General features: G+C 63.9%; 54 protein-coding genes and 2 pseudogenes (2 of these 56 only partly in view). 27 read left to right on the top strand and 29 right to left on the bottom strand.

Going from position 1 to position 56,731, the window contains the following annotated elements; all coding sequences use genetic code 11:
- Positions 1 to 101: 101 nt before the first annotated feature.
- From MUN73_RS22235 to MUN73_RS22210, 6 genes are all read left to right on the top strand, one after another.
- The gene (locus MUN73_RS22235; RefSeq protein ID WP_250142707.1) at positions 102 to 1,115 is read left to right on the top strand and encodes an aldo/keto reductase; all 1,014 of its coding nucleotides are present in this window, start codon (positions 102 to 104) and stop codon (positions 1,113 to 1,115) included.
- Between the two features lie 146 nt (positions 1,116 to 1,261).
- Entirely contained in the window at positions 1,262 to 2,146 is an 885-nt protein-coding gene (locus MUN73_RS22230; RefSeq protein WP_250142706.1) for an aldo/keto reductase, read from the top strand.
- A 36-nt stretch (positions 2,147 to 2,182) separates the two neighbouring features.
- The gene (locus MUN73_RS22225) at positions 2,183 to 2,977 is read left to right on the top strand and encodes a class I SAM-dependent methyltransferase (protein ID WP_250142705.1); all 795 of its coding nucleotides are present in this window, start codon (positions 2,183 to 2,185) and stop codon (positions 2,975 to 2,977) included.
- A 162-nt stretch (positions 2,978 to 3,139) separates the two neighbouring features.
- Positions 3,140 to 4,273 (top strand): ABC transporter ATP-binding protein, encoded by a 1,134-nt coding sequence (locus MUN73_RS22220; protein WP_250142704.1) that lies wholly within the window; start codon positions 3,140 to 3,142, stop codon positions 4,271 to 4,273.
- A complete protein-coding gene (locus tag MUN73_RS22215) occupies positions 4,270 to 5,112 on the top strand; it encodes an ABC transporter permease (protein WP_250142703.1) in 843 nt (280 codons plus the stop codon). The genes MUN73_RS22220 and MUN73_RS22215 overlap by 4 nt, the downstream gene beginning before the upstream one ends.
- Before the next feature lie 475 nt (positions 5,113 to 5,587).
- Entirely contained in the window at positions 5,588 to 5,734 is a 147-nt protein-coding gene (locus tag MUN73_RS22210) for a hypothetical protein (RefSeq protein WP_250142702.1), read from the top strand.
- Here the strand turns inward: MUN73_RS22210 and MUN73_RS22205 are convergent.
- A complete protein-coding gene (locus MUN73_RS22205) occupies positions 5,731 to 6,522 on the bottom strand; it encodes an Ntn hydrolase family protein (protein WP_250142701.1) in 792 nt (263 codons plus the stop codon). The two genes, MUN73_RS22210 and MUN73_RS22205, sit on opposite strands and share 4 nt — an antisense overlap.
- Entirely contained in the window at positions 6,519 to 7,076 is a 558-nt protein-coding gene (locus MUN73_RS22200; RefSeq protein ID WP_250142700.1) for a hypothetical protein, read from the bottom strand. The genes MUN73_RS22205 and MUN73_RS22200 overlap by 4 nt, the downstream gene beginning before the upstream one ends.
- Positions 7,077 to 7,827: 751 nt before the next feature.
- Here MUN73_RS22200 and MUN73_RS22195 point away from each other — a divergent pair.
- Positions 7,828 to 8,832 carry an asparaginase gene (locus MUN73_RS22195; RefSeq protein WP_250142699.1) on the top strand — a complete coding sequence of 335 codons (1,005 nt, stop codon included), beginning with the start codon at positions 7,828 to 7,830 and terminating at the stop codon, positions 8,830 to 8,832.
- Here the strand turns inward: MUN73_RS22195 and MUN73_RS22190 are convergent.
- The 3 genes from MUN73_RS22190 to MUN73_RS22180 form a co-directional block, all read right to left on the bottom strand.
- A complete protein-coding gene (locus MUN73_RS22190) occupies positions 8,823 to 9,722 on the bottom strand; it encodes a polysaccharide deacetylase family protein (RefSeq protein ID WP_250142698.1) in 900 nt (299 codons plus the stop codon). The two genes, MUN73_RS22195 and MUN73_RS22190, sit on opposite strands and share 10 nt — an antisense overlap.
- 133 nt (positions 9,723 to 9,855) lie before the next feature.
- Complete coding sequence (locus MUN73_RS22185; protein ID WP_250142697.1) at positions 9,856 to 11,607, bottom strand: DNA methyltransferase; 1,752 nt, start codon at positions 11,605 to 11,607, stop codon at positions 9,856 to 9,858.
- Between the two features lie 122 nt (positions 11,608 to 11,729).
- Positions 11,730 to 13,661: a hypothetical protein gene (locus tag MUN73_RS22180; RefSeq protein ID WP_250142696.1), complete on the bottom strand. Its 1,932-nt coding sequence runs from the start codon at positions 13,659 to 13,661 to the stop codon at positions 11,730 to 11,732.
- Positions 13,662 to 13,864: 203 nt separating this feature from the next.
- On the opposite strand from MUN73_RS22180, the gene MUN73_RS22175 reads away from it, so the two are divergent.
- Entirely contained in the window at positions 13,865 to 14,062 is a 198-nt protein-coding gene (locus MUN73_RS22175) for a hypothetical protein (protein ID WP_250142695.1), read from the top strand.
- Between the two features lie 162 nt (positions 14,063 to 14,224).
- On the opposite strand, the gene MUN73_RS22170 is transcribed toward MUN73_RS22175, so the two are convergent.
- Entirely contained in the window at positions 14,225 to 16,873 is a 2,649-nt protein-coding gene (locus MUN73_RS22170) for a heavy metal translocating P-type ATPase (protein ID WP_250142694.1), read from the bottom strand.
- A 159-nt stretch (positions 16,874 to 17,032) separates the two neighbouring features.
- Here MUN73_RS22170 and MUN73_RS22165 point away from each other — a divergent pair, with 159 nt between their 5' ends.
- The 5 genes from MUN73_RS22165 to MUN73_RS22145 all read left to right on the top strand — a co-directional run bounded on the left by MUN73_RS22165 (position 17,033) and on the right by MUN73_RS22145 (position 21,685).
- Complete coding sequence (locus MUN73_RS22165) at positions 17,033 to 17,335, top strand: hypothetical protein (RefSeq protein WP_250142693.1); 303 nt, start codon at positions 17,033 to 17,035, stop codon at positions 17,333 to 17,335.
- A 198-nt stretch (positions 17,336 to 17,533) separates the two neighbouring features.
- A complete protein-coding gene (locus MUN73_RS22160) occupies positions 17,534 to 18,256 on the top strand; it encodes an alpha/beta hydrolase family protein (RefSeq protein WP_250142692.1) in 723 nt (240 codons plus the stop codon).
- A gap of 97 nt (positions 18,257 to 18,353) precedes the next feature.
- A complete protein-coding gene (locus MUN73_RS22155; protein WP_250142691.1) occupies positions 18,354 to 19,529 on the top strand; it encodes a thiolase family protein in 1,176 nt (391 codons plus the stop codon).
- Positions 19,530 to 19,638: 109 nt separating this feature from the next.
- Positions 19,639 to 20,040 (top strand): universal stress protein, encoded by a 402-nt coding sequence (locus tag MUN73_RS22150; protein ID WP_250142690.1) that lies wholly within the window; start codon positions 19,639 to 19,641, stop codon positions 20,038 to 20,040.
- A gap of 130 nt (positions 20,041 to 20,170) precedes the next feature.
- Positions 20,171 to 21,685 carry an MATE family efflux transporter gene (locus tag MUN73_RS22145; protein ID WP_250142689.1) on the top strand — a complete coding sequence of 505 codons (1,515 nt, stop codon included), beginning with the start codon at positions 20,171 to 20,173 and terminating at the stop codon, positions 21,683 to 21,685.
- Positions 21,686 to 21,733: 48 nt separating this feature from the next.
- Here the strand turns inward: MUN73_RS22145 and MUN73_RS22140 are convergent, their stop codons facing one another.
- The 4 genes from MUN73_RS22140 to MUN73_RS22125 form a co-directional block, all read right to left on the bottom strand.
- Complete coding sequence (locus MUN73_RS22140) at positions 21,734 to 22,186, bottom strand: hypothetical protein (protein WP_250142688.1); 453 nt, start codon at positions 22,184 to 22,186, stop codon at positions 21,734 to 21,736.
- Between the two features lie 91 nt (positions 22,187 to 22,277).
- On the bottom strand, positions 22,278 to 22,661 hold the full coding sequence (locus tag MUN73_RS22135; protein ID WP_250142687.1) for a universal stress protein: 384 nt from the start codon (positions 22,659 to 22,661) through the stop codon (positions 22,278 to 22,280).
- A 231-nt stretch (positions 22,662 to 22,892) separates the two neighbouring features.
- Complete coding sequence (locus MUN73_RS22130) at positions 22,893 to 23,207, bottom strand: hypothetical protein (RefSeq protein WP_250142686.1); 315 nt, start codon at positions 23,205 to 23,207, stop codon at positions 22,893 to 22,895.
- A 326-nt stretch (positions 23,208 to 23,533) separates the two neighbouring features.
- Entirely contained in the window at positions 23,534 to 23,911 is a 378-nt protein-coding gene (locus tag MUN73_RS22125) for a VOC family protein (protein WP_250142685.1), read from the bottom strand.
- 151 nt (positions 23,912 to 24,062) lie between these two features.
- On the opposite strand from MUN73_RS22125, the gene MUN73_RS22120 reads away from it, so the two are divergent.
- Together MUN73_RS22120 and tuf are read left to right on the top strand one after the other, a co-directional pair.
- Positions 24,063 to 25,028 carry an NADPH:quinone reductase gene (locus MUN73_RS22120; protein ID WP_250142684.1) on the top strand — a complete coding sequence of 322 codons (966 nt, stop codon included), beginning with the start codon at positions 24,063 to 24,065 and terminating at the stop codon, positions 25,026 to 25,028.
- A gap of 155 nt (positions 25,029 to 25,183) precedes the next feature.
- Entirely contained in the window at positions 25,184 to 26,449 is a 1,266-nt protein-coding gene (tuf, locus tag MUN73_RS22115) for a translation elongation factor EF-1 subunit alpha (RefSeq protein ID WP_250142683.1), read from the top strand.
- Positions 26,450 to 26,543: 94 nt separating this feature from the next.
- On the opposite strand, the pseudogene MUN73_RS22110 reads toward tuf, so the two are convergent.
- From MUN73_RS22110 to MUN73_RS22090, 5 genes and pseudogenes are all read right to left on the bottom strand, one after another.
- Positions 26,544 to 27,515 (bottom strand): annotated as a pseudogene (locus MUN73_RS22110) (glycosyltransferase); the annotation flags it as partial.
- A gap of 761 nt (positions 27,516 to 28,276) precedes the next feature.
- Positions 28,277 to 28,588 carry a DUF7521 family protein gene (locus MUN73_RS22105; RefSeq protein ID WP_250142681.1) on the bottom strand — a complete coding sequence of 104 codons (312 nt, stop codon included), beginning with the start codon at positions 28,586 to 28,588 and terminating at the stop codon, positions 28,277 to 28,279.
- Positions 28,585 to 28,932: an ArsR/SmtB family transcription factor gene (locus tag MUN73_RS22100; RefSeq protein WP_250142680.1), complete on the bottom strand. Its 348-nt coding sequence runs from the start codon at positions 28,930 to 28,932 to the stop codon at positions 28,585 to 28,587. Before MUN73_RS22100 ends, MUN73_RS22105 begins: the two co-directional genes overlap by 4 nt.
- A 99-nt stretch (positions 28,933 to 29,031) precedes the next feature.
- Positions 29,032 to 30,318, bottom strand: a complete 1,287-nt coding sequence (locus MUN73_RS22095) for a CobW family GTP-binding protein (protein WP_250142679.1) — start codon at positions 30,316 to 30,318, stop codon at positions 29,032 to 29,034.
- A 13-nt stretch (positions 30,319 to 30,331) separates the two neighbouring features.
- Positions 30,332 to 31,540, bottom strand: a complete 1,209-nt coding sequence (locus tag MUN73_RS22090) for a GTP-binding protein (RefSeq protein ID WP_250142678.1) — start codon at positions 31,538 to 31,540, stop codon at positions 30,332 to 30,334.
- A 102-nt stretch (positions 31,541 to 31,642) separates the two neighbouring features.
- Here MUN73_RS22090 and MUN73_RS22085 point away from each other — a divergent pair, with 102 nt between their 5' ends.
- The gene (locus MUN73_RS22085; protein ID WP_250142677.1) at positions 31,643 to 32,053 is read left to right on the top strand and encodes a CopG family ribbon-helix-helix protein; all 411 of its coding nucleotides are present in this window, start codon (positions 31,643 to 31,645) and stop codon (positions 32,051 to 32,053) included.
- Positions 32,054 to 32,301: 248 nt separating this feature from the next.
- On the opposite strand, the gene MUN73_RS22080 is transcribed toward MUN73_RS22085, so the two are convergent.
- Entirely contained in the window at positions 32,302 to 33,570 is a 1,269-nt protein-coding gene (locus MUN73_RS22080; RefSeq protein WP_250142676.1) for an FAD/NAD(P)-binding protein, read from the bottom strand.
- A gap of 104 nt (positions 33,571 to 33,674) precedes the next feature.
- Here MUN73_RS22080 and MUN73_RS22075 point away from each other — a divergent pair, with 104 nt between their 5' ends.
- From MUN73_RS22075 to MUN73_RS22065, 4 genes are read left to right on the top strand one after another with little or no spacing between them, the layout of a single operon-like run.
- Entirely contained in the window at positions 33,675 to 34,949 is a 1,275-nt protein-coding gene (locus tag MUN73_RS22075; protein WP_250142675.1) for a GTP-binding protein, read from the top strand.
- 23 nt (positions 34,950 to 34,972) lie between these two features.
- Complete coding sequence (locus tag MUN73_RS22875; RefSeq protein ID WP_425492746.1) at positions 34,973 to 35,158, top strand: DUF7511 domain-containing protein; 186 nt, start codon at positions 34,973 to 34,975, stop codon at positions 35,156 to 35,158.
- Between the two features lie 11 nt (positions 35,159 to 35,169).
- Positions 35,170 to 35,463: a hypothetical protein gene (locus MUN73_RS22070; RefSeq protein ID WP_250142674.1), complete on the top strand. Its 294-nt coding sequence runs from the start codon at positions 35,170 to 35,172 to the stop codon at positions 35,461 to 35,463.
- The gene (locus MUN73_RS22065) at positions 35,460 to 35,657 is read left to right on the top strand and encodes a 30S ribosomal protein S14 (RefSeq protein ID WP_250142673.1); all 198 of its coding nucleotides are present in this window, start codon (positions 35,460 to 35,462) and stop codon (positions 35,655 to 35,657) included. Before MUN73_RS22070 ends, MUN73_RS22065 begins: the two co-directional genes overlap by 4 nt.
- 449 nt (positions 35,658 to 36,106) lie before the next feature.
- On the opposite strand, the gene MUN73_RS22060 is transcribed toward MUN73_RS22065, so the two are convergent.
- Positions 36,107 to 36,433 (bottom strand): hypothetical protein, encoded by a 327-nt coding sequence (locus tag MUN73_RS22060; RefSeq protein WP_250142672.1) that lies wholly within the window; start codon positions 36,431 to 36,433, stop codon positions 36,107 to 36,109.
- Between the two features lie 106 nt (positions 36,434 to 36,539).
- Positions 36,540 to 37,034 (bottom strand): hypothetical protein, encoded by a 495-nt coding sequence (locus MUN73_RS22055; RefSeq protein ID WP_250142671.1) that lies wholly within the window; start codon positions 37,032 to 37,034, stop codon positions 36,540 to 36,542.
- Between the two features lie 142 nt (positions 37,035 to 37,176).
- On the opposite strand from MUN73_RS22055, the gene MUN73_RS22050 reads away from it, so the two are divergent.
- Complete coding sequence (locus tag MUN73_RS22050; protein WP_250142670.1) at positions 37,177 to 39,624, top strand: heavy metal translocating P-type ATPase; 2,448 nt, start codon at positions 37,177 to 37,179, stop codon at positions 39,622 to 39,624.
- Between the two features lie 18 nt (positions 39,625 to 39,642).
- Here MUN73_RS22050 and MUN73_RS22045 read toward each other — a convergent pair whose 3' ends face one another.
- From MUN73_RS22045 to MUN73_RS22035, 3 genes are all read right to left on the bottom strand, one after another.
- Positions 39,643 to 40,326: a hypothetical protein gene (locus MUN73_RS22045; protein ID WP_250142669.1), complete on the bottom strand. Its 684-nt coding sequence runs from the start codon at positions 40,324 to 40,326 to the stop codon at positions 39,643 to 39,645.
- Positions 40,327 to 40,396: 70 nt separating this feature from the next.
- Entirely contained in the window at positions 40,397 to 42,127 is a 1,731-nt protein-coding gene (locus tag MUN73_RS22040; RefSeq protein WP_250142668.1) for a cytochrome c oxidase subunit I, read from the bottom strand.
- A complete protein-coding gene (locus tag MUN73_RS22035; RefSeq protein WP_250142667.1) occupies positions 42,128 to 42,673 on the bottom strand; it encodes a cupredoxin domain-containing protein in 546 nt (181 codons plus the stop codon).
- A 668-nt stretch (positions 42,674 to 43,341) separates the two neighbouring features.
- Between MUN73_RS22035 and MUN73_RS22030 the strand changes: the two genes are divergently transcribed.
- Positions 43,342 to 44,313, top strand: a complete 972-nt coding sequence (locus MUN73_RS22030; RefSeq protein ID WP_250142666.1) for a S49 family peptidase — start codon at positions 43,342 to 43,344, stop codon at positions 44,311 to 44,313.
- On the top strand, positions 44,310 to 45,308 hold the full coding sequence (locus MUN73_RS22025; protein WP_250142665.1) for a hypothetical protein: 999 nt from the start codon (positions 44,310 to 44,312) through the stop codon (positions 45,306 to 45,308). Before MUN73_RS22030 ends, MUN73_RS22025 begins: the two co-directional genes overlap by 4 nt.
- Positions 45,309 to 45,321: 13 nt before the next feature.
- Here the strand turns inward: MUN73_RS22025 and MUN73_RS22020 are convergent, their stop codons facing one another.
- The gene (locus tag MUN73_RS22020; RefSeq protein ID WP_250142664.1) at positions 45,322 to 46,590 is read right to left on the bottom strand and encodes a tyrosine-type recombinase/integrase; all 1,269 of its coding nucleotides are present in this window, start codon (positions 46,588 to 46,590) and stop codon (positions 45,322 to 45,324) included.
- Positions 46,591 to 47,108: 518 nt separating this feature from the next.
- Here MUN73_RS22020 and MUN73_RS22015 point away from each other — a divergent pair.
- Both MUN73_RS22015 and MUN73_RS22010 read left to right on the top strand, forming a co-directional pair.
- Complete coding sequence (locus MUN73_RS22015; protein ID WP_250142663.1) at positions 47,109 to 47,783, top strand: helix-turn-helix domain-containing protein; 675 nt, start codon at positions 47,109 to 47,111, stop codon at positions 47,781 to 47,783.
- A gap of 90 nt (positions 47,784 to 47,873) precedes the next feature.
- Positions 47,874 to 48,233 (top strand): DUF7344 domain-containing protein, encoded by a 360-nt coding sequence (locus tag MUN73_RS22010; RefSeq protein ID WP_250142662.1) that lies wholly within the window; start codon positions 47,874 to 47,876, stop codon positions 48,231 to 48,233.
- A 592-nt stretch (positions 48,234 to 48,825) separates the two neighbouring features.
- Here MUN73_RS22010 and MUN73_RS22005 read toward each other — a convergent pair.
- Together MUN73_RS22005 and MUN73_RS22000 are read right to left on the bottom strand one after the other, a co-directional pair.
- Entirely contained in the window at positions 48,826 to 48,966 is a 141-nt protein-coding gene (locus MUN73_RS22005; protein ID WP_250142661.1) for a carotenoid oxygenase family protein, read from the bottom strand.
- A gap of 111 nt (positions 48,967 to 49,077) precedes the next feature.
- A pseudogene (locus MUN73_RS22000) lies at positions 49,078 to 49,273 on the bottom strand (carotenoid oxygenase family protein); the annotation flags it as partial.
- Positions 49,274 to 49,693: 420 nt separating this feature from the next.
- On the opposite strand from MUN73_RS22000, the gene MUN73_RS21995 reads away from it, so the two are divergent.
- Complete coding sequence (locus MUN73_RS21995) at positions 49,694 to 50,809, top strand: tyrosine-type recombinase/integrase (RefSeq protein WP_250142660.1); 1,116 nt, start codon at positions 49,694 to 49,696, stop codon at positions 50,807 to 50,809.
- A gap of 119 nt (positions 50,810 to 50,928) precedes the next feature.
- Positions 50,929 to 51,066, top strand: a complete 138-nt coding sequence (locus tag MUN73_RS21990; protein ID WP_250142659.1) for a hypothetical protein — start codon at positions 50,929 to 50,931, stop codon at positions 51,064 to 51,066.
- Between the two features lie 21 nt (positions 51,067 to 51,087).
- Here the strand turns inward: MUN73_RS21990 and MUN73_RS21985 are convergent, their stop codons facing one another.
- Positions 51,088 to 52,941: a Na(+)/H(+) antiporter subunit D gene (locus tag MUN73_RS21985; protein WP_250142658.1), complete on the bottom strand. Its 1,854-nt coding sequence runs from the start codon at positions 52,939 to 52,941 to the stop codon at positions 51,088 to 51,090.
- Positions 52,941 to 54,851 carry a proton-conducting transporter transmembrane domain-containing protein gene (locus MUN73_RS21980; protein ID WP_250142657.1) on the bottom strand — a complete coding sequence of 637 codons (1,911 nt, stop codon included), beginning with the start codon at positions 54,849 to 54,851 and terminating at the stop codon, positions 52,941 to 52,943. Before MUN73_RS21980 ends, MUN73_RS21985 begins: the two co-directional genes overlap by 1 nt.
- A complete protein-coding gene (locus tag MUN73_RS21975) occupies positions 54,851 to 56,386 on the bottom strand; it encodes a proton-conducting transporter transmembrane domain-containing protein (RefSeq protein WP_250142656.1) in 1,536 nt (511 codons plus the stop codon). The genes MUN73_RS21980 and MUN73_RS21975 overlap by 1 nt, the downstream gene beginning before the upstream one ends.
- Positions 56,379 to 56,731, bottom strand: the 3' portion of a protein-coding gene (locus tag MUN73_RS21970) for a cation:proton antiporter subunit C (RefSeq protein WP_250142655.1). The gene runs 7 nt beyond the window's last position; the window shows 353 of its 360 coding nt (coding positions 8-360); the start codon falls outside the window, past its right edge — the gene reads right to left on this strand; it ends in the stop codon at positions 56,379 to 56,381. The genes MUN73_RS21975 and MUN73_RS21970 overlap by 8 nt, the downstream gene beginning before the upstream one ends.
- A protein-coding gene (locus MUN73_RS21965; protein WP_250142654.1) for an MnhB domain-containing protein crosses the window boundary here: on the bottom strand, position 56,731 shows a 1-nt sliver of it. The gene runs 530 nt beyond the window's last position; just 1 of its 531 coding nucleotides falls inside the window; the start codon falls outside the window, past its right edge; its stop codon straddles the right edge of the window (only 1 of its three bases is visible, at position 56,731). Before MUN73_RS21965 ends, MUN73_RS21970 begins: the two co-directional genes overlap by 8 nt.

Here is a 56,731-nt window from a genome sequence, read left to right as displayed (position 1 = left end):
GGCGCGTGTCCGATACTGTCAACCGACTCGTACTTCGATCGGGGTGGATCGCTCGCCGCTTTCTGTATCTTTTTTCCCCGATACTCGCCAAGGACTACCGGATGGCTCACTCACTCGCGGAGATCGATCTCGATTTCGTCCCGCTCGGGCGCACCGGGATCCAGACGAGCGAACTCCAGTTCGGGACGTGGCGGTTCGGCCGGACCACGGAGGACGGCAGTCTCGAAATTTCCGAGGAGCGCGCACACGAACTGCTCGACGCCTACGCCGAGGCCGGCGGCCGGTACATCGACACCGCGGACGTCTACGGCGGCGGCGACAGCGAGCGGTGGATCGGCGACTGGCTCGCCGATCGCGATCGGGAGCGCTACACGATCGCCTCGAAACTGTACTGGCAGATTCGCGACGGCGATCCGAACAGCAAGGGGACGAACCGCAAGAACGTTCGCCACCGCGTCGACGCCATTCTCGATCGACTCGACGTCGAGTACGTCGACGTGCTCTACATCCACCGCTGGGACGACGCGACCCCGACCCGCGAACTGATGAAGACGCTGAACGGGATCGTCGAATCCGGGAAGGTCCACTACCTCGGCGCGTCGACCATGCGGCCGAACGCGTGGAAGGTGGCGCGTGCGAACGCGATCGCCGACGCGCACGGCTGGGAGCCGTTTACCGTTCTTCAGCCGCGGTACAACCTGGTCGATCGCGAGATCGAGGGCGATTACCTCGAGTTCGCCCGCCAGCGCGACCTCGCGGTCTGTCCGTGGAGTCCGCTCGGCCAGGGCTTCCTGACCGGCAAGTACTCGCGCGACGAGGACCTCCCGGAGGAGTCGAAGGTAGCCGAATCGAGTCGATTCAGGGAGTCGTACCTCACCGAGGCGAATTTCGACCTGCACGACGAACTCGACGCGGTCGCCGCGGAGGTCGACGCGTCGCCGGCACAGGTCGCGCTCGCGTGGCTCATGCACCGCGACGGCGTCACCGCGCCGATCGTCGGCGCGCGCACGGTCGACCAGCTCGAAGAGAACCTCGCCGCCGCTGAAATCGACCTCTCCGCGGACCAGGTCGATCGGCTGACGACGGCGAAGGCGGGCCCCTATCAGGGGCTCTGACGCCACCAGCACCCGGACCTCGCTCGCAGTCGAGTCCAGTCGGCCGGTGATCGGTCCTGCGGGAACCGCCCGTGACCCGCGCCCGTGTTCGGCGTCCCGGGCCGTCGGAATGTACACTTATGGTCGCCGGATCCGACTATCGCGGTATGGAGACGCGCGCGCTGGGCGACACCGGCCACGATAGCACCGTAATGACTTTCGGCGCGATCGCGCTCAACTGGCTCGAGCAGGAGGGCGCCGACCAGTTGGTCGAACTCGTGCTCGATCACGGCGTCAATCACTTCGACGTCGCCCCGACCTACGGGGACGCGGAACGCAAACTGGGCCCGAAGCTTCGACAGCACCGCGAGGAGATCTTTCTCGGCTGCAAGACGCAGGAACGGGAGTACGAGGGCGCAAAGCGGAAACTCGAGCGGTCGCTCACCCGCCTCGGCGTCGAGACGATCGATCTCTACCAGATCCACGGGCTCGAGTACGAACACGAACTCGAGACGATCACGGGCGAGGGCGGCGCACTCGAGGCCTTTCGCGAGGCCCGAGACGAGGGTCTCGTCGATCACATCGGGCTGACCAGCCACGGCGATCCGGGGCTCATCCTGGACGCCCTCGACCGCATCGACGACCTGGAGACCGTAATGTTCCCGCTGAACCCGGTCGTCGTCGGCAAGGACGACGACGAGTACGACTACGAGGCGGTGCTCGAGCGCGCGAACGAACTGGACGTCGGGACGCTCGGCATCAAGGCCTTCACGAACGGACCGTGGCCATCGACCGACGAACTGCCGGAGGCCGACCGCCCGTACGCCAACTGGTACGAACCGGTCGATACGCCCGCCGAGATCGAGGAGCGATTCGACTTCGCGGCTTCGCAGGGGCTGACGAGCGTCGTCAGTCCGGGCGACCCGAAACTCGTCGCGATGGTCCTCGACGCGGCCGACCGCTACGACGGGATGGCCGAACCGGCACAGCGATCGCTCGTCGAGCGACTGCGCCACGAGGAGAGTCCCGTTCCCGAGCAACTCCACCACTGAGCTCGGGGAGCGGGTCCCAGCACCACGATCACAGCGATGGACGTCCCCGAAACGGTTACGACCGCGCTCGCCGATCGTCCCGTCACGAGGCGGGTGTGCCTCGAAGCCGGTGCAGGCGTCGGCAACACGACCGCCGGCCTGCTCGCGGCCGGTGCGAGCCACGTTTACGCCGTCACGAACGACCGCGACCACGCGACCATCGTTCGCGAGCGAATCCAGGACGACGCCGAACGGGGCGACGGCGACGACACCGATCGAGTGGACGGTGACGTCGCCGACCGGACCGCCGTACTGGAGGCAGACGTGCGAAGCCTCCCGCTGGCGACCGATTCGATCGAACTGATCACCGCTCACGGCCTGTTCAACGTGCTTCCGCCAGCGTCGCTTGAACCGGTCGCAGCGGAGCTAACTCGCGTCGCCGCCCCCGGGTGTCATCTCGTCGTCGACGACTACGAACCGCTCCCCGACGACGCCGCGGTCCGGGAACTCTTCGCGCTCGAGAACGCCGCGACGGAACTGGCTGCGGGCCGACCCGCGCTGACGTTCTATCCGGCGGCGGTGCTCCGGCGACTGTTCGTCGGCTACGGGTGGCAGTTCGATCGGACGCGGACGTTGCTGGACCCGGTTCCCTGGACCGCGAGCCACCTCGAGGCCCACGCTGACCTGGCGCGGACTGCGGCGTCGGAGGCGCCGAGCGAACTGGGAGAACCCCTGTCAGCTGCGGCCGACGACCTCGCGACGGCGATCGGCGAGGAGGCGGTCGGGGAGATGTACAGTCTCGCGTTGCAACTGCCCATCCAGCTGGATCCATCGCCCTATAGTAGCCACTGAAAGTCAATGCACACCTGATCGCAGGACGGCTTTGCGATCAGTGTGTAAGTCGTTTCAGTGGCTACTATATCACTGCGGTCCACCAGCGGCCCGTTGTACCGTGATCCGGCGGGTGTAACGGCGACCTCGCGTTTTTGTAGCTGGCTCACTTAAACCGTGACCGTGACCGTGCGAGACACCCGTAGGCCGACGAGCAGGGAGGGTGCCGGCACCCCGCTCGGCGAGGACGTGGCTGCGGACGCCTCCAGTCGGTCCCCGGCCGAGAAGAGAGCCGTCGACGAGGGATCCGAACCGACCCGCAACGCCTCCGGCAGTGGCGAGACGTCGACGATGGAGGGTCGCGACGTCGCCGTTTCCGTTACGGGGCTGTGCAAGCGGTTCGGCGACGGCCCGGACGCGATTACCGCCGTCGACGACGTCAGTTTCGACGTCGAAACCGGATCGATCGTCGGACTGCTGGGGCCCAACGGGGCCGGGAAGACGACGCTCATCAAGTCGATTCTCGGAATGGTCCTGCCGGACGCGGGCTCCGTTCGGATCCGGGGCGTCGACGTCTACGATCGACCCCGGAAAGCCTACGCGTCCGTCGACGCGATGCTCGAGGGTGCGCGCAACGATTACTGGCGCCTGACCGTCCGGGAGAATCTGCGGTACTTCGCCACGATCAGCGGCGTCGACCCGGCCTCGGTACGCGATCGCCACGAGCGACTGCTCGCCCAGCTGGGGCTCGCCGACAGGGCGGACGTCCCCGTCCGCGACCTCTCGCGCGGGATGAAACAGAAGGTGTCGCTGGCCAGCGTCCTCGCCGGCGGCGCAGCGGTCGTCTTCCTCGACGAGCCGACGCTGGGTCTGGATGTCGAGAGTTCGCGAACGCTCCAGCGGGAGTTGCGACGCCTCGTCGAGCAAGAGGGGCTCACCGTCGTCCTCAGTAGCCACGACATGGACGTCGTCGAGACGGTGTGCGATCGCGTCCTCATCATGTCCGACGGGGAGATCGTGGCGGACGATTCCGTCGACGCCCTGCTCTCCGGGACCGACAGACACCGCGTGCAGATCACGAGTCGCGACCTCGACGCGGCGATCGTGTCGACCCTCCGGGACCGGTTCGAGACGATCGGCGTCGACCCACGCGACAGCGGTGCCCGGATCGACGTGACGACGGACGGCGACGGACTGTACGAGTTGCTGGGCCACCTCCGCGCCGAGAACGTCAGGCTCGATCGCGTGCGGACGATCGAACCGGACCTCGAGGACGTGTTCGTCGACCTGACGTCGATCGAACGGGAGGACCGATGACCGCACGGCGTCGCGACGCGAGCGATCCGCCGCGCACGGCTGGCGGCGCAGGTGAGACGCCCCGCACCGCCGGCTACTATCACCTTGCGCGGGCCGTCCTCTACCGGGAGTTCCTGATCTTCGTCCGGTATCCGGCGAACGCGATCGGCGGGATCGTCGTCTCGCTGTTCTTCTTCGGGGTCCTCTTTTACGGCGGGCGAATGGTCGCCGGCCAGGCGCTCACCGACTCGCTCGAGGGGATCATCGTCGGCTACTTCCTCTGGACGCTCTCGGTGGGCGCGTACTCCTCGATCTCGAACGACATCGCGAGCGAGGTGCAGTGGGGGACCCTCGAGCGCCACGTGATGACGCCGTTCGGCTTCGCGCCCGTCGCGCTGCTGAAAGGCGTCGCGAAGATCGTCCGGACGTTCGTCACCTCGACGATCATCCTGGCGGTGATGATCGCGATCAGCGGGACGACGCTCGAACTGCCGCTCCTGACGATCGTCGTCGTCGCGACGCTCAGCATCGTCTCGGTGCTCGGCCTCGGCCTCGCGGCCGGCGGCGTCACCGTCCTCTACAAGCAGATCGGCAACTGGCTCAACCTGCTCCAGTTCGGGTTCATTGTGCTCATCTCGGCCCCCGCGTTCGACCTCGGCTGGATGCGATACCTCCCCCTCGCCCACGGGAGCGCCCTCCTCCAGCGCGCGATGATAGACGGCACCCGCCTCTGGGAGTTCACGCCGATCGAGGTGGGACTGCTGGTCGCGATCGCGGCCGGCTACGTGGCACTTGGCTACGTCGTCTTCCAGTACGCGACGCGACGGGCGCGACGACTCGGCGTGCTCGGCGATTACTGACCGGGTGCGTTCCGGTTCGGCTTTCGATCGGGGTCGTCGATGGGTCACTCACGCGTGATCTGTTTGTGTCGATCGCTATTCGCTTCTTATCGGTAGTATGTACACGATCGAATATGATGCGAAAATAGTTGTACTATATTAAAACCGAATCATGGCATAAAATGGGTTGTGGGTTCCGTATATCTACTCTGAACGGCACCAGCGAATGTGAACACCGATTTCCGGAACTCGTGTTCATATACGGTGGATTGAGATTCGAGACGCGCGAGGACCTGGGGTGGCATGATCTCAGTTAGGACTCTTGCCGTTAGAGTTCACTATTTACTCTGTGGTCCATTAGCTCTAACTCAGAGTAGAGCGGTTCTATACTCCGGTCGAAAAATACTACAATGGCTCTCTAACGGGTATTGGGTGAGAGTAATAGTTGCGTAATGTACTAAGGTTTATTAGCTTGGTCTCATAGTATCCAGACGTCATGAACAGAACGGTACCAGAGGGGCATACTGATGGGAAGTCCCTGCGGGAATTGCGTCATGAAGACGCAGATGATGAAGCGGATACTCTTGCTGTAGAAGAAGAGAATCCGCTTGCAGATTCTGACGAAAAGCCGTTCAGTTCCTAAATATTTATTTCATCGTTGATGCTTTCTGGGTAAGCATTTGCTTCTTCAGTCTCGTAGAATAATGTTTGTAGTGTTGTTAGAGTCGTCTCCGTAATCTCTCGCGGCCCACCTTCGTCAATAACCGTTAAATCAAATCCGTTTCCTACACCAGGTGCCTGTGAAGAATTTTTCAATGCCGCATATAATACATATAGGCCTTCCTCCACAGACAGATCCCCTGAATATCGGCTAGTAAGAGTATCCCGAGCGAGATTTGATCCAGAACCAACAGCATCAAACCCAATATTTGAAAAAGATTCTACAAGTCCATTAAAACCACTTCCATCAGATACTCTGTATGAGTGTGCCCCGTTCTCGTCAAACCCAGATATCATAACATCTAAGCCCAGCTCAAATTCACTGTACATCTTATCCCATTGTTCACCTCTTCCAGAATTGTACATGCCAGAACTGTAGAACTCATCAAAGTCAATTCCACGCTGCTCTAAGATCTCTTCTTCAAATTTCTTTTGCTTCATAGATATGTATGCATCCTTCACTAATTCAACACCTTCACGTACGTTTCCAATTTCGTTAATACATTGTTCGACAGCATGATTAATAGTGGCTGGTGCCAGTGCAGGTCCTGCTGCTGAAACTACTAATCCAAGCTGGTCAGAACGGTATTGACTATATTTTGGGTCACTAGATTCGAATTCAATCGGTAGCGATCTATCTGTCACCATTCGATCTGCACCAACAAGTGCAACTTCTTGATCTTCACACAGGAGAGAGATACATATTGTCATGGGTAGTTATAGTCACAGATCGAATATAAAGACTCGGGACTTACATCTGACAACGGAGGTATTTGTGATCCGATTGACACAATTGCAAATATTAAGATAGTAAGTACGGTAAGCCACAAGGCCCACTGGTACTTCCCAATCCTATCATTATTAATCCGCTTATTATTCTCGATAGATTCTATATACAGTTCAATGAATTTCTTTTCAAATTCTTTCTGAGATAGACTAATGTACCGAGATATGTTTCTTGAATGTTGCATCGGCCTCTGATAATTGTGGGTTCTTAGCACCCGAAGTGCCTGAACAGCTGAAATCATGGCCAAGACCACTATGATTATTTTAGATGTAGTATATATGTCCTCAAGTAACGATATAGCAGATATTATGATAGCATTAAGTGCAAAAATAGTCCCTGCTTTAGTTTCTATCACATCGCTTCTTTTTTCTTCTAGATCAAAGCGCCTCCGTGTTTCCTCAAGTCCGATATTGGCTGAACTGAACTCGTCAGGGTTGATGGCTTCGTTCTCCTGATCTGTGTCCGTTTCTCCACCCATATTATGGGATGAAAAGTTCACCGCATTCACTGCATGTTTCCCATCTTAGCCCCCCAGTTTTTGGCCCGTTGGATTTAGTATATTCGTCTATATCTGAGCCAGGTTTGCATTCTGGACAGATTGGCATCAGATTGTTGTTTTGTGAGGATGCTAATAATGCATTTGGTTACGTAACTCTTGATAGAGCAATAGAAGCGTGTAGACAATCAGTAGGTCGTCTTGAGGTGTCGCATGACATTGTGTTTGCTCCCGACTTCACTAATAAACCCTCGTGAAAACAGCACCCTCGTTTCGTGTGCTTCAACTGGAGTTCTGCGCAAGAAGACGGAGGCGGGGCAGTGTAATTTTTTGGCGCTGTCGCCTTGGCGACAGTGCGGAAGCGGGACGGTTGATTTGGGCCGTTGACCTAACCCTCAGTCACCCGTCTGCGATAATCAGATCGTCGGACTCCGCGTCCTCCTCCTCGATCGCTCGAATTGCTTCGGTGACCTCTTCCTGCGTCGCTTCGTCCATCCTCTTCCCTCGGTACCCGTCTCTCGGTACTGCGGGAGCTTAAAAGGCGTCTACGGACTTCTGAGCGAGAGAACACCCGCCGTCCGATCGCGCTTCGCCCCACGATCGGCCTCCCGACATGCGAACTGGTGAGTCGGTTCCGTAACCTGAACCACCCGATCGATCACACCACGATCCCCGATCGTCGCAGTCGGGATACCCACCTGGCTTTTCGGTCGCGTGCGTGAAAGCGGCCCCTATGAACGTCACCCTTCTCAGCACCGGCGGAACGATCGCGAGTACAGAAGCGGAGACCGGCGCAAAGCCGACCAGAACGGGGGCGCAACTCCTCGAGTCGATCCCTGAACTCGAGTCGATCGCCACGCTCTCGGTCGAGGACGTCGCGCGAGTCCCCAGTTACGAGATGGACGGCGAGACGCTTGAATCGATCGGCGAACGGGTGACCGAACTCGATGCGGAGCCGGCGGTCGACGCCGTCGTCGTGACCCACGGAACGGACACGATGGAGGAGACGGCCTACTACCTCGACGTCACCGCACACCCGGCGACGCCGGTGGTGCTGACGGGTGCCCAGCGCCGTCCGGACGAGGTGAGCCCCGACGGGCCGGCCAATCTCCTGACGGCGGTTCGGGCCGGACGGGCGTTCGCCGAGCGCGACGCCGGCGGGACGTTCGTCGCGTTCGACGGGACGATCCACGGCGCGCGGGCGGTGACGAAGACCCACACGTCCGCGCTCGACGCGTTTCGATCGCGAACCGCGGGCCCGGTCGCGACCGTCGATCGGGCCGGCGTCGCGGTTCACCGCCCGCCGCGGAGCGAGACGCGATCGATCGACGCGACGTCGCTCGCGGCGACCGTCTTCACGATCACGAGCGGGAGCGCCGTCACCGGCGATCTGGTCGGGGCCGCGCTCGATCGCGACGCGGACGGCCTCGTCGTCGAAGGCACGGGGCTGGGAAACGCGACGGCGGGACTCGCCGACGCCGTTCGTGAGGCGATCGATTCGGGCGTCCCCGTCGTCGTCACGTCCCGCTGTCTCGAGGGCCGCGTCACCCCGGTCTACGGCGGCGACGGGGGTGGCGAACGCCTGCGCGAATACGGCGCGATCTTCGCCGGCGATCTGTCCGCCCAGCAGGCCAGGCTTCGACTCGCACTCGCGCTCGCGGCGTTCGACGACGCGGCGGCGATCCGGGAGTCGTTCGCCGCTCCCGACCGCTCGTCGTTCCCTGACGATTACACGTAGTCGCTCTCGCTCTCGTACACCGACGGATCGTCTTTGTACTTCTCGGCGATCGTCTCGAGGGTGACGAACTGGGCGTTCTCGTGGCCCTTGACGTACTGGATGAACTCCTCGAACAGGGGGATCATGTGCGGCAGGCCGTGGATGTCGGGGTGGATCGTGAAGGTGTAGACCCCCGCGCCGCGGCGATTGTACAGGTAGTCGAACTGCCGCTTGTAGTACTGTTCGTACATCATCTCCGGGTCCTTGTACCCCGCGTGGTAGATCGGCTGCTTGATGAACAGCATCGGGGGGATGTCGTCCCGGTACCAGCTGATCGGGATTTCGACGACGTCGGTCTCCTCGCCGTACTGGTAGGGCTCCATCCACGTCTCGGGACTCTTGTCGTAGTCGATCTTCTCCCAGCTATCGCCCTTGCGCATCCAGCCCGGTTCGAACATCCGCTCCATGAGGCTGCTGTCGTACAGGAAGCCGTGCTTCTCGACCAGGTCCGGCGTGTTCTCGCTGAACTCCCACCAGCTCGCCCGGTGGCCGACGGGCTCCGACCCGGTGACGTCCTCGATGAGATCGATCGACACTTCGAGGATCTCGTCTTCCTGCTCCCGCGAGAGGTCGGTCGGGTTCTCGTGGGAGTAGCCGTGGACCCCGAGTTCGTGGCCGTCGGCCGCGACCGCCTCGATCTCGTCGCGGAAGGTCTCGATCGTATGGCCGGGGACGTACCACGACGTCTCGACGTCCTGGTCGTCGAAGAGGGCGAGCATCCGCGGGATCCCCTCGTTCCCGGCGGCCAGTCCCCGGGAGAGGTCCGCGGGGGAGTCCGCTCCGCCGTAGGAGCCGAGCCAGCCGGCGACACAGTCCGCGTCGACGCCGATCGCAACGTCTACGGTTCCCATAATACAGACGCGTCTCTCACGAACCAGGGGTAAAGAAGTGTATCACGGCCGCCCGTGACGGTGTCGTGATCCGAACGATTTCCCCGGGATCGACGAGGGGGCCCTATTCGATCGGCGGAGCGCTGACAGCGGCTCACTCGGATTCGCGTGGCGGTTTCTGCAAAATCGTCACCCACTCGCACTCGATGACGCCGCCTTCGTGCTTGCGGCCCTTGAACAGGTCGCGATTGGTAATCTCGTCCCACGCGGACCCGACCAGCCTGAATCCCTCGTCCGCGTCGAAGTCCCCGCCGGTTCCCTCGAACTTCCCGAGGTGCTGGGCGATGTCGGCCACGTACTTGTGGGAGTGAATGAGCCGTTCCCCGATCGTGTTCTCGCCGATGACGAAGAAGTAGTAGCCGCCCGGCTTCAGGTGCTCGTAGACTCGTGCGAGGTTCTGGAGCATGTCGACCCCGAAGAACGACCACGTCACGTAGGCCTTCCGCTCGGCCTCGTTGTGGTCGAGTGCGTGAATCGCTTCGATGTCCTCGTCGAGGTGGGGCAGGCGTGTCGCCTCGAACTCCGCGTCGGTTCCCGTCCAGATACTCCGGAGCGTCGCCGGCAGGTCGCGGTCGACCGTGCTCATCGAGACGGAGTTCGTGCCGACGATCGATTTCCGGAGTTCCGTCGCGTCGAACTTCTCGTCCTCCTCGAGGAAGTCGTACAGCCAGAACAGGCGAAGCTTCGACCCGCGGTAGTAGTTCATCGCGTTGATGTACGGCGGGGACGTGACGGCGAGGTCGACCTGTTCGTCGTACTCCTCGAAACTGAACGTCCGGGCGTCGCCGAGGCGGATGTCCACCTCGGCGGCGTGTGCGTCGTTGCCGTCGATCCGCTCCCCGCGCGACTGGCCGTCCTCGGCGTAGCCACCCAGCGTGCGCTGGACGGTCCCGCCGCTGTAGTTCGTCCCGTAGACGTCGTTCCAGAGCGCGACGAGATTGCCTTTCGTCTCCGCGATCTGTTCCCGGTGAGTCTCCAGTACGTCCGGCGGGTGTTCGCCGGCGTCGATCTTCCGCCGCATCTTCTTCGACTTGTAGGCTTTCGAGACGCCGGGGTCCGCGTTCGAGACCTCGAACACGGTATTCGCGATGAGGAGCGTGAGCCAGCGGTTCACTCGCTCGTGGAGTTCGTCGCGATCGAGATCGAGGTCGTCCACCGCCGCCCGCTCGCCGTCGGAAAGGCCCTCGAACGGATCGAAGTCACTCCCCTTGAACGCTGCGAGCGCCTTGCGGACGCGAGTGAGGCCGCGGATGGCGGCCGGTTCGAACCAGTGGTCCTTGCCCGTCCGATCGAGGAACTCCGCGTCGTACTCCTCGTAGCGCCTGTCGTCCGTCTCGTCGAGCAGGTCGAGGTACCGGTCCTCGGCGCGATCGAGCGTCGTCGGGGGGATGGGCGACGTCGAGACCTCCGACACGAGGCGGGACAGGGGGTTGATCTCGACGCCGAGGTAGTCGCGCCCGTTGACTTTGGCCTCGAGGCCCGACGTACCGCTTCCGGAGAACGGGTCCAGTACGAGGGGCCGATCCCCGTCCGCGTTCTCCGGCGTCGTGAACTGGCGAATGATGTAACTCGGGATGTGCGGGATGAAGATCGCGGGGTGCTTGTGAATCGCGTGGGTCAGATAGGTCGTGTTTGGAATCGTGCGGCCGTCGGGGAGGTCGTTCGCGAGCCGTCGGAAATCCATCTCGGGATACTCCTCCGGTTCGCCCGGAAACGCGTACTCGACGCCGTCGCCCTTTGGGACGGGACCGAGCGGGTACCCGATCTCCTCGTCGGGGACCTCGTCCATGCCGGGATTGTCCGCGAACCGGAAGTCGGGGAACACCGTGTCTCCTCGTCGCTCCATTTCGACGTCTCCATGCTGGGTATAACGGGACCGTGCTACCCCAGATGGGTCCTCGTTACTCATCTACCGAGGATAGTGCCACTATCCCCATTTAAACTATGGGATTGGGCGCGCTGCCCCGCTCAGAAGTCGAGTGCGCTCGGTTTGGCGGACTCCTTCGATCGAGCCTGCTGGGGGACGGTCTGCATGAACTGGCCCATCCGGTGGGCGACCGGCGCGGGGACGGCGAACGTGTCTCCCCGCTGGACGAGGATTCCGCCGTTCGTATTCGACGTGCCGTCGGTCATCGACTTCAGCGTCCGCGTCGGCGTGCGAATATCGAGCCGATCGCCGATTTCGGACTTCGAGGGGGCACGCGCCCAGTCGATTTCGTCGTCGGGACCGGCGGGGATGTTGGTCCCGCTCTGCCGGTACGTCGTCCCGTCCCGAACGACGCGGTAGATGGTTTGCTTTTTCGTGGTGTCGCCGTCGATGTCGAACAGGTACTGTTCGAAGGTGTAGCGCGCGTCCGAAAGCGTCGGCTCGGGTTGGTCTTCTCCGTCCTCGATCGGTTCGGGGGCGGTCGCGTCCGGGAACCGCCGGAGGAAGATGGGTCGCGAGATGCTGTCGTACACGAGCACCTCCAGGGCGACGTCCCGGAGGTACTGCACGGCGTCGGAACCGTACACCCACTCGGCCCACTCGTTGTCTCGTTCCTCGTCGTAGCGCTCGGCGAGGGCTGTCGCGAACGAGAGCAGTTCGTCGTCGATCTCCGATCGCTCCCCGGTGCGGCACAGTTCGCGGAATCGAACGAGCCGCTGGGAGAGGTCCTCGTCGGCCAGTATCATGTCCGCGATCTCCATCGCGTTGTTGCTCCCCTCGGCGCTCATCTCGAACACCTTGTTCTCGCGCTCGGCGACGCTGAACCCGAGCCAGAGGTCGTCGGCCTCGTTGTCGCTGATGATCTCCCTGAGTCCGGTGGCGTCCTCGAACGCGTCGTGAGAGCCGTTCTTTCCGACGGCGTCGAGCGACCCCGTGTAGAGCGTGTTGAGATAGTTGTCGCCGTACAGGAACGAGAGGTGAATGTGGATCTCCTCCTCGCTCCCGGATTCGACCGGCACGTCGAACTCGAGGCGAAGGTTCTCCGAGTCGAGCGAGACGTTCCGGACGTGGCCGGTTTCCTGCCCGAGGAAATCGTCCTCGAACTCCTCGATGAGCCGGTGGCTGGTGCTCTGTTGCGGGTCGTTCTCCCACGTCGCGGGGCGGCGATCTTCGTCGAACAGAATCCCGATGTGGACGTGGATGTTGTCGACGCCGACGGCTTTCAGGAGCGCGGAGAGGCTGTACGATCCCGCGTCGATCCCGTACTCGTCCGCGACGTCGCGATCGATCGAAACCACCGTCTCCGATTTCGCCAGTTCCTTGACCAGAGCGCGGGGCTTTCGCATCAGGGACGGGCGCGCGGTCGTCCCGCCGGAGACGACGCTCGTTCGGTGTTCCCCGAAGACGAGCGTATTCCCCGTGAACAGGGTCGCGTCGGCGTTCGCTTGCTGGTTGTTCTGCGCGAGATCGAGGGTCAGGGAGGAGAGCGCATCGAGACGGTCCCGTTCGTCCTCGGCCAACGACTCGCGTGTGTAACTGAGATCCTTCCAGCAGAGGTCCGGCTCCAGAAGGTACTGCGGGAGCTTTCCGAGATTTCGGTCCACGTCGAGGCGCCGGGCGGGATCTTCCGCCGCGATGACTTTCTCGAAAAACTTGCCCTTGATGGCGTCGAACGACCGGGTGAAGTACTCTGCGACAGTGAACAGCCCGCCGTACACTGCGGGGAGCGTATCGTCGCTGTTCGTCTCGGCCAGTTGCCGTGCTCGCTGGACGCCACCGACGCTCTGGTTCGTTAGCTGGTCGGTCGCGTCGGCATCGTCGTCCTCGCCGCCCTGTTTCTCGTGCTGTCGGAACGTCGCGAGCGGGAGTTTCCGGACGGTCGTGTGGAGAGTCCCCTTGAGAATGAGTTCGGCTTCGGTGAGATCCTCGTCGTCGTGGATCGAGATGAGTTTCCGATCGAAGTAGTCGTCCATACGCCGGACCCAGACGAGTGGTGGTCCTATTTCTTTCGCATACGTCGTGACAGTCGCCAGTTGGTGACCGTCCGCGATTGTGTCCTGCTCGGCGGTCGGTCCGCTCGGCGGGCCACCGACGAAGATCGTGGGCCGCGCTCACATACCTTAATGAACGTTTATTATGTTTTGGTGGGAAAGGGAAAGTAGCGACCGATCCAGCAATGAGCATCCGACACACGAAGCCGCGATCCACCGCGACTGCGCCCCCACCGCAGTCGGAGCCGATCGGCGGGACGACGCGATCGATCACGGACGAGGCACCCGTGACGTTCGCCGCCGAACAGACGACCCGCCTCCAGAACCTCGTCGACGAACACAACGCGGCGTTCGTATCGCGTTCGCTCGCTGACGGCGACTGATACGGATTGCTGTACCGAGGTATCGGTGGAACCGCGATCCGGGCGGCGGTTGCGCCGGAACTGACTTCCAGTAGTCCGTACGATTCCATCGGTTGCTCCCGATCGGTTCCACCGGTTTTCGCTCGATCACGGCGTCGCGCTCACGTGCCACGATCGGCCGGACTACGTCCGGAGCAACGGCCGCCACCCGTTCGCCACGACGAGTCCCGTACAGACGAGGAGTGCACCGGTCGTGACCAGCGGGTTCAGGACGCCGGCGAGCGCGATCGGGATCGCGATGGCGTTGTAGACGAGCGCCAGCCCGAGGTTCTGTTTGAGTCGCGTGCGCGCGGCCGCTGCCAGCCTGAACGCGCGATCGACGGCCGAGAGGTCGTCGTCGACGATCGCGACGTCGGCCGCGTCGGCGGCGAGCGCGGTGCCGCTGCCGAGGCTGAGTCCGAGGTCGGCCGCGGCGAGTGCGGGCGCGTCGTTCGTCCCGTCGCCGATCATCGCCACGCGGCCCTCGGCGCGCAGCCGGCGGATCGCGGCCGTCTTGCCGTTCGGCGGGACGCCCGCGAAGACCCGGTCGACGTGGGGATGGTCCCGGAAGACGTCGGTGGCCGCCCGATCGTCGCCGGTGAGCACGACGATTTCGACGCCGCGGTCGTGGAGCGTCGTCACCGTCTCCGCCCAGTCGGCCCGGGGTTCGTCGCCGACGACGATCACGCCTTCGGCGGTCCCGTCGCGTCCCACGACGACGGGTATCTGGCCCGATTCGCGGGCGCTTTCGACCCGATCGGCGATCGACGGCTCGATGGTCCACCCTCGATCCGTCAGCAGGTCCGGGTGGCCGACGAGGACCCGATCGCCGTCGACGACGCCCTCCACGCCGGTCTCGTGGCTCCGGAACTCGTCGATCTCGTGACCGCGTTCGTGATCGGCCTGCCCGCCCTCCGTCCGACCGCAATCGGCCTGTCCTCCATCGGCCAGGTGGCGATCCGATCGACCGCTTCCCTCGCCACCACTCTCGCTCCCGTCACCCGCGTCGTCGAGGAACGCCGACTCGATCGCCGCCGCGATCGGGTGGGTACTCCGCCGTTCCAGGCGGCCGGCCGTGCGCATCAGGTCGGCCGGACCGTGGCTCTCGAGTACCGTCATTTCGCCCGTCGTCAGGGTCCCGGTCTTGTCGAAGACGACCGTGTCGACGCCCCGGATCCGCTCGAAGATGCTCTCGTCGAAGACGACGATGCCGTGATCGAGCGCGGCCTGGAGGTGCTGGCCGACGGAAATCCGCGTCGCGAGATCGAGCGCCCACGGACTCACGACGATCACGGCGAGCAACGCGGGAAGCACCGTCGTCGTCGCGGTCGCGCCGCGCGTGAGGCCGTAGAGTCCGACGATTGCGGCTACGGCGAGTACGATCGGGAGCGCGACGGTGGCGAGCCGATCGCCGACGCGTTGCCCGCCGTGATCCGCGCTCTGGACGTCCCAGACGGTTTCGGTGAGGCGATCGATGCTGCTCGTCGTCCGATCGCCGACCGCGACGACGGCGGCGTCTCCCCGAACGATCGATCCGCCGACGACCTCGTCGCCGGCCCGTTTGGTCACGGGCAGCGAGTCGCCGGTGACGATCGCCTCGTCGACCGTACACGGCCCCTCGGCGAGGACGCCGTCGACCGGGATGCGCTCGCCTTCGCGGACGAGCACGCGATCGCCCGAGTCGAGGTCGCCGACGGGAACGGTCGTCGTGCCGTCGCCCTCGAGCCGTCGGGCGTCGTCCACCTGGGACACCGTGAGGTCCGTGAGCCGGTTCATCGCGCGCCGCTTGACCATCGTCTCGTAGAACGTCGCGCCCATCACCAGCACGGCGACGAGGATGGTGAGGTCGAAGTAGACGTCGTTCCGTCCGAGCAGTAACGCCACCGTCCCGTACAGGAACGCGCTGACGATGGTGAGCGCGGCGAGCAATCGGGTGTCCGGCCGGCGGAGCGTCAGGCTCACGTACGCCCCGCGCAACAGCGGCCGCCCGGTCAGGTAGAGGATCGCGGCCGTCAGTCCGGCGAACAGCGGCAACAGGCGGGGCCCCTCGAGACTTCCGAAGGCGTCCTCGTAGAGGGAGAGCATCCACCAGTCGGTGAACGCGGAGAGGTAGACGGGGTAGAAGATCGTGACGTACGGCACCAGCAGGAACGACCCGAAGACGATGCCGACGACGTAGCGGAGTTCGAGCATGTCTTCGCTGCGCCGTTTCCGCATCCCTGTCATCTCGCGATCGCGCCGGGTCGATCCGCCGTCGCCCTCGGTCTCGTTCGTCGCCTCGTCCCGGGGGTAGGCGGTGTAGCCGATCGTACTCAGCGCGTCGCGGAGGGCGGTCTTCGAGACGCGATCGGGGTCGTGGTCGACCCGGATCGACTCCGTCACGTAACTCGCCGCGGCGCTGGTGACGCCGTCCTGGGCCTCGGCGATCGATTCCAGGAACGCCTCGCAGGAGGCGGTGTGCATCCCGTCGATCCGGAAGTACGCCCGTTCGGTCGCCGCCCCGGTCTCGTCGCGGTCGTCGTCGCTGTCCCCGTCATCAGCCGCTGTCCCGGTTGGGTCAGCAGGACCGGATCGATCGGCCGCCTCAGCTACTCGATCGGGCGCCTTCGACGCTTGCGTGGCCGTCTCTGCCGTCCGACCGCCGTCGTCAGCATCCTGTTCGGCCTCCCCGAGCGCCCGGTGAACCTCTCGGCAGCCGGACGAACAGAACGCGGTCGGTCCGTCCCCGGTCGTCGGACCGATCGGTGTCCCACACAGCGAGCAGCGATCCTCACCCCGGTGATCGGCGTTCACGCGCCGGGGGTTCGCCCCCCAGCGCAATAAGCGTGGATACCTGCCTGCGTCGCCCACGTCGCCGGTCCCGGTCGATTCGTTTTGCCGAGGGACACATTCGCCAATTACTAGTGATAATGAGAGGGTAAAGCTTATGCCCAACTGCCGGAGTTGCCCGGTATGGAAGGTCTCGACACGGACCAGCGCACGGACGACGAAACAGCCCTCCCGAACGTCATCACGGTCGACGGTCAGGGAACGCCAGCCAGCTTCGAAATCACCGTCGACGGCGAAATCGAGATGATCGACGCCGTCGCGTCCGAGGAAGCGACGATCGTCTCCGGCACGACCGCCGAAGGGGCCGTCGAAGCCGATACGCAGCGCTTCCGGTTCTCCGGCGACGTGGCCGACGTGACGATCGTCAACCACGGCGGTCTCTCGACTGACTCCGTCGTCGACCCCGAAATCTACGTCGAAGACTGACGCGGACGAGTCGTTCGACCGGGCCCCGGTGTCGAACACCCCCACACCGGCTATCGTCGAACGCACGTCTTCGCGGGCGCGATCGACGCGTCCGACAGGGTGCTCTCACCGCCCTCTTCTCACTCGCTTCGATCGCGACCGTGAGCCATCGTTCTCCGGTCCGTACGACTATACTGCTCCGCCGGGCTAGCCTGCGGTATGGCCGAGCGACACCGTATCGCGGTTACCGACGACGAATCGGTCGCTGCCGTCCACCACGCCGCCCCCTCGAACCGCTGGCTCGTGTTCTGTCACGGCTTCCTGAGCGACAAGTCCGGGAGCTACGAACGACGCGCCCTGCGGGCGGTCGATCAGGGCTTCAACGCCGTCCGGTTCGACTTCCGGGGCTGTGGCGAGTCGGACGGCGTCTTCGCCGACCAGCCGCTCGGCGCTAAAATCGCCGATCTCTCCGCGGTCGCCGACTATTTCGATCCTGACTCGCTCGTCCTCTTCGGGTCGAGTTTCGGCGGCAAGGTCGCGTTCCACGCGACGGCCCGCGATCGGGTCGCCCCGGCGGCGATCGCGACCCGCGCGCCGGTCACGCGAAACGACGCGTTCGCCGAGTACGAGGCGGTGGTCCGTGAGGAAGGTGCCTGTCGGTTCGACGACGACAGGTGGATCGATCGACGGTTTTTCGACGACCTGGCGTCGTTCCCGTTCGACGAGGTCGTCGACGCGATCGAGGACGTCCCGATCGCGATCTTCCACGGGCGCGCGGACGAGTCGGTCCCGATCGAACACAGTTTCGACGCCGCGAGCGCACTCGAGATCGACGTGGTGCTCGAGGCGTTCGTGGGAGAGGGCCACGTTTTCACCGACGACGCCGACGAGCGCGTCCTCGATCGACTGTTCGAGTGGCTCGCGGCCCTCGATCGGGTCTGAGCGGCGACGATCGCGCCCCACGATCGGCTCCGACGAATAGACGTCGCGAACGGCCCGATCCCGTACTTTGATATCGTGAGACGGACCTCCTTCGGGTATGGATGACGCAGTGATCGTCGACGCAGTGCGGACACCGTTTGGCGACCGCGGCGGCGCGTTCCGGGACACGCACCCGCAGGATCTCGCCGCCGAACCGCTCCGGGCGCTCGAGGAGCGCACCGAGTTCGATCCGGCGATCGTCGACGACGTCGTCTACGGCTGCGTGACGCCGGTCGGCGAGCAGGGGCTGAACGTGGGTCGGCTCGCGCCGCTCGTGGCCGGCTGGGGCGACGAGGTGCCGGGGGTCCAGCTCAACCGGATGTGCGGCTCCGGCCAGCAGGCGGTCAACTGGGCGGCCAGCGAGATTCGGGCGGGCTTCCAGAACGTGATCGTCGCCGGCGGCGTCGAGCACATGACCCGCGTCCCGATGGGCTCGGACGGCGAGGCCGAGACCGGCGTGATCGATCGGAGAGCGCTCACCGACACCTACTTCGATCACTACGACGAGGCGATCGGCCAGGGCGAGTCGGCCGAACGGATCGCCGAGGCGTGGGACCTGACGCGGGACGACGTGGACGGCGTCGCGGTCGACTCTCAGCAACGCTGGGCCGAGGCCTGGGAGGCGGGTCGGTACGACTCCCAGATCGTCCCCGTCGAGACGACCCTCGACGGCGAGTCGATCACGGTCGAGCAGGACGGTCACCCGAAGCCCGACACGTCGGCGGAGACGCTCTCCGAGTTACCCCTCGCGTTCCGACCCGAGGGCGAGGGGGTCCACCACGCGGGCAACTCCTCGGGAATCGTCGACGGATCGAGCGCGGTGCTCGTCGCGAGCGCGGACGCGGCGGAAGAACGCGGCTGGGAGCCGATGGCGCGCATCGTCCAGACCGAGGTCGTCGGCGTCGACCCGATCACGATGCTCACGGGACCCATCCCGGCGACGGAGAACGTCCTCGAGAAGGCCGACATGACGATCGACGACGTCGACCTGTTCGAGATCAACGAGGCGTTCGCCTCGGTCGTGCTCGCGTGGCTCGCGGAGACCGGTGCGCCCTGGAACCGGACGAACGTCAACGGCGGCGCGATCGCCCACGGCCACCCGCTGGGCGCGACCGGGTCGGCGCTGCTGACGAAACTGGTCCACGAACTCGATCGTCGCGGCGATCGGTACGGGCTCTGTACGATGTGTATCGGGTTCGGACAGGCCGTGGCGACGATCGTCGAACGGCTGTAACCGGCGTCGGGGGATTCGATCCCCGGACGGATCGCCGGGGCGGATCGCGTCGGGAGGCCTCTCTCGCTCATCTCAGCACTTTTTACGCGCGTGGTCGAACGGTACCCCCATGTACGACGACATCCTGATCCCGACCGACGGACGGGACAACACGGAGCGGGCGATCGACGAGGCAGTCGAACTTGCGTCCGTCCACGGGGCGACGCTGCACGCGCTCTACGTCATCAACTCCGCGGAAATCGCGCCCGGGATCGACTTCGAGGACCTCGAACCCATCGGCGAGGAGGCCGTTACGTTCGTCGCGAACCGGGCGCGGGAGGCGGGCGTCGACGACGTCCGAACGACCGTCACGCACGGGCTGCGACACAGGGCGATCCTCGACTACGCGGACGAGGCGGGGGCGGACCTGATCGTCATGGGTCGGAACCGGGGACTCGAACGATTCCTGCGAAAGAGCGTCTCGGAGCAGGTCGCGACCGAGTCGTCGATCCCGGTCCTCGTCGTCGAGTGACGACCGGGGTCCGCGCTGCGTTCGCTCTGCGGTCCGGCAGATCGAACCAGCTGTTTCGTTTCGAAACCGGTGGCCTCTGCCGCGTCGGGAAGGTCTTTTTGTCGCAGTTGGATAGCTCAAGCCGATTCTCGTGGTCTCTCGCCCGCCGAACCCGATCCGGCTGTGCATCCTCTGGATCGGGCTCGCGCTCGCCAGCGTCGGCCTCATCGAGGCCGAGCGAGCGCGCCGCACCGCCGATCTCGCGTGGCCGCGCATCGTCACCGGGCTCGCGCGGATGTCGAAGAACGCGGTCGACGTCGCGATGGTCGGGATCGCCGTCGGCCCGGCCGCGATCGCGGGCGTCGGCTTCGCCTCCCCGTTCTGGGGCCTCGCGTTCACCATCGGCGGCGGCGTCGCCGGCGGGACGATCGCGCTCGTCTCCCAGCGTTACGGCGCGGAGGCGTTCGACCAGCTCGGCCAGGCGATTCGATCGAGCGCGTTGCTCGTCGTCCTCCTGTCGGTGCCGATCACCGCGGTCTTCTGGGCGTACCCGACCGAACTGATCTCGCTTCTCAGTTCCGATCCCGAGGCGATCGACCTCGGCGCGACGTACCTGCGGATCGTCGGCTTCGGGATTCCCTTCGCGGGGCTCAACCTGATCGGGAGCCGCACCTTCGTCGGGATGGACGACGCGTGGACGCCGATGGTCGTCCGCGCGGGCGGCGCGATCGCCAACATCGTCCTCAACGCGGTGCTCATCTTCGGCTTCGACATGGGTGTCGCCGGGGCGGCGATGGGGACGGTCCTCTCGAACGTCGTCGTCACCGCGACGTTCGCGACCGGGCTCGCCGCGGGCCGGCTCCCGGGAATGGGTCCGTTCCCCGTCAGCGTCGATCCGCTGGGGAGCTACGTCCACGCCGGAACGGTCCGGGACCTGACGACGATCGGCCTCCCCGTCATGGGGACGAAATTGGTCTGGACCGTCGCGGAGTTCCCGATGCTCGCGATCGTCGACGTCTTCGGGTCGGACACCGTCGCGGCCTACGTCATCGCCCGGCGCATCTGGGGGCTGATGAACACGCCCGGCTGGGGGTTCGGCCTCGCGGCCTCGAGCCTCGTCGGGCAGGAACTTGGGACCGGCGACGAGCGCGGTGCCGAGCAGTACGGGCGCGAAATCGTCCGGTTCTCGGTCGCCGTCTACCTCGTCTCGGCCGCGATCGTCGCCGTCTTCGCCGAACCGATCGTCCTCGCGTTCACGAACGACCCGGCCGAACTGTCGGTCCCGACCGCGGTCTCGCTCGTCCACGCGGCCTGCGTGGCGGTGGTCCTGCAGGGGGTTTACACCGGTGCCGCGGGTGCGCTCAAGGCCAGCGGCGATACGCGGTGGCCGTTCTACGGCCAGTTACTCGGGATGTTCGGGCTCGCGATCCCGATCGCGTATCTCGGCGCCGTCGGCCTCTCGATCCCCTCGCCGGGGACGATCCCGCTCCTCGGCGTGGCGGTTCCCGGTATCTCGATCCCGGCGTTCGGGATTGCGGGGCTCTACCTCGCGTTCGTCGCGGAAACCGCGACGCCAGCGGTGATCAACTACTACCGGTTCGCGACCGGGCGCTGGAAGGTCATCAGCCGCGGCTACCGGCCGGAGACGACGCCGAGCGACGATTGACTCGGGGGCACAGGATCCGTTCGAGTGCACGTCGGCCGATCGCCCCGCTCACTCCACCAGCGCCGGCGTCCCGTTCACGAGGTGCTCGATCTTGTCCACGTGGTGGCCGACCTGTTCGCGCAACACGGCAAATGCGCCGCGGTCGGAGACTAGCTCGTCCGGCTCCCACCGATCGGCCGGCGGTCCGACGCGGCCCCGGAGCTGTGACTCCGCGAAGTTCGCGTCGGCGGATTCCGCGACGAAGTGCGTGACGAGGTTCGCGTACTCCCAGGCTGTCCTGCCGTCGTCGAACGAGACCAGCGTGGTTTCCGATTCGAGGGCGCTTCCCAGCGGCCGGCACATCGTCACGGCGTAGACGATCGCGGCCGATTCCACGGGTTCTATCTTCGATCGCGTCGGTCCGTCGCCGCCCCCGATCGATCTCGGCTCGACGAACACGCCGACGCGTTCCGTCCGATACCCCTCCTCGACGTCCTCCCAGCTCTCGTGCGGCGAAACCATTTCCCACGCCTGTTCGCTCGGCGGTCATAAATCTATCCGCCGACCCTCGAGAACGACTTGCTGAATCGCGATCGGCACCCGCTATCCGCCGCTACAGGTCGGGGATCGGGACGACCACGACGGGCCGTGCCGCGTTCGCGAGGACCTCCTCCGCCGTCGATCCGACGTCCACTGTCGCCCCCGGAGTGCCGCCGTGCGCCCCGATCACGATCTCGTCCGCGCCGATCTCGCCGGCGGCCGCGAGCAGTTCCGCGGCCGGTTCGCCCTCGCGGAGTTCGGTCTCGACCGATCCGATCGCCGCCAGCCTGACGGGGGCGACGTTCAGGGCCTCCCGACTGTCCCGTTGCGCGGCGGGCGACTCGGACGGGGCGACGGAGACGACCGTGACCTCGTCGTCGACCGTCGCTCGATCGTCGAGGTAGTCACAGATCGCTGCCGTCGTGTGGACCGACTCGGTGCCGACGAGATACTGCATACCGGCTGCAGGAGGAGTTTCCTCAAGAACCTGTGGGCGAGGCTCTGTTGAAATTCTTGACAATTGATAGAACCGTCGTGCTGAATACAGAGGATGGATGCAGCACAGCGGGAGTCGTTTATTTCACTCGTTTAGAATAGTACCAACCGAGGGATGCAGAGGCGAACATATCGCTGCATTGCTGTGGATACGCCGAAACCGGAATGAAACCGACGTCGCCCGCTCAGCTACTTAGCCGCTGATTCCGTCCCCGTTATCGCCACCACCGCCGCCAGTACCGGGGAATTTAATGTCGAGTTTGTCTTTCACAAATGATGGGACTTTCGATTTTGCTTTCTCAATACCCTTTGGAGTTTTCCTCGTATGTGGTGGTTTTTTAGTGGCCTGTGTTTGTGTCTGTTCAGTCGAGTATTGTTGAGCGCTGGCCGTACCGACGCCCATGGTGAGGAGTCCGGCGACACCTGCTCCACGGAGGACGGTTCGGCGCGTCGCCCGCGTGGGTTCGGATTCGGTTTCGGTCTTGGGGGGTTGGTCTTGGTTGCTCATGTCCAGTTGTCTCTCTTGCGCCGTGCGCGGCGGACCTGCCGCGACCGACTCACACTATCGAAGGCCAAACTCGTATATAAACTAGTGACGGTAATATAACATACTATTCTGATATGTGAAAAATACGGACTGGCAGTAAACCATCGATCCCTTAATATGCTACGTGAACTCTCTGTACTCACCAATCACTTCCCTTCCCAGATCAGTTCTCAGCCTGTACCACATGCGCTGTGTATTCAGCACGACTCCTAAAACATATCCTCGATTGAGGGTTTCAACAAGGCCGTGGGCGATGACCAGCCACAGCGGCTTTCCGTCCCCCGCCCTCACTCGAGACGCGAGAAGAGTTCGACCTCGTACCCGTCCGGATCCTCGACGAACGCGGCCCGGGCGTTCGCCGCCTCGATCGTCGTCGGTTCCCGCACGATCGGGCAGTCGGTTCGGTCGACCACCCGATCGAAGGTCTCGTCCGCGTCGTCGACGAGGATCGCGAGGTGGACGATTCCCGCGGCGTCGATCGGCGCGTCGTCGTCCGGGTCGTGGACGAACTGGATCTCGGTGTCGAGGTCCGCGCCGGTCACGTAGTAGTTGTGGGTTCCGTCGACGTGGAAGTCGTAACTGTACTCGAGGCCGATGCCGTCCTCGTAGAACGCCCTCGTCGCGTCGAGATCGGAGACCTCGATCGCGGTGTGATGAATATCCATAGCAGTGGGTCCAGCGCCGACCAGTTAAATCGTTCCGTGGCGACAGTGGAGTAGCGGCCGGTCCGATCGCGTCCCGTCGTGACCGTCCGCAGTCCGTCCGTCGCCAGCGATCTGCATTCTTATGACGGTTCGGAGCGTGAGCCCACACGACATGCAAGCCGTACGCCTTCACGAGCACGGCGGCCCGGACGTATTGCAGGTAGACGACGTCGATCGACCCGACCCCGGCGCGGACGAACTCCTCGTCGAGGTCGGTGCCGCGGGGGTCAACCCCGTCGACACCTACTTCCGGGACGGATCGTACGAACCCGTCGCCGTTCCGTTCTCCCCCGGCGTCGACTTCGCGGGGACCGTCGCCGATGTCGGCGACGACGTCGAGGCGTTCTCCGCGGGCGATCGCGTCTTCGGGACCGGGATCGGCAACGGCTCCCTCCAGGGAAGCTACGCCGAGTACGCGACCGTCCCGACCGATCGCGTCGTCCACCTCCCCGACGGCGTCGACGTGACGGAAGCGGGGGCGGCCGGCGTCGTCGCCGTCACCGCCTGGCGGGCGCTGATCGATCACGCGAACCTCGACCCGGCCGAGTACTGCCTGGTCCACGGCGGGTCCGGTGGCGTGGGCCACGCCGCCGTCCAGATCGGGGCCGCGGTGAGCGCGCGGGTCCTTACCACCGCCTCGCCCGACTACCACGATGCCCTCGAGGAGTACGGCGCGGCCACCGTGCTCGACTACGATCGGGACGACCTCGCCGATGCGGTCCTCGAGGCCTCCGACGGCGGCGTCGACGTTGTCCTCGACCACCGACTCGACGACTACCTCCAGTTCGACGCCGACGTGGCCGCGACCGGTGCCCGGGTCGTCGGTATCGGCGAGAACTCGCCGGATCCGGGGTTCACGAACGACGGTGCGGCCCGATCGAAGGACGTCTCCTACCAGTTCATGAGCATGTTCAACACGCCCGACCTCCGCGTCCCGCTGCGGGGCGTGGCACACCTCATGGAGACCGGCGCGCTCTCGATCGAGGTCGCGGAGACGTACGACCTCGCGGAGGCTGGCGAGGCACAGCGGACCGTGATCGAAGACAGCGTGTTCGGGAAACTCGTCGTCGAACCGTAGTCGACGCGACCGCACTGCGGTCTCGTTTTCCTCCGGCGGAGTCGGTACCGGTCGACGTGACGAGACTCGATTTCGGCCGCTGCTATTGCGTTTGTCGTGTGCTAACTGCCACCAAGAACTTTGGGGGATCGCCACGTAGATTTCAGTGAAGAGCCATGACGGACAAACCCCACCAGAACCTGGCCATCATCGGTCACGTCGACCACGGGAAGAGCACGCTGGTGGGACGCCTCCTGTTCGAGACCGGGGGCGTCCCGGAGCACATCATCGAGCAGCACCGCCAGGAAGCCGAGGAGAAGGGCAAGGGCGGCTTCGAGTTCGCCTACGTGATGGACAACCTCGCCGAGGAGCGCGAGCGCGGCCTGACGATCGACATCGCCCACCAGGAGTTCGAGACGGACACGTACTACTTCACGGTCGTCGACACGCCCGGCCACCGCGACTTCGTGAAGAACATGATCACGGGGGCCTCGCAGGCGGACAACGCCGTCCTCGTCGTGGCCGCCGACGACGGCGTCGCGCCCCAGACCCAGGAACACGTCTTCCTGGCCCGCACCCTCGGCATCGACGAACTGATCGTCGGCGTCAACAAGATGGACCTCGTCGACTACGACGAGAACCGGTATCGCGAGGTCGTCGCGGAGGTCAAAGAACTCCTCGACCAGGTCCGCTTCGCCACCGAAGACGCGAGTTTCATCCCGATCTCGGCGTTCGAGGGCGACAACGTCGCCGACTCCTCCGAAAATACGTCGTGGTACGACGGCCCCACGATCCTCGAGGCCCTGAACGACCTGCCGGAGACGGAACCGCCGACCGACGCTCCGCTTCGCCTGCCGATTCAGGACGTCTACACGATCTCCGGGATCGGTACGGTACCGGTCGGACGGGTCGAGACGGGCCAGATGCGAACCGGCGATTCAGTCTCCTTCCAGCCCAGCGACGTGGGCGGCGAGGTCAAGACGATCGAGATGCACCACGAGGAGATCGATCTCGCCGAACCCGGCGACAACGTCGGATTCAACGTCCGCGGCATCGGCAAGGACGACATCCGCCGCGGCGACGTCTGCGGCCCGGCCGACGACCCGCCGTCGGTCGCCGAGACGTTCCAGGCCCAGATCGTCGTGATGCAGCATCCGAGCGTGATCACGGCCGGCTACACGCCGGTCTTTCACGCCCACACGGCCCAGGTCGCCGGCACGATCGAGTCGCGCGATCGGAAGATGGACCCCTCGAGCGGCGAGGTCGCGGAACAGGATCCCGACTACATCCAGTCGGGAGACGCCGCCGTGGTCACGGTCCGGCCACAGAAACCGCTCAGCATCGAACCGTCGGACGAGATCCCCGAACTGGGAAGCTTCGCCATCCGCGACATGGGCCAGACCGTCGCCGCCGGCAAGGTCCTCTCGGTTACCGAGAAGTAGAGTAGCCGCTGAAACGATTTACACACTGATCGCAAAGCCGTCCTGCGATCAGGTGTGTAGTGACTTTCAGTGGTTACTATAGCGGCGGTGGTCGTCACTGCCGCCGGGCGGCCGCTTCCGGCCGATCGACGTCGATCGCGTGTCCGACTGCTCGTTCGTAGACGTCGAGTACCCGATCGATCGTCACCGACTGGCTCACTTCCGCGACGGCGGCGCGGCCGTTGGATCGATCGCCCCGCTCGAGGACGTCGACCAGTCCGCGAACGAGTTCGGCGTCGGTCGTCCCAACGGTCGACGGGTCGACGCCCGTGAGTCGCCGTCGGACGTCGCCGACGTCGAGCGAGACGACGGGGAGGTTACACGCGAGGGCCTCCTTGACGGCGGTCGGGGAGCCCTCGTTGTCCGAGGTGAGCAACAGGGCGTCGGCGGCGTTCATGTACGTCGGGATCGTCCCGTGATCGACGCCGTGGACGACCTGCAGGTTGACGGGCCGATCGAGGTGACCGTCGACGGCCGCCACGATCCGTTTCGCCCGCGGGTAGTTCTTGACGCCTCGATCCGGGGAGTAGGGAAACAGGACGTGGTGTTCGTCGGCCGCCCAGCCCACGCTGGCCCGCGCTCGCTGGCGGTCCCGCGGCTGGAACTGATCGAGGTCGATTCCGAACGGGATCACCGTACAGTCCGATCCGAGGGTTCGTTTCATCGCCTCGTTCATGACGACGACCTCGTCACAGCGCGGCGCACACAGTCGCGTGAGGGGGCTCACGGGCCCGTTGAGGTCGGATCCCCACAGGGTGAGCACGACCGGGAGTCGACGCTGTGCGAGCGCCATCGGGGCCGTCAGTCCGTAGTGGGCGTGCACGAGGTCGTACCCGTTGCGGGCCTCCCGGATCACCTGGGGAACGAATCGGAGATAGTCGCTCGCGCTCCGGGACTCGCTCGCCGACACCTCTCCCGGAACGGTGAGTCGCTCGAACGACACGCCGCGTCGCTCGAGTTCGGTGATCTGTTGATCCATAAACGGGGCGTCGTCGTACGTCGTAAGGGCGAGCACATCCATCGATCGGCGTTGTCCACCCTCTAATGGGTATGCGCATTGTTAATGGTCTTCTTTCCCCTCGCTCTCGATGACGGTCAGGCGCTCGAACGGACGGTAGGGTGACCGAACAGTCGTGTCGCCCGGGCACCGTTCGCGTTACGAAACGCGTCTAGGCGACGGATTCTAGTTCGTAACTGACAGGATCTCGCGATCGGGACCGGACTGTCTTCTACGGATCGATCGGTAGTCGTGGCGCGTCGATCGACGTTCCCGGGAACGGGGCTCGATGGTCCGATCGCACTCGTTCGGGCAAGGACTCACGGTCGGTCTCCCCGGGGTGGCGGCCTCGACACGAGGGACCGGGTCGTGTTTTCCGACCCAGAAAACACGCGGACGGGTTGAAGAGGGGTCCGCGAGACGAGTGCTGTGGGGAACGATAGAATCCGAATCCCACCCTACGGTTCCCCCTCACTCGATACCGCCTGAATGATCCACGACGCGTATGTCACGGTTCTCCCGTGACGTCATCCCGCCGTCGTCTCCTCTTCCGGTCGCTTCGGCCCTCCGATCGGTCTCGCCGTTTTGATTCCGATTCACCGTTATCCCGATCCCGATTCACGCCGGACGTCGTGACGATACGGTCTGCTGTCCCGAGTTACCGGCGCGACCGCAGGATTGCTCGCGGTCGTACCAGCACTGTCTGTCAGTAGCCCGTCTCTTCGCTGGAGGGGACTGGCGCTCGTCGATCGTCGCCAGACCCGTCGATCGACGCCGCTCGCTCCGCCTCGCTAGTGCCCGCCGTACAGCGAGTACATGATCGCGGCCAGTCCGAACAGCCGACTCACGTTCTCGAAGAATACGGTGACGATCTGTTCGGGGCTTGCGAGCGTGTTGATCGCGACGTTGATCACGAACGGACACAGGGTGAGCAACAGCAGACCGACAGCGAGATAGAGCATCGATCGGGCGTCGTTGCGGCGGTACCCCCGGTAGGCCTGGTAGGCGATGACCGTCCCCATTATCGCGACGAGAAAGAGGGTAGCGATGGTCAGGAGTTCGAACACCGACGCCTCGCCGATCCGGACGACCTCGCGGCTCATCGCATCCCCTCCCACATCCGTGTGAACCTGTCCGCGACGTCTTCCTCCCGGTAGGACAGTTCGAGTTCGAACGATCCGTCCTCCAGGGACAGTTCCAGCCGATCGAGGTTCGCACTGTAAATGCTGTAGTGGTTGCCGTCCGGGGCGAGTTCCGTCTCTTCGCTTACGAGTTGACACTCCTCGAGACGGTCGAGACGCCGATAAATCGTCGGCAGGGAGGCGTCACACCGTTCGCTCAATGTGCTAGCAGACATGGGTTCGACGCTCGTTTCGGTGAGGATTTGCCGCGCGTAATCGTCGTCGAGAACGGCGAGCACCGTCGACAGGTCGGTCTCCTCACTCACTGCTATCGGATCGTTCCGGCATAAATATGAAAAGCATCCCGGTTTTTCTGGCCGAGAGAATGCACCGCGTTGCAACTGACGGCTATTTCGTCGTGCCCTTCAGAGCCGGATCTCTTCTCCCTCCCGGTTCGGAAATGGGTTTTCGAAGTTGCTGTCGGCGGTATCCAGCTCTGCGTCCGCGAGGACGCACGCTTCGAGCGACCGTTCGATCACTCGAGCGTCCATATCCCGTCCGATCATCACGAGCTCCGTCTTCCGGTCACCGTAGTCGTCGTCCCACCCGGACTCCCGTGACCGCCGATAGAATTTGCGTCGGTCCTCGGGCAACGAGGCGATCCACCGGCCAACACCCTCGATGCGGGTTTGCCGTCCTGCCCGCGACAGCACCAGCGCGTGGTCGGGGCGGCCAGCGACGTGGAGATACCCTTTGGCTCGAACGACGCTCGTCGGAAATTTCTGGAGGGTATCGGCCAACCGTTCCGGATGCATCGGTCGTCGCTGGTGGTAGACGAACGAATCGATCCCGTACTCGTCCGGCGGGTGTACGTGTCCGTGCGTTTCGTGGGATCGATCGTCGTGATCCACATCGCCGTCAGCGACGGGGGCATCCACACTGTCGTGACCGTGATTCGGCCCGCGATCGTGCTCCCGTGCCCTGTTTTGCTTGTGGTCCGTGCTGTGGTCCGCGTACTGTTTCAGCGCTCGTTTCCATCCTGGCGAATCGGAAACAGTCTCGACGTCGAACCGGCCAGTATCGAGCACGGCTCCGGGATCGACCTGCCCGAACGTGCTCGTGAGGACCGTTGCTTCGGGTTGCAACGCTCGAAGCGTTTCGACCACGTAGTCGAGTTCCGCGTCGGTGACGAGATCGGTCTTATTCACCACCAGCGTATCGCAGAACTCGACGCCGTCGACGATGAGATCAGAGAGCGGTCGCGTCCCGTCCTCGGTCGAACCGCGACGCCGCACCTCGCCCTCACTGAACGCGTCGTAGAACCGGCGTGCGTCTACGACCGTGGTGACGCTGCTGAGGTCGTAGAAGGTCGATGCGCGGCTCTGGACGAGTTGTTGTGCAACCGGTGCCGGATCGGAAATCCCCGACGGTTCGACCAGGAGGTAGTCGAATTCCTCCGCGAGCGCGAGTTCGACGAGCGCTCGGCCGAATTCGTCCTGGATCCCACAGCAGATACAGCCGTTCGTGAGTTCGACGACGTCCGTATCGCCATCGACGCGGCGCTCGGCGAGGTTCGCGTCCACGTTTATCTCACCCACGTCGTTGACGACCACTGCGGCGTCGTAGTCGTGCTCGCGTGTGAGGACGTGATTGAGCAGCGTCGTCTTTCCGGCACCGAGCGTCCCGGAAAGCACCGTTACTGGGACTCCCATTGTTCGATCCCTCTCAGTCGTCCGCGAGTGCGAGTTCCCGTTGCTCGTCGACCCCGAACGGGTCGGGGTACGTACCCCAGTCCTCGTCCATCTCGGTATCGCTGAGCAGACAGTCCTCGAGCCACGCTTTCATTTCGTCTGCCTCGAAGTCACGGCCGATGAAGACGAGTTCGACGCTGCGGTCACCCCACTGGTCGTCCCAGTCGTCTTCGAGGCCGGGCATCGCCTGGAAGTAGCGTTGTCGTTGTTGCTCCGGGAGGGTCGTGATCCATTGACCCTGGGGGCCGGCTCGTACCGACTGACCCGCCTTGTCGAGGCCCATCGCGACGTCTTCGCGACCGGCCGACCAGAAAAAGCCCTTCGCGCGAATGATCGCCGACGGGAGGTTCCGGAGGAGGTTCGCGAATCGCTCCGGATGGAACGGGCGATCTGCCCGGAAGACGAACGATTCGACGCCGTGTTCCGCGGTGGCAGCGTCGTGATGGTGACCGTCCTGGAGTTCGTGTTTCCAGCCGGCTGAGTTCTGCGCCTCCTCGAAATCGAACCGCCCCGTGTCGAGGATTTCATCCGGCTCGACGCGCCCGAATTCGGTGCGGACGAGCTCCGCACGCGGCTGGAGCGTCTTCAACACGGCTTCGATTTCGTCGAGTTCCGAGTCGGGGACGAGATCACACTTGTTGAGCAGGAGGACGTCACAGAACTCGATCTGGTCGAGTAGCACTTCTTCGGGGATGCGATCGGTCCCGCCGGCCGCTTCGTCGCTCGTGAGCGCCGTCCCGGAATCGAATCCCTCGAACATCGCGTGGGCGTCGACGACCGATACCATCGTGTCGAGGTGATAGTCGTCGGTCGGATCGTACTCGGAATCTTCGAAGCCGAGTGCGAACGTTTGTGCGACCGGGATCGGCTCGGAAATGCCGGACGACTCGACGAGGAGGTAGTCGAACTCGCGGTTTTCGACCAGCGCACCCACGGCGTCGAGCATATCGCCGCGGAGCCGACAGCAGATACAGCCGTTGGACATCTCGATGATCTCTTCGTTGGCCTGTGAGAGCTCCGACTGTCGTTCGACGTGTTCGACGTCGACGTTGACTTCGCCCATGTCGTTGACGAGGACGGCGACCTCGTGACCGTGATCTTCGGTCAGGACGTGGTTGAGTGTGGTCGTCTTGCCGGCACCGAGCGCACCCGAGAGCACGGTTACTGGGATGGTATCGCTCATCGAGACGTACTTATGAACCCAACACACTAAATTGTTAGTTATTACGGCACCAGCCCCAATATCATAATAACTCCTTTTTCGTTGGAACCCCATCCGTGACACATGACGGTCATCAGCGTCTCGATGCCGGACTCACTGATAACCGAACTCGATACGTTCATCGAGGAACACGGATACAGCGGACGGAGTGAAGCGATCAGAGAAGGTGTGCGAGGACTGCTACGAGAGTTCGACCAGCAGACGCTCGAGGGTCAGCACGTAATCTGCGTCATCACGACCACGTTCGATCACGACTCCGGAGCAGAAGCGGAACTCTCGGAACTTCGCCACGCCAACCAGGACCTCGTCACGTCGAACGTTCACAGTCACGCCGGGAACTCCTGTCTCGATCTGTTCGTCGTCGAAGGAACCGTCGACGACATCGGTTCGTACGTCGCTTGCCTGCGTGCCATCGACGGTGTCGGAACCGTCGAGCATTCGATTCTCTCGGCCGATCAGTCGAAAGTGGCGTAGTCGATTCAGTCGGTCCCGTATCTTCCTCGATTACTCGCGCCTCCTCCAGGACAACCGTCGGGGTCCTCGCTACTGTGGGTTCGAGCGCCGTCACACAGCAGACCCCTGGTCCGTTCACTCGGAACGTGATCGGGGCCGGCCGGTCGGATAATCCGATTGTCGGGTATTTCAAATCCAAACTCGACGCCGAGAAGTGAGACGCCCAGCTGCGAACGGAGCCGAACCCGTTCATTGCCACCCCTGCCGGATCAATCGGACACTTCCGTTCCGTGCACCGATTCGCTCGCACTGCCAGCTCCGGAGCGGCGACGACGCCGTGCAATGGCGGGCGCAATCCGATCGCCGGCCCGCCTGGCTCCCGGAACGTTGGGCGCGTACGGACCGACCGTCCCGAGGGCAAGCGCCCCGGAGACGTACAGCGGAACGGATCGTCCGTCGTCGCGCTGCCAGGCGAGCGTGTCGTCGTCGAGAACGGGCGTTCCCCGATATCCCCGGGCCAGTTCGAGTTCGTCGGCGATTCGATCGACGAACGGGTGCTCGAACACCGGTTCGAATCCGGTCGCGAGGACGACGCGATCGCCGAGCAACTGCAACCCGTGGTCCAGGGAGAGCCGAACCGATTCGTCGTCGTCCGACGCCGAGTCGACGGTCCCCTCTGTGAGCACGAGCACGCCGTCGTCGGTTCGGTCCTCGAACTCGTCGTACAGATACGGCGGCACCGTCGCGGTGTGTCGGGCGTCCGAAACCACCTCGAACCGGTCGCTCGAACCCGGCGGGTGGACGTGGAGGGTCCGTTCGATGTGCGACCAGTTGATCCACGGCGGATCCGCCTCGGAGACCTCCCACTCGATCGGGTGACGGGAGAGCAGGGCCACCGACTGCGTCTCGCTCAACTCACACGCGAGTTGCGCGGCCGTGATCCCGCCGCCGACGACGACAGTTCGATCGACCGATGCGTCGGGATCGAATCCCTCCCAGACGTGTTCGACGCCGTCGAGATCGGCCGCCCAGTCGGGCCAGTGGTACCGACCGCCGTGGCCGATCGCCAGGACGCAGTGGTCGGTATCGATCGGTCCCGCGGTCGTCTCGAGCCGAAGCCCCGTCGCGTCGGGGTGTTCGTAAATCCCGTCGACGACGGCTCGATAGTGCAGCGAGCCGAGATCCTTCCGTTCGATTACGTATTCCGAGTAGTCCAGAAAGAGATCGAGAGAGGGCCGGTCGGGATAGTCGACCGTCGGAACGAGTTCGTCCTCCCGATCGTTCGCTTCGGCGTAACTCTCGAGACCGAACGGTTCGGTTCCGACGTGGTGAACGAACGTCGATCGCAGTGCCTCCATGCCGCAGGCGCTCGCCTTCTGGCGAAACGATGCCAACAATCGGTCGTGGGGATCGACGATGCAAACGTCGGACCTGTCGATCGGAGTGTCGTCGAGGAGACGTTGGGCGAGGTACGTGCCGTGGATTCCGCCCCCGACGATGGTACAGCCGAATTTCCGGGTTGAGTTGCGTGTCGTCATACGGGATCGGTCGCGTCAGTGTCCGAAGACACTCCCCGAACGATAATAAGATCTTTGAACAAGATAATAACTTATATTGCTATTGGAAGAGATATTACTAACACATGGGAGAGCAAACGATCCCCGTAACGGTCCTCTCCGGGACGCTCGGCGCCGGCAAGACGACCACACTCAATCACGTGTTGCGCGAGAGCGACGACCGGGATCTCGCCGTGCTCGTCAACGACATGGGCGAGGTGAACGTCGATGCTGACCTCGTCGCCGAATCCTCGGACATCGCCGACGAGGACGAAGAGCTGGTCGAGCTCTCGAACGGCTGTATCTGCTGTGAACTGCGCGGCGACCTGCTCGACGCGATCGGCGGACTCACCCGCGATCAGGAGTTCGACGCCATCGTCGTCGAGTCGACGGGCGTCGCCGAACCACTGCCCGTTGCACAGACGCTGACGCTCGGGTTCGATCAGTCGGATCTCGATCCCACCGAGTTCTACGAGGAGACGGGCATCGAACCGCTCGAGAACTGTCACCTCGATACGACGGTGACGGTCGTCGACGCCCACCAGTTCGACGAGGCGATGCAGTCGGACGAGATCCTCGACGACGACGGGACGAAGAAACACCTCGGCGACCTGCTCGTCGAACAGGTGGAGTTCTGTGACGTCCTCCTGTTGAACAAGTGCGACCTCGTTGACGATGCGACGCTCGACGAGATCGAAGCGACGCTCGAGATGTTGCAGCCCCGGGCGGAGATCGTCCGGACGACTCACGGCCGAGTCGACGTCGACGAGATCATCGATACTGACCGGTTCGACTTCGAGGAAGCGAGCCGATCGGCCGGCTGGATGCAGGAACTCCAGGAACCGCACCAATCGGCCGAAGAAGAACACGGCGTGACCTCGTTCGTCTTCGAGGCGCGACGTCCCTTCCACCCCGAACGGTTCGCCGAACTACTCGACGCGTTCCCGGAGCCCGTCGTCCGATCGAAAGGCCACTTCTGGCTCGCCGGCCGCGAGGAGATGGCGCTCATGGTGAACGTCGCTGGACAGTCGATTCGGGTCGCACCCGCCGGGAACTGGATCGCGACCCTCCCGCCCGAGGAACGCGAGGACCAGTTCGAAGCGTACCCCGAACTCGAGGAGACCTGGGACGACGAGTGGGGTGACCGCGGAACGAAACTGGTCGTCATCGGGACCGAGATGGACCACGAGTCGATCCGTGAACGCCTCGAACTCTGTCTGCTCACCGACGAGGAGATGGATGCCGACTGGGACGCGTTCGACGATCGGTTCCCGACGTTCGAGCCACCCGAAGAAACCGACGAAGACGTGACAGAGGATCCCGAACACGATGGCCAGGAAGAGATCGGCATCGCAGATTGACTCACGAGCGCTCGAACGACCACGTGACCGAAACGGGATCACCACCGGCCGTCGAGCATCCAGCGCCGGAGTGTCTCGCGATCGTCGAATCCACGGATTCGGAGCCGGATCTGTGTACGATCTACTCGATTGCCCCCGAAGACTCACTGGTGACGGCGTGGATCTCGGCCCGAGAAGGATCGTATTGCACACTCGAGGACGCACGATAATCCACTGAACGATGTCTACGACATTTCAAACGGCAGTCAAGAAGAACGTTTCGCGAACGCAACGCTACGACGCGATCGACGCACTCGTCCGGGAATGCGAGACGACGAATCTCGCAATTCTCGTCCGAATGGGCGGCCTCCGCGGCGAGTTCCGTCGGCACGCTCTCAGCGAACTCGCCGACTGTAACGCCACGACGGTTCTCGAGGAACTCGCCGACTGTAACGCCACGACGGTTCTCGAGGAACTCGCCGAGGACACGGCGATCGACCCGTCGTTGAGACGGAGAGCGGAGGCGCTGGCATGACCGACAGCGGGACGACCAACGCCACGAGCGAATCAAACGCCGGAACCGACCTAACGGGTGGGCGTACCGGGAACCAGCGCGTCTGCAGAGACACTGGCCGCGAACAGGGCTTGATCGGCAAGTACGATATCTGGCTGTGTCGGCAGTCGTTTCGAGAGATGGCCCGCGATATGGGCTTTCGAAAGTACGACTGACCGTTAGACGGCGACGTTTCGTCGGGAGCACAACGGAGTCTGGTCGTGGATTCTCCGCCGATCAGACTTCCGTAGACCGATCGTCAAACGAAACTACGTACCGTACTATAGGCCGGGTTGATTCGAAGACCGGGTTTGGGTCGGCGGGTCGGGTTCCGTCACAGACGCAGATACGGCCGACCTCACGGCGGAACACGTTCCAATAGTAGCCACTGAAAGTCAGTGCACACCCGATCGCACAGCCGTCGTGCGATCGGGTGTGTGAACAGTTCTAGTCGTTACTATAGTTTCGACTTTGAAGCTACGGAGTGCATTCGCATCTGTGGTTCCGCTATGACGGGGGAATAGACGATCGAGCGCGTCGGGATCGACGGATTCGTATCGAGCGGGAGGGCCATCGGATCAACGCCGGCCGCCTCTACCGGCAGGCGAGCGTCGTTGAACCTCGTTCACTTCTTCGAGCCCGACTGGTATTCCTTACAACCGCCACGAAAGCGACTGCACTCTGGACTTCGCTCGTCGACGCAAAGATCCAGGTCTCGGTATTCCTCCGCGAGTACGTCGTCGAGGATGTCGACCTCTCGATCGCCGTAGTCGCTACTCGCGATGAAATACGGGACGAGGTATTGTTCGGCGATCCGTCGCCCGCAGAGCCCCTGTTGCTTGAACCGCAATACCTCTTCTCGAATCTCTTCACGGGTCGGTTCGGTACCTAACTCCGTCTCCACGACGCGCCCCTGTGACAGTCCCGTGACGATGCGGCCGGGTTCGATCATTGCGTGCTTGGAAGCACGCCGAGGATCGTATAAAGAGTTGTCCGCGGTCCGATGCTACGTGCGGGGACGTACTGGCGGCCAGTCATCCCTGCTGCCGTTCGACGAGTTACTCGACGTCGACGATGTAGAGCACTGTGAGGAAAACAAGCAGTACGAGTTCTGCCGCCTTGCTGACCATCGCGATGGTATCGGCCTCGAGGTGGGCGATTATCGACTCGACGAGTCCTACATTCTCGTGGGGGTGTGGTTCGATGTGTGGCCAGAACGCGCCGTGATCGAGGACGGTGTGCCAGGCGACGTACCCGAGTAGATACGTACCGATCAGTCCGATGCCGATCAGATAGACTGGCCGTTTCGCAACACCCTTGAAACCGCAGACGATGCCAGCAAAGATCGCCAGTCCAGACAGGACGAACAGCGGTGGTCGCGGGTCGTACAGCGTCCCGAACTCGACGTAGCGGAGGAGTTGTTCATACCCGTACTCCGGGTGCAAGATGTGGAGCCAGGCGACGAGGACCGCGAGCGCACCGGCACCTATCCGAAGCAATCGTGTCCGTCGCGGGTCGAAAGCCTCGGAGACTCCGGCTGTATCGCCGACCATAGTGACGGATACCGGCACACATCCTAAACCGATTCGGATCCCAACTGGTACGTGACGTCGAAGCCGTAGCCGTCGACGATCGCCTCAGGCTGTGGTACTGCGGCGCAAGGCTTTCGACTGTCGACGATGAACGGCCACCCTGATGAGTTCCTGCGACCTCTGTGACCTCCCCACGCCCGACCCGCCCGTGCGGGGCGACGACGACGGGGCCTTCTGCTGTCGGGGCTGTCGCGAGGTCGCCGCGAGACTCGACGAGATCGACCGATCGGCCGGAGCCGCTACCGGGTCGCTCGACGAGGACACGCGACAGCGTGAACGCCCGGACGGCGCGGTCGAGACGTATCTCGCCGTGGACGGCATGCACTGTACGACTTGCGAGGCGTTTCTCGGGCTGCACGCCGACGACGTCGACGGGATTTACGCGGTGGACGCCAACTACGCGATGGGGATGGCTCGGGTCGTCTCCGACCCGGAGCGGGTATCCGAGACCGCCCTCCCGGAGCTCCTGTCGGGGCACGGCTACACGGTCCGGTTTCGTGACGACGCCGGCGGGCCTGGGGTCGACGATACTGCCAGGGAGCGCCAGCGCGACACCGTCCAGCGACTGATCGTCGGCGGATTCTTCACGATGCTCGTGATGCCGTGGTACTTCTTCTTCCTCTATCCCAGCTACCTCGGTATGGACACGGGCCTGATTGCGGTCGACACGACGACCCCCCTCACACTCTACCTCCCGATGGTGTTCATCGGCCTGTTCACGTCGGCCGTACTCTTCTATACCGGCTTTCCCGTACTCAGGGGTGCCTGGGTAAGCATCGAGACGCGACAGCCGAACATGGACCTGCTCGTGTCGGTCGCGGCGCTGTCGGCGTACGCGTACAGTACGGTCGCACTCGCGACCGGCAGCACGCACCTGTACTACGACGTCAGCGTCGCGGTGATCATGGTCGTCACGGTCGGCCGATACTACGAGGATCGGATTCGACGACGCGCGACGGACGCCATCTCGACGCTCACGACCGCCCGCGTTAGCGACGCCACGCGACTCACCGCCGACGGCAGAGAGACCGTCCCCGTCGATTCGGTTGAGCCGGGTGATCGACTCGTCGTCGCGCCCGGAGGACGCGTTCCCGTGGACGGCACCGTCGTCGAGGGGGTAGCGGACGTCGACGAGTCCGTCTTGACCGGCGAGTCGCTGCCGGTGACCAAAGCACCCGGTGACGAGGTGGTCGGCGGATCGGTCGTCGCCGACGACGCCCTCGTCGTCGAGGTCGGCCCCGAGGCGGAGAGCACCGTCGACCGTATCGCGTCGGCACTGTGGGAGATCCAGAGCCAGTCGCCGGCCGCCCAGCGACTGGCGGACGCGCTCGCCACGATTTTCGTCCCGCTGGTACTCGTCCTCGGGACGACCGTCGCGCTCTGGCAACTCCTGACCGGCGGCACCGTCGCTGCCGCCTTGCTCGCCGGCCTGACGATCCTGGTCGTCTCGTGTCCGTGTGCAATGGGACTGGCGACGCCGCTCGCGATTTCCGCCGGTTTACGTGACGCACTCGAGCGGGGCGTCGTCGTCACGAACGAGTCGGTCTTCGAGACCGCACCTGCCGCCGACGTCGTCGTCTTCGACAAAACCGGGACGCTGACGGCCGGCGAGATGCGCGTGACCGACGTCACTGGGTCGAGCGAGTGCTTGCGGCTTGCGGCGGCAGTCGAGCGGTTCGCCAGTCACCCCGTCGCGGATGCGATAGTGGACGCGACTATCCCGGGTTCGGAAGGCGAATCGGAGCTGACACCTGACGGCGGCGTTTCGGACGGAGCGTCCGGCTCTCCGGATGACACCGCTGCTGTACGTGAACTGCCCGACGCGCGAGAGTTCAGCCGGCATCCCGGCGAGGGTGTTTCGGCGATCGTCGGGTCGCGCCGGATCGTGGTCGGGACGCCGGGCCTCGTGGAGCGAGAAGTGGGGGCGATCCCCGAGGAACTCGCCGCTCGCATCGCCGAGGTCGATCGCCGGGGCGAGTTACCGGTCGTCGTCGGGTGGGACGGCCAGGCCCGCGGCGTCGTCACGATAGCGGATCGAGAACGAGCCGAGTGGGAGTCCGCGGTCGACGCGTTCGAAGACTGTGAGGTCGCCGTGCTCACCGGGGACGACGGGGCGAGCGCGGAACGGTTTCGCGATCATCAGGCCGTCGATCGCGTGTTCGCGGGCGTCCCACCGGACGGCAAGGTGGAGACGGTCCGCCGCCTCGCCGCGACCGGAACGACGGTGATGGTCGGCGACGGCACGAACGACGCGCCGGCGCTGGCGGCGGCGGACCTGGGGATCGCGATGGGTGACGGGACCGCTCGCGCCGCCGACGCTGCCGACGTCGTGGTTACCGACAGCGATCTCACGGCGGTTGACGACGTCTTCGCCCTCGCGACGGGGACGCGGCGGCGGATTCGCGAGAACATCTGCTGGGCGTTTCTCTACAACGCAGTCGCGATCCCACTCGCCGTCGGTGGCCTCATCAATCCCTTCTTCGCTGCGCTGGCGATGGCCGCCAGCAGTATCATCGTGGTCTCCAACTCGCGACGGACCGTGATCCGGTGAGACCCTCGGGCCGCGTCGTCAGAACGTTCTGACCTGACGACGGAGCAACTCTCCGGACTCGTCCCGATACTCCACGACGAGTTCGTTCCCCGTTCTGGTTTCCTGGAGTTCGTCCGTGTGCACCTCGAACGCGAACGGGGGCTCGTCGACAGTTGCGACGACCTCTCCGCCGGAGGTGGCGACGACGTGGTCGATTCCCTGGGCTCCGTCGACGTGACAGGAGACGACGTCGTCGTCTACGTCACAGACGAGAGTGCCACGCACGTCGTCCTGCTCTCCGTCCCCGAGGCCCGGATCGAACTCGAACATCATGATACCCGGTGTGAACGTTCCGAAAACGAGTACGAGCGTGAAGAAGATCGAGAGGTTGATCTTGCCCGCGTGTCGGTTCACCGCCCGCACGGTCGGGTGTTCGGCGGTCCGTCGGAGCCGTATCGAGACGGGAACGACGACGAAGTGCGTGAACGGTCCCCAGAAGAGCAACAGGAAGCCGTACGCCATCACGTAAGTGAGGAACCCCCACTCCGGCCGGACGGACAACAGGACGGTGCCGCTCATCCAGGCGAAGAAGCCGAAAAAGACCAACGCACCGCTCTTCAGCCATCTCCAGATTGGGGTGTTGGCGTAGTACACGCTCAACAGGTCGCGCCACAGTCGACCGAGATACCATCGAAGCGACCTCGAAGTGCGTTGATCTGACATCTTGGGTGTATTACGTAGATGGCATGAAACCGGTAGTCTGACGGTGTCGAATGGTGGACAGAGTGGAGAGTCAAGCGCCGATGGACCACAACTGGACGAGGAGGAACCAGTTGATGACGTAGAGGGCGACGAACGTCGCCATGAAGATCAGGCACATGGCGAAGGTACCGCGCATGTCGACGGCGTGGACCGACTCGCCACCGTCCGGTTTCAGTCCGCCGTCGGGACGCAAGCCGGCGTCCTCGCCCGTGTCGAGGCGGGCACCGAACAGCAGCGACCCGAGCGTCACGAGGATGAACAGGGCACCGGCGAGTATCGCCAGGACGGCGAACACGCCGAAGAGGGACATGAGTGGTGCGGCCGCGGAGATGCTGAAGTCGGCTCCGGGGATGTTCCGGACGACGCTCGAGGTCCGTCGCGGCACGCCGTAGAGGATGCCGAGGTAGATCATGACCAGCGTCGCGATGCCCATCGCGCCGGCGTAGAAGTACGGTACGAGGGACGCGAGCACACCGGAGACGAAGTCCCGGCGGAACATGGTCTGAACGACGAAGAAGACCAGCCCCATGAAGGCGAGCGTCGTCCCCACTGCGACGGTGGCGTGGAAGTGCCCGACCGTCGCGAAGGTGTTGTGCCAGGTCATGTTGAGCTGGAGTTGGCCCATCAAGACGCCGGTGATACCGCCGACGAACCCGAACAGGATGATGCTGAAGATCGTCGCAGAGAAGACTGGATTCCGCCAGGGAGCGGAGGTGAGCCAGCCGAACAGGCCGCCGCCGAGGCCCCGCTGGCGACGGCCAGCCTCCAGCCCCGCCGGGATTGCGAAGGCGTGTATCATGCTCGCGAACGCCGCACCGTAGAACGCGTACGACGTGTTGAAGAGCTTCCAGCCGACGCCGAGCGCCGGGTCCGCCATCAGGTGGTGGGCCGCTCCGAGGTTGATGAAGAACAGGTAGAGAATGAACGCGGATCGCGAGACCTTTTCGCTGACGACCACCGCACCGCCGACGACGTGCGTCAGGAAGTACCACACCGTGATCATCGCCAGCAGGTTGATCTGCTGTGATCCGTGACCGATCGTCCAGAAGAGCGTCCGATAGGCGCCGCTGTTGATCGTCTCGATGATACCGAGTTTCCAGACGAGGGCGTAACTGAAGGCGGAGATGCCGCCGAGGATGGCCTGGACGGCAATGATGCCCGTGACGAACGCACCGAAGGCCGCGAGCGGGAGCGTCTTCCTCGTCCCCCAGCGCTTCTCCTTCCAGATCGTGGCGAAGAACGGCACTGCGGCAACGGTCGCTCCGAGCAGGAAGACGACGGCGCTGGCGTAGAATCCCGTCGGGACGTTCAGGGGGACGTAGGCCGTGAGCAGCGGTTCCACCTCGGCTCCGGACACCGTCCAGATGAAGTAGTTGACGCCGATGGCACCGGCGACCATGAGGAGCCAGCCGGCTTTCGCGACCGTCGTCAGCGGCAGTCGTCGACCGAGCACCATCGGGCCGCCGACGTAGAGGATGGCGATCTCCATGAACACCAGCCAGAAGATGAGGAGGTTCCAGGCGTGCATACTGAGGTGGCGGTAGTAGTCGGCCTCGTCCATCAACCCGATAACCTCCCAGCGAGTCATCGCGACGGAGATAGCGAAGAATCCACCGACGACGAGCGCGATGACGGCCGTCAGTCCGAAGAGTTTGACGTGATTCTCGGCCGAGCGATGGATCTCGAGCCCGGTCACCGAGCAGGTCCGGAACCCTTCGTCGTCGTAGTCGTTGTCGAACAGCTGTGAGACAGTCGATACCATTTACGGTTCCTCCACGTAGAGCGTGCCGTGCATGCTGTAGTGACCCTGGCCACAGTACTCGTTGCAGATGACGTGGTACGTCCCCGGATCATCGAAGGTCATCGGAACGACCCACTCGGTGTCCGGGAGGATCTGGAGGTTGATCTGCTGGCTCAGGTTGTCTTCCGGACGGATCGAGAAGCCGTGCTGGACGTCGTAGGCGCCCATGTGGATATCGTACTCCCGGCCCGCTTCGAGGACCACCGGGAGGCCGTCCCAGTTGAACCGCACGCCGCCGATGTAGACCGAGTCTCCCGGCGGGATGAGGTGTCCCTCCTCGTTCTCTTCGGCTTCTTCCTTGTACTCCTGGACCGTCTCCTGGTACTCGTCTGGATCGACCGCGTACGTCTCGCCGACGGGGTTCTGGTCGCCGAAGCGGGTGAAGCCGCTCATCCAGCCGAAGATGCCCAGTGACCACACCCCCGCGATGCCGAGCCAGGCGGCCTCACGCCGATTGACCGGTTCGTCCCACCAGTTGCCCTCGGGTTCATCGAATGGTCCCGCCATGGGTCACCCCGCAGGCACCGACAGGACATCTACCAGTCCCCATCCCACATATGTGATGAAGAAAAAGATGATGCCAGCCACTGCCAATAGCCATATTCGGTTGTATAGCCGTTGCATGACTGGTATATCCTCGGAGTCTTGCTTGCTCATACCGTGAGATTCAGTGTCAATGGCGGGCTGTTTAAAACTTTTCTCTGCACACAATCCCTTATTTATATATCATATTCGTCCGCCCGATCGCGCCACTCTAAGCGTGAGCTATTTAATCTCGTTCTTAATTGCTGTAACTTCGACGTAGTAGCTGGCTAGTGGTTTGTAGAGATCCACATCCAGAAGTTGTGGCAGGTCCGGAGTCGATTTGTATATAGCAAAATATAATTTATAACATAGTCGTCCGGAACGGAGACGGAAGTCGGTTCGTGACGATCGAGGTCACGGGAACGCTTTCGTCGTGTCACGGATCCGTAATTCAAGCACTGACATCCTAGAGAGTTCGGCGGACCAATGGAACGGACCGCTTCGAATCGCATAGAGGCCGGATGTTTCCGGCACGAACCTGATCGATAAATACTGTAGCCATATAGTGGTACCGATCCCGTGGATGCGTTTTCTGAGGGAGAAAACACGGGTACGGGACTATTATCACGAGAGAATGAGTTACGATTGACATGACGTTATGGCCAATCGATAAAATTCCACGCCGACAGCAACTCGCCGTCGTGGCGCTCGTTGCCGTCATCGTGGGTGCACTCGTGGCACCACAGGTGTACGGACAGACGAGCGACGACGATGGAACGGTCGCCGTTATCGAAGTCAATGGGATCATTCACTCGGGAACGTCACAGTTCGTCGAGGACGAACTCAGGGAAGCGCGCCACAACGACTCGATCGAGGCCGTCGTCCTCGACGTCGATAGCGGCGGTGGCTCACCGGGTTCGAGCGAACGGATGTATACAGCCGTCGAGCGGACCGCCCAGGAGATGCCGGTCATCGCGGCGGTCGACTCGATCGGTGCCTCGGGCGCGTACTACACGATGCTAACGGCCGACGACATCTACGTCGCGCCGACCGCACAGGTCGGGAGCGTCGGCGTCGCCGGTCCCGCTCCGATGCCCAGCGGGCCGAACGAGGGCAACAGCGCCCCCGACAAGGGAACGTTCCACCCCGACGACGACCGCGCCCAGACCGAGACGATACAGGAGGTCTTCCTCGAGAGCGTGATGGAAAACCGCGGTGACGAACTCGAACTGGATCGCGAGGAGGTCGCTCACGCTCGCACGTACACCGGCGTCGAAGCCGTCGAGAACGGCTACGCCGACGAGATCGGAACGGTCGACGACGCGATCTACGAGGTCGCCGATCGGGCCGGACTGGACTCCTTCGAGATCAGTACCCACCGACCCGACGGCGAGTCGATGCCGCCGCTGTTCCAGGCGACTACCGACGGTGACGTCGTCGTCACGGCGGCCGAAACCGAACTCAGTCCGTACCAGCCGCTGCTAGTCACGCAGGAGCTGTGGTACGATCTGTTCGGAACCCAGTTCGAGACCCACGCCGGGGCCGAACGCTCGGGAACCGGGTCGGACGGGCACGAGCCGTCGAACTCGTCTGCAGACCACACCGGAGGTGAGGCGCCATGAGTTCCGTCAAAATCCTGTTCGGAACGTTCGTCCTCGTGTTCGCGCTCACCGTCGGGACCCTCACCGGTGGTGCCATGATCCTCGACGACGGGACGCCCACGTCGGACGTCGACCACGACCACATCGACAGCTCGCTCATCGCCGACCAGACCGAGGACGGTGGCGAGATCACGATGGAGAGCGACGAGCCGGAGAATACGATCGTGATCCACACTGGCTCCGCGTCAGCGGCGGGGATCGGAGTCGGCCAGCCGTTGCCCATTCGAGACCAGCCCGCCGGTCCGCAGCTGTCCGTCGGGTCGATGGATGGTCCGGAACGCGGCGTCGGCCCACTGGCATCTGCCCTGGTCGCGAACGGCCACGAGGTCGTCTACTACCAGGACGAGCGCCAGGACGGCCCGCTCGCCGACAAACTCGACGAGGCCGACGCGTTCGTCGCGCTCGGCACTGCGAGCCTGTCCGTCGACGAACGGGACGCGATTACCGAGTTCGCGGACGCCGGCGGTCGGACCGTAATCGCTGCCGATCCCGGAAGCTCGGACGACATCGACGAGATCGCGTCGAGTCAGGGGCTGTACACGGAGGCCGGCTACGTCTACAACCTCGTAGAGAACGACAACAACTATCTCGGCGTCTTCACCGGCCCGTCGGGCGTGGATCCGCTGACGGATGGCGTCGAGGAGGCCGTCCTCCGCGGTGCATCCCCGGTCGGCACGAGCCAGGGAACGACAGTGCTCGAGACCACCGACGGGACGCGACACTCGACGACCCGGGAAGCGGGCACCTACGGAGTCGCCGCGGTCAACGATAACGTCGCCATGATCGGCGACTCGAGCTTCATGGCGCCCGAGAACGCTCACCGCGCCGACAACGACGTGCTCGTCGGCAACGTCGCCGACTTCCTGGTGACGGGCGAGCAACCGTCCGTCGATCTCGGCGGCGGTGACGAGATGGCACCCGGCGGGGAATTCCAGTCCCCCGAAACTGGGCCGTAGCTCGACCGGCGATTCACGCTTCGAACGGCTCTGCGAGCCGATCGTGCATGAGTTTTCGCCGCCGTTTTCGTGCGTCCCCCTCGCCGAGATAGTTTTCGACGACCACGCTGGCGTCGTCGCTGCCCTGTTCGTCCGCGATCGCCTCGACGCGTTCGGCGAGCGTCTCGACGGCGTCGGCGTAGGTCCGGTACCAGAACCGGCGCCCGTACTGCGGCGTCGGCGTCTCGCCACGCACGCAGATATCTGCCCGCTCTGCCAGTCGTTTGAAGCGAGCGGTGATCGTATCCGGCGTGACGTGGCCGCTCGAAGCGGCCGAACTCGGGAACAGGTAGCCGTTCCAGTCCTCGCGATCGGCCAGTTGTAACACCCGATCGGCCAGCGTCTCGAGGCCGTAGTGTACCGACACGCGTCCGGGGCCGTTCTTTCGCTCGTCGCCGAATACGATCCGTGGGTCGTCGGCGTCGACGTCTATCCGGCCGTCCGACGACGGTTCGAACTGGTCGATCGAGAGGGCGGCGATCTCGCCCCGGCGCAGGCCCCACGCACACGCGGCGACGACGAGCAGGCGCTCGGCCGGTGACTCGCAGGCCTCGACGAGCGAACGGACGTGCGCCGCTTCGAGTGCCGGCGGGTCGCGATCGTCCTCGTCGGGCGTCGCGCCCTTCCAGCGCGTTTCGTGGGGCGCGCCGCGGGAGGGGTTGAACTCGGCGTCGCGATCGCCGGCCAGCCACTCGTAGAATAGTCGGACGTCGGTCAGGTGCTTGTGTTTCGACTCGGCGCTGTCGAGTTCCTGGTCGAACGTATCGAAGACGGCTCGCACGCGCTGTTTTTCGCCCCGCGGGGTCACGGCGTCCTCACGGACGCGAGTCACGATATCGGCCGGCCCGAAGCGATCGGCGTAGGTGCGGACGTAGCGGGCCAGTCGCGATCGCTTCGAATCGATCGTGCTCTCGGCGAGTCCCTTCCGCGGAAGATTTGTGTCGAGGTATAACTCGAGTTCGTGGATGGTGGTTTCGTCGTCGATCCCCCACGGGTACGCGCCGTCAGAATCGGATTCCGGGTAGCCGACCGTCGTGAGGAACTGGCCGAGCGTGAGCTCGTGGTGTTCACGCAGTGCGTAGGCGATCCCCGAGTAGCCGGCGTCGACGAGTTCCTCGTAGGTCGGGCGGCGATCGAGTGCGAGGCCGTCTCGCGCGAGGTCGGGTTCGATGTGGGCGTTCCAGATCGCCTGGAGTTCGGCGAGCGACTTGCGCGACCAGTTGATCGTGTCCTGTTGGCTCATGTACTCGTCCGATCGAGAAGGTCGTTCGCTTCGATCCGGGCACGTTCTGCGATCGTCATGGTCGTCCATTTCGGTAGTCGTGACAGTCTCATAAAACTACTGCTAACTCAGTTGTCTGCATGAGACAACTGAAATAAGCAATCCAGCAGTGGTATGGATTCAAAATCGATGAATCGTATGCGGCTATACAGAATTGGGGTTCGTTCTCCTAGAAACGATCGGTCCGAAAACTATTGACAGACACGTTCTAAACGTCCTCCACGAAATCGAGAGGCCAGAAAAGTTCGACGCCGAACTCGTCACTGATCCACTACAGTGCGGACATCCTGCTCCTGGATGACAGCTACAACCGACCGCACTGACAGAATCCGGGTGAATTCAGTGCGCGAATGTGGTACGAGATACAGGTCGATGACAAGGTGTGAGGGTCGGTCAGTACAGGTGATGGACTTGCCACTCTATCTGGATAGCACAGGCGCTTCGACTGCGACTTATACGTCTGACCTCCAATTGGAGGTATGAGCATTATTGCCGAGTTTTCCGTCAAATCGGATGATCTCGCATTGAATCATGCACTCACAGCGGCCCCACAGATGGTCGACGAGATCGAGCAAGTCGTGGCAACGATGGAAGATCGACTTATGCCGTATTTCTGGGTGAGTGGTGGTAATCACGCGAAGTTTGAAGAGGCGTTTCAGGACGATGAATCCGTGAAAAACATTGTTCGGATTGATGAAATAGAAAAGGCGAAATTGTACCGTGGCGAGTGGACTGAAAACGTCGAGACCATCATCTATGCATACGTCGAACTCGGGGCAACGATCCTACAAGCGATCGGGAAAGCGGAAGAGTGGGAACTACGGATGCGATTCGACAGTCAGGACGCCCTCTCGGAGTTTCAAGAGTACTGTAGTGAAAATGGTATTTCTTACGAACTCAATTCGATCCAAGAACAGGAACAGCCGATGGCGAGCGCCCAGTACGATCTCACACCGAAGCAACGCGAGACGCTGGTCACTGCGCTCGAAGCAGGCTACTATGAGGTCCCACGAGCGGTGACAATGCGTGAACTGGCGGATCAAATGGGGGTGGCCCAGCAGACACTCTCGAATCGATTTCGCGCTGCACACAACAATCTCATTACGAGTACGTTGACGATCAGCCATCCAAATGAAGACGAGGATGAGGAATGATTCTCCAGTTGTGGAATGTCTGGACTCCACCACCCGAATTAGTACTATACAGCACGTCTCCTCTTACGCAAAGAGGCGTTTTCTTCTTTCGTGGTTGGGCATACTACTGAGTTCGACACGGTTCTCGAACTGTGTAAGGAGCAACACCGTCGCATCATCCTCGCAACGCTCGCGCACGAGAAGCGGTCGTTAACGGTAAGCGATCTCACGGAGACGATCCTCAAACACAATCATCACGCGCCTCTTGCAGAGGTTTCCGAAGAAGAATCAAAGCAGATTCGGCTGGCGCTGCACCACTTGCATCTCCCGAAGTTAGCGGACCAATCGCTCGTCAGCTACGAACAGGAACCGCAACTGGTGGAACTAACTCCCCAGTTCGATCAGTTACAGCCTCAGCTTTCGGCCATCATCAAAGCTGATCCCGATCTTGATGCACCAATTTCACTGTGAGATCGGTCAGAATCGCTATTTGGACACCGTAGGGCTTTGATTAGGTTCTCTCAGCGTCTCTCCTCTACCGTGCCATGGGCCGCGGTGGTTCCCGCTCGCGGTCCTCGGGTTCGGTGCGTTCTGGGTCGGCGTTATCCGGGAAACGTGACGCCGCGGCACGGCATATTCGCTCTTCTCACGTTCTTCGCTGGTGGTCTCGCCGCCGTCCGCTCATCTCGGGTCGTTTCCGGACCGTTCTCTTCCTCTGCGGACTCTTTGGCGCACTCTCTCTGCTCGTCCTCGTCAGTGCCTTCTTTTTCGGCTCGGTCATCCGTGTCCCCATCCACTCGAGTTCCTCGGAGGAGGTGGAATCGAACGACGGGTCGTCTATCCGCTTGGCATCTGGTTACCCGCCTTCGGGGGCTACTGGCAGATTCTACTGATGGGACGGTCACGATTGCTACCTATCGTAGCCACTGACCCGATGTACACGCTGATCGCAAAGCCGTCCTGCAACCAGGTGTACAGTGACTTTCAGTGGCGACGATAGCGGACGTACGGGGACGCCGTTCTCTGCTGAAGCCATCGAGATACCGATCTGTCGAACGGACCGCTACACGTCTCGAAAGAACCGACCGTGGAACCCGAACGGTTCCGGATGCGGGAAGAACGCTCTCGCCTGCAGTGTGAGAGTCTTTGTGTCGAAGATCAGGACCATCGTCTGCTCGCGATCGACGTCGAGCGCCGTCGCCATCACGACGCCATCGTCCTCGCTCGTCGCCTCGGGACGTCGAATCGGGATCGGTTAAGCGATTGGAGTATCGCAGTTCGCCGCGGTCGAAGGCGTACCGCCGGAGCATCGCCAGCCCGTCGAACCAGTGGTTGACTCGGCGACTTCCAACCTCGAATCGACCGGGGCCGTTCCGTACGAGCGTCCCCGAGAGCCAGTTCGGAATGGTGCCGTCGATCGTCGGTCGGTGATCGTGGACCTCCGAGGTGAGTGAGCGAAAGCCGGGCCCGTACGATGCTGTCACGACGACGCATGCGCGCGAACCGTCCATCAAAACAGCGCAGGCCAATTCCGGCCGAGGCGGGTCAAGCCAATTCGATGTCGAAGAAGATTATCGTGGGGGTGAACTGCGCCGGGGGTCAAGCCCGTGCCACTCGGTCTGTTCAGCCTGTAGAGTGGCGGTGTTCGATCTTGCTTCGAGCCGTCGTGCGATCGAATGTGCATCGCCCGGCAGTAGCGACTGTCGTTCCGGAGGCGGATCGTTCGTATCCGTGTCGTCCGGACGCGTGTTCCGCCGGTACGCAAAAACACAGCTTTAGGGTCGTGGAACGGTTGCGTCCACATAGATGATCCACGGGGTCGATTCCGCCGGCCCGTCGTCTCGTTCGGAGCGCCGCGGGCACCTGCGTGCCGTCGATCGGTCCCCGTCGAGTCGGGGTCGGTGGTCAGGAGCTATCGGGGTGATCGGCCGGTGAACGCCGTCGCCGTCGTGGACGCGATCGATGCGTACCTCCAGCGGAAGGCCGTCGGCGACCCGGACGGGTCGGGAGCCGGAACGTACGCGACGAACGCCGAGTCGATCCTGCGCCGCTGGGCGGAGTGGCTCGCGGTCGAGTACGGCGTCACGTCGCTGTTCGAACTGGAGTCGGCTCACATGCGCGCCTACGCGGCCGAACTGAACGATCGGACGTCGCAGGGGAAGTACACGGCGTCGACCGCCGGGACGTACTACGCGGTCGTCCGGGCGTTCCTCTCGTGGTGTGTCCGCGGGGGCATCTTGGAGGAGAACCCGGCCGCGACGCCCCACGCCGAATCGGCACTACCGTCGGGGGACGATCGATCCGAAACGGAATCCTGGACGGCCGAGCAACGTCGTTCACTGGAACGGTACGTCCGCGACCGGGCGCTCGAGTCGTCGGGTGTGGAGTCGACGGAGCGTCGCTCCCGTCTGCGCGAGTACGCGATGGTCGCGATGCTCGCCCACTCGGGCGTGCGGGGATCGGAACTGTTCCGGATGCCGGAGGACGACCGCCGAACGGGCGCGACCTGGGACGACGTCGACTTCTACACCGGGACGATCAGGGTGCTGGGGAAGTCCCAGCGACTCGAGGACGTACCGCTACCCGCCCCGGCTAGGACCCCGCTTCGCAAGTACCGGGTCGTTCTCGATCCACCCGCGAACGACTGGCCGCTGTTCCCGACGCGCCACGCCCCGTCGATCGCGCGTCGGGTCCGCGACGTCCTCGCTGAACGCGGCCACGACGGGACGGAGATCGACGCCCTGCTTTCGGCGTCGACGGCACGGGAACTCGCCCGCGACAGATCGATCGCGCCGCCGACGATCACGACGGAGGGTGCGCGATCGGTCCTCAAGCGCCTCTGCCGGGAGGCTGACGTCGACGTCGACGGCGATTACCTGACGCCCAGTGGCGTCCGGGCCGATCCCGGTGACGATCGATACCGACGGGAGGCGACCTCGTCGAAACCGGCGCTTCGTGCGTCCGTCGACGAGCAGTCGATCGCCGTGCCCGAAGATCAGCCGTCGCTGCTCGACGACGAAAAGACGCGGGACGAGACGACCGACTGAGTCGGTTGCGCGGGCCGACGGTGGCACAGCGGACGATCGCAGTGGGATCGCGATTTTTTGAGTCGACCGTCCGGCAACCCTGAAAAAGGAGTATGTCACTCCGTACCGTAGAGTGATCCATGAACGCCGACTGTGAACACTGCGGCTGGCACGGGTCCGCGAACGAACTCAACTGGATGCTCGTCGACGACGACGCCGTGGGAGCGAAACGCGTCTGTCCGGCGTGTCGGACCGACAGCATCGTCATCCTCGCGTAGGTAGCGGGGCGAGGAGGTGCTTCAGACGAGTAGCCACAGGATGACCGTCAGGAGGAGCGTCAGCAGGAGCACTGTCGTCCCGATTCCGGCCCGGAGGTGGATCGTCGACGGTCGGCCGCCGTCGGTCGGCCGGCGTTCGTCGACGTCGACCATCCAGTCGGGGAGCCGACCCGCTGCCGCGTCGACGGCGAGAACGGGGTTGTTCCCGACCCAGTAGCACCGCTTGACCGCGCCGACGACGGCGGCGTCGACGGCGGCGTAGGTTCCCGTCACCGCGAGCATGGTCCACCGACTGACGTAGTAGGTCGCGGGGTAGATGACCATCGCGGGGTCCCCGAGGTCGAGTTTCGAGAGCGGCTTTCGCACGAGGACGAACGTGACGGCGGCGACCGCAGTCAGGACCCCGGCCGTCTCCAGGTGGCTGGGGCTGTAGGGGTGGAGTTCGCTCTCGCCGCCGGGGTAGGCGAACGAGAAGTGACCGCCGGTGCCGTGAAGCGTCGGTGCGAGGTCGGCAAGCCCCTGCCACCAGACCCCGAAGAGGAGACAGGCCCCGCCGAGACCGAGCATCGCGACGGTCTGGCCGGGCTTTGCGTCCGGGACCTCGAAGTCGCTCTCGCCGTGGAAGAAGACGTAGTAGCCGAGCTTGATGAACGAGAGGAGGGTACCGATCGCGCCGAGCCAGAGCAGGTAGTACAGCGCCTGGTACTCGGGCTGCCCGTAGTAGCCCGGATCGGCGGAGTCGAAGATCATCCCCTTGCTCACGTAGCCGTTGAACCCCGGAATCGCGGTGATCGAGAGCGCGCCGAGGCCGAACCCGATCGCGGTCAGGGGCATCTCGCGCCAGAGGCCGCCGAGCTTGTAGAGGTCCTCCTCGCCGGTGCGGAAGATGACGACGCCGACGGCCATGAACAGGAGGCTCTTGAAGAGGATGTTGTTGAACAGGTGCGACAGCGCCCCGGCGACGGCGATCTCGGAAGCCATCGCTGCACCCATGCCGATCGCGGCGACGATGTAGCCCAGTTGGGCCTGGATGTGGTAGGACAGCAGCGCCCGCATGTCGTGCTGGAGCAGGGCGAACGTCGCGCCGTAGACGGACATCAGGCCGCCCATGTACGCGACGTAGATCGCGAGTTCGCTCTCGCTCCCGATCGGGAACGCCCGGTAGAGGACGAACGCGCTCGTCTTCGTCGTGTACACCGAGAGGAACACCGAGGCCGCGATGTGCGGTCGCGGGTAGGTGTCGGGCAGCCAGGTGTGAAAACCGATGAACGCGACGTTGACGCCCATCCCGAGGACCGCGAGGACGGCCGGGATCCCGCCGGCGATCCCGTCGTGAGCCGCGTAGCTGAACGACCCGATCTGGACGTAGTGGACGGCGACCGCCATCATCACGAGCACCCCGCCGGTGCCGTGGAAGATGGCGTACCGGAAGCCCGCACGGACCGCCTCCCCGCCGTAGTGCCAGACCACCAGCGTGCTGGTCACGGCCATCAGCTCCCACATGAACAGGAGAACGAGCCAGTCGCCCGCAAAGGCCGCCCCGAGCGACGAGGCGACGTAGGCGAGCGCGAACGCGACGAGCGTCTCGCTGGCCTCGCTCGAGTAGGCGTAGACGACGCTACAGACGCCCAAAAAGCCCAGCCCGAGGCCGATCATCCGGGAGAAGTCGTCGACGTAGTAGGGGACGACGTCGAACCCGAGGAAGGTGCCGGCAAGGTGTTGGCCCGCCGGCGCGACGAGCGAGATGGCGAGCACGGCCGCGAGGCTTAGCGCCCCGACGGCGAACCCGGCGAGCCGCGGCAGTACGAGCACGAGCAAGGCCGCCGCGAAGACGACGAGCGGCGGGTACGCAAGCGACAGGAGTTCGAGTTCCATCAGTCGGTCACCTCCGTCATGAGATCGTCGAACGGTACGTCACCCAGTTCCTCGAACGGCATGCCGAAGACGGCTTCGACGATCCGGACCGCCAGGTCGAGGAAGACCGCGTAGTCGGGGCCCACGCCGAGGACGATCGCTCCCGTGGCGATGACGGCGATGGGCACGAGCATGAGCCACGTACTCTCGGCGAACGGCGATCGGCGTTGCCAGCCCGTAGCCGGCGGTCCGCCGGTGAGGTGGTCGTCGTGGTCGCCGTGGTGGTCGACGCTGCTGACCCGCTCGCCCGTCTCGCCAGGAACGTCGGCGTCGCTCGGGTACTCGTCGACCGCGTACTCGTACTCCTCGTCGTCCGCGTCGGTCTCGTCGGTCGACTCCGCCGTGTCCGGCGCTTCGGAGCGGTTCGTCTCGCCGCCGTCGGCGGCGATCTGCTCGGCTCCCTCGCTGCCGTAGGACCGAAGCACGCCGCCCCGCGGGAACTCGAGCAGCGGTTTCGCTTCGTGGCGGTCCTCGCTCTCGAAGAACGCCGTGTAGACGACCGGCCAGAAGTAGCCGACGTTGAGCACGGCCGAGAGCAGGAGCGCTCCGGCGAACAGCCAGTAGCTCCCGCCGACGTCGCCCGCGCCGATCAGCATGTAGAACTTGCTGACGAAGCCGGCGATCGGCGGCAGACCGGCCATACCGGCCGCGCCAACGGTAAACGCGGTCATCGTCAGCGGCATCCGCTTCCCGATGCCGGCCATCTCGCTGATGTAGTCGGTGTGGGTCTCGACGTGGATCGCCCCCGCACAGAAGAACAGGGTGAGTTTCGCGAACGCGTGGGCGGGGATGTGAAACAGCGCGCCGACGACCGCGTACGGGTGCAACAGCGAGAGTCCGAGGACGATGTAGGAGAGCTGTGCCGTCGTCGAATACGCGAGCCGCCGCTTGAGGTGGTCCTTGCGGAGTGCGATGATACTCGCCGCGGTCAGCGTGAAGGCGGCGACCAGCGCGACCGGAATGTTCAGTCCGACTTCGCCGATACCGGGGATAGAAAGCGGCAGGTCGTGGATCAATCCCGGCCCGTAGACGTCGAGGATGACGCGGGCGATCCCGAACGCGCCGGACTTGACGACCGCCACCGCGTGGAGCAGGCCGGAGACGGGGGTCGGCGCGACCATCGCGTCGGCGAGCCAGGAGTGGATCGGCATCAGCGCCGCCTTGACGCCGAAGCCGGCGATCAGCAGGAAGAACGTGACCTGTGCGTACGCGGGTTCGGCGGCCGCCGCCTCCGCGAGCAGTTCGATGCCGCCGGCCTCGAACGCCGTCGTCGAGGTGCCGACGAGGCCGGTGAGCCAGTAGACCATCACCGTCCCGGCGAGCAGGAAGACTCCGCCGCCGAAGAACGTGTAGGCGAGGTACTTGCGGCCGGCGATCCGAGCCTCGTCGTCCTCGTTGTGGGCGACGAGCGGGTACGTCACGAGCGACAGCAGTTCGTAGAAGACGAAGATCGTCACCAGGTTCCCGGAGAACGCGATCCCGACTGCCGTCGAGAGGCTCGCCGCGAAGGCGGCGAAAAACCGCGTCTGGGCGTGTTCGTCCAGCCCGCGCATGTAGCCGGCGGCGTAGAAGGACGTGAAGATCCAGAGGAAACTGGCGAGCAGGGCGAAGAAGACGCCGAGTGGATCGGCGCGCAACACGAAGTCGACCCCTTCGAGAAACTGGACGCCGATCGCGTCGCTGAGCCGCCAGACGTAGACCTCGTCGGCCAGCACGCCGGGGAGCATGCTGGCGACGATAGCGAACTTCGCGAGCGCGGCCAGGACGGACCACCCCTCGCGGACGTTCGGTCGGCGATGCGACGCGACGATCAGGACCACCGCGATCGCCGAGACGAGAACGGCGGCGAGTGGTCGGATCGAATCCACCATCAGTTGAACACCTCCGTCAGGAAGGGGGCGAGCAGGTCGGCGATCGCGCCACCGGCGAATCCGAGCGCGACGGCGGCGAGCGCGGCGACGACGACGATCGACACCATGCCGATCGAGACGGCGTCAGGAGAGGCCCCGTCCGGAGCGGTGGCGTCGCCGCCGTCGGTCGCGACCGGTTCCGGCGACGGGATCGATTCGATCGAGGGCGGGTGCGTGAAGTACATCTTCTCGAGCAGGCGAGCGGCGTAGGCGAGGGTGAGCATCGTACTGAGAACGATCACGGCCGCGACGGGCCACAGCTGCGACTCGACGGCACCGAGCGCGATGTACCACTTGCCGACGAAGCCGACGCTCGGCGGGATGCCGACGAGCGCGAACAGCAGGACGGCCATCGATCCGGCGACGACGGGCCGTTCCGTCGCGAGGCCGGCGTACTCGTCGACGGTGCGAGCGCCGTAGCTCACCGCGACGAGGCCGACCGCCAGGAAGAGACCGGCTTTCAGCAGTCCGTGGCCGACGAGGTGGATCGCGGCGCCGATCAGGGCCGTCTCGGAACTGCCGGCGATGACGACGCCGTAGGCGGCCACGATCAGGCCGAACTGCGAGACCGACGAGTACGCGAGCATCCGCTTGACGTCGGTCTGGATCACGGCCAGCGTCGTCCCCGCGAGGACGCTCACGCAGCCGATCGCGAGGACGATCGGGGCCGCGTTCGCCGTCGCGGCGAGGTAGTCGACCTCGAAGACGGTGACGATCAGCCGCCCGAAGGCGTACGCGGAGGCCGAGGAGACGAGCGCCGCGATCAGCGGCGTCGCGCCGTCGGGGGCCTGCTGGTAGGCGTTCGGCTGCCAGGTGTGGACCGGCCACTGGGCGACCTTGGTCGCGAAGCCGACGATCATGAACCCGAGTCCGGCCCGAATCAGGATCGGGCGTTCGGCGGCCGGAATCGCCGACGTGAGTTCGATCATGTTGAGCGTCCCCGTCGCCATGAACACGAAGGCGACGCCGGTCAGGTACATCGACGCGGCGACGGTTCCCAGGATCAGGTACTTCAGGGCGGCGACCGCCGACTCGGCGCCGTCGCCGCTGGCGACCAGCGCGTAGGTCGCCAGACTCGTGATCTCGAGGAAGACGAAGAGGTTGAACACGTCCCCGGTCAGCGAGATGCCGAGCAACCCGCCCACCAGCAGGAGGTACGCGCTGTAGAAGGTGTTCCCGCGCGGGCCGCCGCGTCGCGTGTACGCGAGGACGCCGGCGGCGACGCCGGTCACGAGCAGGACGATCAGCATCGAGAACTGGTCCGCGACCAGTTCGATCCCGTACGTCCGGGGATAGCCGCCCAGCCGGTGGATCACCTGGCCCGCCGTGTAGACCTCGCTGGCGAGGGCGACGGCGGCGGCGAACAGGCCGGTCGTCGTGACCGCCGCGACGGCCCAGCCGGTTCGATCGTACCGCAGCCCGAGCGCGATCGGAAGCGTGGCTGCGACGATCGGGGCGACGATCAACAGCGCCGGGAGCAGGTCGACGCTACTCATCGGCACGCACCTCCCTGAGAGTATCCTCGCGGAGCGTCCCGTACTCCGAGTAGATGCGGATGATCAGCGCCAGTCCGACCGCGGTCAGCGCGATGCCGACGACGATGGCGGTCAGCACGATGACCTGCGGGAGCGGGCTGGCGACTTCGCTCCCCTCGTTCGGGACGATCGGTGCGGCACCGCCCTCGACGTAGGCCATGGCGATGAAGAACAGGAAAATCGCCGTCTGGAAGAGGCTGACGCCGATCAGCTTCTTCACGAGGTTCTCGTTGGCGATCATCATGTACATCCCGATCCCCAGCAGGACGAACAGCAGGAGGTAGGCGTAGCGGTTCGCGAGCAGTT

This window comes from Halosolutus amylolyticus (assembly GCF_023566055.1).
Taxonomy (GTDB): domain Archaea; phylum Halobacteriota; class Halobacteria; order Halobacteriales; family Natrialbaceae; genus Halosolutus; species Halosolutus amylolyticus.
The sequence above is the reverse complement of the archived record's forward strand: the minus strand, read 5'-3'. Positions and strand labels throughout refer to the sequence as shown.

Excerpts from the sequence above, each read along its gene's own strand:
- MUN73_RS22235 (WP_250142707.1), top strand. The coding sequence starts at position 102 with ATGGCTCACTCACTCGCGGAGATCGATCTCGATTTCGTCCCGCTCGGG.
- MUN73_RS22230 (WP_250142706.1), top strand. The coding sequence starts at position 1,262 with ATGGAGACGCGCGCGCTGGGCGACACCGGCCACGATAGCACCGTAATG.
- MUN73_RS22225 (WP_250142705.1), top strand. The coding sequence starts at position 2,183 with ATGGACGTCCCCGAAACGGTTACGACCGCGCTCGCCGATCGTCCCGTC.
- MUN73_RS22215 (WP_250142703.1), top strand. The coding sequence starts at position 4,270 with ATGACCGCACGGCGTCGCGACGCGAGCGATCCGCCGCGCACGGCTGGC.
- MUN73_RS22210 (WP_250142702.1), top strand. The coding sequence starts at position 5,588 with ATGAACAGAACGGTACCAGAGGGGCATACTGATGGGAAGTCCCTGCGG.
- MUN73_RS22205 (WP_250142701.1), bottom strand. The coding sequence starts at position 6,522 with ATGACAATATGTATCTCTCTCCTGTGTGAAGATCAAGAAGTTGCACTT.
- MUN73_RS22200 (WP_250142700.1), bottom strand. The coding sequence starts at position 7,076 with ATGGGTGGAGAAACGGACACAGATCAGGAGAACGAAGCCATCAACCCT.
- MUN73_RS22195 (WP_250142699.1), top strand. The coding sequence starts at position 7,828 with ATGAACGTCACCCTTCTCAGCACCGGCGGAACGATCGCGAGTACAGAA.
- MUN73_RS22190 (WP_250142698.1), bottom strand. The coding sequence starts at position 9,722 with ATGGGAACCGTAGACGTTGCGATCGGCGTCGACGCGGACTGTGTCGCC.
- MUN73_RS22185 (WP_250142697.1), bottom strand. The coding sequence starts at position 11,607 with ATGGAGCGACGAGGAGACACGGTGTTCCCCGACTTCCGGTTCGCGGAC.
- MUN73_RS22180 (WP_250142696.1), bottom strand. The coding sequence starts at position 13,661 with ATGGACGACTACTTCGATCGGAAACTCATCTCGATCCACGACGACGAG.
- MUN73_RS22175 (WP_250142695.1), top strand. The coding sequence starts at position 13,865 with ATGAGCATCCGACACACGAAGCCGCGATCCACCGCGACTGCGCCCCCA.
- MUN73_RS22165 (WP_250142693.1), top strand. The coding sequence starts at position 17,033 with ATGGAAGGTCTCGACACGGACCAGCGCACGGACGACGAAACAGCCCTC.
- MUN73_RS22160 (WP_250142692.1), top strand. The coding sequence starts at position 17,534 with ATGGCCGAGCGACACCGTATCGCGGTTACCGACGACGAATCGGTCGCT.
- MUN73_RS22155 (WP_250142691.1), top strand. The coding sequence starts at position 18,354 with ATGGATGACGCAGTGATCGTCGACGCAGTGCGGACACCGTTTGGCGAC.
- MUN73_RS22150 (WP_250142690.1), top strand. The coding sequence starts at position 19,639 with ATGTACGACGACATCCTGATCCCGACCGACGGACGGGACAACACGGAG.
- MUN73_RS22140 (WP_250142688.1), bottom strand. The coding sequence starts at position 22,186 with ATGGTTTCGCCGCACGAGAGCTGGGAGGACGTCGAGGAGGGGTATCGG.
- MUN73_RS22135 (WP_250142687.1), bottom strand. The coding sequence starts at position 22,661 with ATGCAGTATCTCGTCGGCACCGAGTCGGTCCACACGACGGCAGCGATC.
- MUN73_RS22130 (WP_250142686.1), bottom strand. The coding sequence starts at position 23,207 with ATGAGCAACCAAGACCAACCCCCCAAGACCGAAACCGAATCCGAACCC.
- MUN73_RS22125 (WP_250142685.1), bottom strand. The coding sequence starts at position 23,911 with ATGGATATTCATCACACCGCGATCGAGGTCTCCGATCTCGACGCGACG.
- MUN73_RS22120 (WP_250142684.1), top strand. The coding sequence starts at position 24,063 with ATGCAAGCCGTACGCCTTCACGAGCACGGCGGCCCGGACGTATTGCAG.
- tuf (WP_250142683.1), top strand. The coding sequence starts at position 25,184 with ATGACGGACAAACCCCACCAGAACCTGGCCATCATCGGTCACGTCGAC.
- MUN73_RS22105 (WP_250142681.1), bottom strand. The coding sequence starts at position 28,588 with ATGAGCCGCGAGGTCGTCCGGATCGGCGAGGCGTCGGTGTTCGAACTC.
- MUN73_RS22095 (WP_250142679.1), bottom strand. The coding sequence starts at position 30,318 with ATGGGAGTCCCAGTAACGGTGCTTTCCGGGACGCTCGGTGCCGGAAAG.
- MUN73_RS22090 (WP_250142678.1), bottom strand. The coding sequence starts at position 31,540 with ATGAGCGATACCATCCCAGTAACCGTGCTCTCGGGTGCGCTCGGTGCC.
- MUN73_RS22085 (WP_250142677.1), top strand. The coding sequence starts at position 31,643 with ATGACGGTCATCAGCGTCTCGATGCCGGACTCACTGATAACCGAACTC.
- MUN73_RS22080 (WP_250142676.1), bottom strand. The coding sequence starts at position 33,570 with ATGACGACACGCAACTCAACCCGGAAATTCGGCTGTACCATCGTCGGG.
- MUN73_RS22075 (WP_250142675.1), top strand. The coding sequence starts at position 33,675 with ATGGGAGAGCAAACGATCCCCGTAACGGTCCTCTCCGGGACGCTCGGC.
- MUN73_RS22070 (WP_250142674.1), top strand. The coding sequence starts at position 35,170 with ATGTCTACGACATTTCAAACGGCAGTCAAGAAGAACGTTTCGCGAACG.
- MUN73_RS22065 (WP_250142673.1), top strand. The coding sequence starts at position 35,460 with ATGACCGACAGCGGGACGACCAACGCCACGAGCGAATCAAACGCCGGA.
- MUN73_RS22060 (WP_250142672.1), bottom strand. The coding sequence starts at position 36,433 with ATGATCGAACCCGGCCGCATCGTCACGGGACTGTCACAGGGGCGCGTC.
- MUN73_RS22055 (WP_250142671.1), bottom strand. The coding sequence starts at position 37,034 with ATGGTCGGCGATACAGCCGGAGTCTCCGAGGCTTTCGACCCGCGACGG.
- MUN73_RS22050 (WP_250142670.1), top strand. The coding sequence starts at position 37,177 with ATGAGTTCCTGCGACCTCTGTGACCTCCCCACGCCCGACCCGCCCGTG.
- MUN73_RS22045 (WP_250142669.1), bottom strand. The coding sequence starts at position 40,326 with ATGTCAGATCAACGCACTTCGAGGTCGCTTCGATGGTATCTCGGTCGA.
- MUN73_RS22040 (WP_250142668.1), bottom strand. The coding sequence starts at position 42,127 with ATGGTATCGACTGTCTCACAGCTGTTCGACAACGACTACGACGACGAA.
- MUN73_RS22035 (WP_250142667.1), bottom strand. The coding sequence starts at position 42,673 with ATGGCGGGACCATTCGATGAACCCGAGGGCAACTGGTGGGACGAACCG.
- MUN73_RS22030 (WP_250142666.1), top strand. The coding sequence starts at position 43,342 with ATGACGTTATGGCCAATCGATAAAATTCCACGCCGACAGCAACTCGCC.
- MUN73_RS22025 (WP_250142665.1), top strand. The coding sequence starts at position 44,310 with ATGAGTTCCGTCAAAATCCTGTTCGGAACGTTCGTCCTCGTGTTCGCG.
- MUN73_RS22020 (WP_250142664.1), bottom strand. The coding sequence starts at position 46,590 with ATGAGCCAACAGGACACGATCAACTGGTCGCGCAAGTCGCTCGCCGAA.
- MUN73_RS22015 (WP_250142663.1), top strand. The coding sequence starts at position 47,109 with ATGAGCATTATTGCCGAGTTTTCCGTCAAATCGGATGATCTCGCATTG.
- MUN73_RS22005 (WP_250142661.1), bottom strand. The coding sequence starts at position 48,966 with ATGGCGACGGCGCTCGACGTCGATCGCGAGCAGACGATGGTCCTGATC.
- MUN73_RS21990 (WP_250142659.1), top strand. The coding sequence starts at position 50,929 with ATGAACGCCGACTGTGAACACTGCGGCTGGCACGGGTCCGCGAACGAA.
- MUN73_RS21985 (WP_250142658.1), bottom strand. The coding sequence starts at position 52,941 with ATGGAACTCGAACTCCTGTCGCTTGCGTACCCGCCGCTCGTCGTCTTC.
- MUN73_RS21980 (WP_250142657.1), bottom strand. The coding sequence starts at position 54,851 with ATGGTGGATTCGATCCGACCACTCGCCGCCGTTCTCGTCTCGGCGATC.
- MUN73_RS21975 (WP_250142656.1), bottom strand. The coding sequence starts at position 56,386 with ATGAGTAGCGTCGACCTGCTCCCGGCGCTGTTGATCGTCGCCCCGATC.